This is a genomic window from Pseudomonas sp. 02C 26, from assembly GCF_002843585.1.
Taxonomy (GTDB): Bacteria; Pseudomonadota; Gammaproteobacteria; order Pseudomonadales; family Pseudomonadaceae; genus Aquipseudomonas; species Aquipseudomonas shirazensis.
Genome location: NZ_CP025262.1, coordinates 2949415 through 3004275 on the forward strand (window position 1 = coordinate 2949415; position 54861 = coordinate 3004275).

The following is a 54861-nucleotide window of genomic DNA, read 5'->3' on the forward strand; positions in this document are numbered from 1 at the left end:
GTGGGCATGTATGGCTTTCGCGATGTCGGTAGCCGGGATGCGCTGGGCGCCCGCACCGAAGTTGATGGTGGCCTTGGCCACGTACAGCACAATCTTCATCTCCCGAGCAGGGAGATCGATGGCAAGCAAGCCATCCATGAGCTGGTTGTCCATCCGGGTGAACCCCCTGGACTTGTCAAGTTGGACGATGTTTGTCATGCTTTGATCTCGTTTGAAGCTGTAGAGAAAGCCGCCCTGCCAGGCGGTTTTTTTTCGCCTGCTGTTTGAGCACTGGATGCTTGAACAGCAGGACGTTCGCACTACCGGCGCTAGGCCAGGTCACGCATACTTCGCTTCGTTGCCACCCAGTACCGCTGGCGTTTCTGGGTATATGTCAGGTCGAAGCTCGGTTCGATGAATGCCGGTTAACCTCTCGATATCCAGCACCCTCTCGGCAGGCACGCGCCCGGTAGCGCACATTTTCTGCACTGCCTGGGGCGTAACCTTGAGAGACCTAGCAAGCGCCGACTGGCCGCCGGCGGCGGATGCAGCCTTCTGAATTGCTGTCTGGGTCATACCCACCTCAAAGTTACAGCTACAACCAAAGGTTACCCCATGCATGTAGATACCTACAACCAATATTCGCAATTACACCTACAACCATTGTTTGTATGATTGACGCATGAAAAATATTGGTGAGCGCATAGCGCATAAACGTGAGGCTGCAGGCCTTAGCCAGTCAGAGCTTGCCCGCCGCTTGGGGCTCAGCGCCCAAGCAGTCCAGAAATGGGAGGCGGGTAAATCAACTCCAAGAAATGCAAAGTTGACGGCCCTAGCAGGCATCCTTGGGACCACTGTTGGCTTTCTGCTGCAAGGCGAAAACGGCGATACCGATGCCCTGAAAGCGCCGGAGCTATCCGACATTGATGCGTGGGATGAAGCTACCCCTCTGGATGAAGATGAGGTCGAGATTTCCTTCCTGAAAGAGGTCGAGCTGTCTGCCGGATCAGGAAGCTTTGTCATCCAAGAAAGCACTGATGAAAGCCTGCGATTCCCGAAAAAGAAACTGAGGGAAAACCACGTACAAGCCGCCCAGGCTCGATGCGTGACCGTTAGAGGCAACAGCATGACCCCCGTGCTTCGAGATGGAGCCACAGTCGGTGTCGATCTCGGTAAAACGAGGCTTGCCGATATCATCGACGGCGACCTCTATGCGGTGAATCACGGCGGGCAACTCCGGGTGAAGCAGGTGTTTCGCCTGCCGACAGGGCTGCGGCTGAGAAGCTTCAATCGCGATGACCATCCCGACGAGGATTACACCTTCGAGCAGATGCACGATCTACAGCTGCAAATCATCGGGCACGTCTTCTGGTGGGCTATGTACGCTCGCTAGCCTGAGACAACACTGAATAATCAAGCCCACAAGATCCTGCCAATCGGCAGGATTTTTTTTGCCCAATCAATGAGCTACCACTTTCCGCATGGCTAGGCAGACGAAAATATGCACTGAACTACAACTTATGGCTTGCGACATCCAACCAATGGTTGTAGATTCACTCCATCGCCGGATAGAAACCGGTCAACTCAAAGGCAGCGATGGACAGGCCTCAACTGTCCAGAGGGGTGGCAACTGCCCCGGGCGTGCAGCGTAAAGCGCCAATGCAGTTATCCAGCGGGAGACCAAGCCGAAAGGCCCGCGGCTGGAGGAACAACTCGAAGATTGCCGCGCAACTGACGCCAGTAGCGGGTCGCGGCAGGTTTCACTGGCTGGCCTTGGTTACAGGGCCAGACGGGAAACCACACCCGAGATCAATCATGGACACGATCACTATCGGCGCATGGATAGGCCATCTTGGCCGCGGCCTGGCGCCACGTGAATTGCAATGCATCCTCGATGTAGCCCAGGGCTTCACCACAAAGGAAATTGCCAGGCACTTCGGCATCAGTGAAAGCGGTGTAGAGAAGCGCATCGGCGACGCCATGTTGAAGCTTGGCGCCTCACGCCGCGCCGCAGCAGTGGCCGAGGCCATGAAACGCCAGATCATCAGCCCGCTCTGCATCCTGCTGGTCGGGATCATGGCCATGCACTCAGCAGTAAACGACGGCGACCCTATTCGCCGCGATCGCCGAGCGCCCGAGCGGCGCACCGCCCAAGTTCGAATCGTTCGCAGGGCTGAGGCCTTCGAACTTCACGCCTGACCCACCGAGGATCACCCATGCAAACCATCATGCATCCTGCGTTTCAGGAAAAGCTGGCTGTGCTCGCGGCTCTTCTCGAGTACAGCCGCACGCTGCCGGCTGAGACCCGTGCGAAGATCGGCGCGCCGAGCTACCAGGTGGTCAGCAAAGGACCGGCTTGGGATGTGGTCGATATGGCCACCGACTCGGTGCTGGGCTTCGCATTCAGCTATCAGGCCGCTCTGCGTTTCGCCTCAGCGATGGAGGCAGGCGCCGCCAGCAAGAGAGGCCTGCAATGAGCAAGCGCAAGCCACACAACATGCGCGCCAGGCTCGAGCGCAACTGCCGCGCGCTGGTAGGTGCCAATCACGCAGCCGTGGTCAACATCGATCCGAGCGGCCAGCAGGTGCTGCTGAACTGGAAGAACCTCAAGCAGATCCGCCTGAAGCAGCTGGTGGACGCCGTGTGCGACATACCGCATCGCTGGACCATCTACCTCAGCATGATGTGCGAGAGGCCCAATGGCGAGCAGTACTGCAAATCGGTAGAGGTAGCTCCTGACGGCAACTACCTGGCATCGCATCTGACCGACGTCATCGAGGCGACCTATCTCGATCTGCGCGGACAGGCCAACCCGAACCACCTCGTAGCATCCGGGTGGATCGCCATACCCGCAGACATCACGCTCGACGAGGCGCAAGCCGCGAAGGTCTTCGCTGCAGTCGGCGCCTGGAACCAGCAGAAAGCAGCATGTAACACATCACTGAACCCGTCCGGCTCGGCCGGCGGCAGCAGCACATCCATCTGACGGCTTCAGGATCGAGGAGTATCTGTAATAAAATCTACCACTTAAGAAGACTACAGTTTCGCAGATGGGCGTCTCCCGTTCTCTTCGGAGCGACAGAAAACATAGAATAACGCTCCATTAAATCCTTAAGCTTTCCACCGTCATCGCTTAGACAGTAAATCAATGCGCACTCTACCTCAGCTGGAGTTAGCATCGACTTCACTATCAAGACGTACCGTTGCTTTAGTTTTGGGTCAGGCAAATCGCAGCTATCCACGTACGACAACAGCTGCTCAAGAACGGTAAAATACCTAACACCTCCGTCCTGAACCTTTTTAAGAAAGGCATTAGCATGCTCCTTAAATACAGGAAGCCTATCCCTAGTTGTTATGTTGATAACCCTCAACAACACTGGATGCCAATCAATTCGATCCACATTGAAATTATCTGCCAGCTTTTGGATAGCAGGAATCCCTTTGTAAAGCCTGCCATCTCCAGCGTACTCCATCATGTCCAAGCTCTTCGAGTGCAGATCAGTAAGACCAAAAAAGACGGATTCGAAGCTTTGCTGCTTGAAAATTGCGGTCTGTTCCTGCTGCATCGCTATCGCGGCATTCGCTTCCGATCGAGCAGATTTAACTTCATCAGACTGATACTTAAGGCTTCTAACCACAGCAATTAGGGCCATAAAACTCAATATAGGATTGAGTATACCTCCAACGTAGTCACCAAACTGACCCCATACGTCCTGACCTTCACCACTAAAAACAAAAAAATTAATCGTATAACCGAGGACAACTAGAGCTGCAAAAAAACCAGCTAAAACCAGGATCCTTAAACTGAAGTCCTTCTTAACCAACGCAATCCATTTCATAACATAGTCTTTCATAGACTCAGTCCATTTCAGTTTTTAAGTAGCACTTAATACCTCATCCTAAACTAAAATGCCACCATGCCGCATCCGGCCACGGAGGGCGGCGCATGCATGGAGAAAGCCATGAGCACCAGCTACCACTACAAGACCACCTCCCCGGCCGTGCTCGAAGCGGTGCGCGCCTGGGATGAGAAACTCAAGGCCTTCCACTTCCAGCTCGAGGCGATGACCAAGATCTTCGGCGGGCCAGGCTCACCGATGTACAGCGGAAACGACAAGTACGTCGGCGGTGTGAAGATCAGCGCCAGCCGGGATCTGGATGTGCATTGGTGTCGGCCGGATGACCACGGTTACAGATCGCTGCGAACCGCCGCGAAAATTCCCAAGGGCACCGCCAAGGAGGCAAGGCCTGCAATCAAGGCTGAGCATGACCGACTCAAGGCTCTTTGGCTCGAGCACTGCCCGGCACGGATCAGCGCCGATGACACATGGAAGGCCATTGGCCTCGACTGGGGAACGATCTGGCTCAGCGGCGGCGTGTTCTTCGAGCTGGAGGGCACCGTGTACCTGCATCTCGGATTCAAGCTCAGCAACGACGGCGACCAGGTCGAAGGCGCCAAGGAGATCATGGCAAGCGAGCTTGAAGCTGCGCGCCAGCAAATCTTTCAGCAACGCAAAGCCGCCTGACACGCGCTGCCGGCGAGCGCCTTCCCGTATTCAACGATAACGCCTCCCCGGCGAGGGCGGCGCCTGTCGATCAAGAGCATGGCGCTCCTGCCCCGGCCGGGATCTAGCGAACTCCTCGTAGCTTTGCCGGCTTAGCTAAACCTGAACGCGCCAAGATCAACTTAAATAGTTAGTTGCTTCGCTTTTATTTTGCTCATGAGAATTTCTAGTCTATCCCGCAAATGAGATTCCACCGCCTCCTTCCCCTCTCCAATAAATATACTAATCACATCAAATGTGGCGACACCCTTTTCAGCGATGTTATCTCGCACAGCATCCTTAAGCTCCTCATTAGACCAACGCAAATATAATTCAACAACCATCTTACACTGATTAGTAAAGGAAAATATTTCTTCAAAACTATCCCACACATCTCCCCCCCAAGAATCTCTACACTCCAAAGCTAATGCGCAGATGTCAGAATGATATTTCTTAAACATGTTCAGATTTTCTCTCACCCGCTCAACATGCTCAACCGGCTGATTTCTAAACCTGACTTGAGAGTACATGTTCTTCGCAAGAGTTTTTGCCATGAGGAAAATATCTAGCGCTTGTGGCTCATATGCGCGAATGATTGCAAGCGCCTTTTTTGATAGCTCGTGATCCGCCTGCGCCAATGCTCTAGCTTTCCACGAGCTGTATTCAGTTATCGCTAGCACGACACCAAGCACTGTGGCAAAACCAGCTAAGGTCTCAGCAAATTCATGAATATTATTGACTTTGAAAAAACCAACACCTCTAAGTGTGGCGCCCCAGATAGCTCCTGCGGCGAACAACGAAATGCAGCCGATACTTACAACCCAATCCTTTCTCATAGAGCCTCGCCACAGTACGTGAAAGCCCATTATGCCAGCATCGTGGGGAGCAACATCGATGACAACAGCAATTGATCTATTCGCCGGCCTCGGCGGATGGAGCACCGGCGCGCGCGCCGCAGGTGTCCAGGTTCTCTGGGCGGCAAACCATTGGCCGGTAGCCGTTGAATGGCACAGCGCCAACCACCCCGACACGCAGCACGTATGCCAGGACCTGCACCAGGCGCGCTGGGATCAGGTGCCGGCACACGACATCCTGCTAGCCTCGCCATGCTGCCAGGGCCATTCGAAGGCCCGCGGCAAGGCATCGGGCAACCCGCAGCACGATTCATCTCGATCGACAGCCTGGGCAGTCGTGTGGGCCTTGGAGTTCTACCGGCCGGAAGCGGGGCTGGTCGAGAACGTGGCTGAGTTCACCGACTGGGCGCTCTACCCGGCATGGCTGGCCGCAGTCCAGGCGCTGGGCTACCAGGTCGCGCCGCATGTAGTGGACTGTGCTGACCTCGGCGTGCCGCAACACCGGGTGCGCCTATTCTTGGTGATCACTCGCAGCAAAGCACCGCTGATGCTCAACCTACAGCAGCGCCAGCACGTACCAGCCGCGAGCTTCCTGGACTTCAACGCCGGGCGCTGGTCGCAGATCGAGAAGCCCGGCCGGGCCCAGGCCACGCTCGACCGAGTGCGTAATGGGCGGGCGCGCTTCGGCGACCGGTTCATCATGCCCTACTACGGCAAAGGTTCAGGCCTCACTGGCCGCTATACAGCTCGCCCGATCGGCACCATCACCACCCTAGACCGCTGGGCGCTGGTCGACGGTGACCGCATGCGGATGCTCAGCGCCAGCGAGGCCTGGCCGCGATGTCGTTCCCAGCTGACACCCTACGACCAGACAACCACCGACTTACCATGCACATGGCCGGCAACGCAGTACCGCCAATCGCCGGGCAAAGAGTAATCGAGGCCTTAATTAGTTCCGGATGAGTTGATATCGATACCTAACATCGTCATCAAGCTCGCCAAGTTCTTCCATCCATTTATCAATCAACTTGGATTGGCCTTTAATTCTTTTGACAGTGTCTTCAGAAATTATGGGCTCGGGAAACTGATTCAGAGTCTCTGCTATAAATTCCCCATAGTTACTAACTTCCCGCAAGCCGACTAGAAAGTGAACCATTTCATTGGAAAGTGCTGTAACAGGAATTTCGCGGAGCATCGCGGCTGACTGCTTTAGCTCATGCGCTATCGATTTACGAGCAGGGGATGACCAATGAGGATGGCGGCTGATGACGAAAATCAACTGCCTGAACGTTCCGCAAAAATGGTTCATCAAAGCAAAGGTAGCATTAATTCCATCTAGCCGCTGCTTCAACTCGGCCTCTTCCTTCTGTCTCAGCTGCAACTGATTTTGGTAAAAAGGAATAGCTATCGCCACCACAATGGCAACAATCGCACCAAAGGCCTGCGCCCAACCTGCTGTATCTGCCGGGAGCCATCCCTTTCGCGCCCAATAGCCGACAGAACCGACAATCGTCCACACCACTGCGCTAAGTCCTGCCAATAGCCACAACAGTGTGAAGCCGTATCGGATTGCCTTATCCGAAGTCCATCTGTTCAACCTTTCTCGCTCCTGACTAGTAGGTGCTGCACATTAGCGGATTATCAAGCTGATAGGCGACCCCCTAGATAAGAGCACAAGTGTACTCCACCCCGCTGCAACACCTTTCCTCTCTATTCACTGCCGCGATATGGCGGCCAAGGAATCGTCATGCCCGAGAAAAGTGGAATCACCCTCAACCGAGCGGCGCAGGATGTCGTGCTCGAGCGCCAGCGGCAGGTCAGCGGCGAAGGCTACTCGCTGTATCGCGATGATGGCTATGTGAAGGGCGAGCTGTCGGAAGCGGGCGCTACCTACGCCAGCCTGGCGGGCAATCCCGGGGCGCTGAGCACCCAATGGCCCTTGGGGGCGAAGACATTCAAACCGAGCACTGACCGCCGACGCGACCTTGTCAAAGCCGCAGCCTTGATCCTCGCCGAGATCGAGCGCCTGGACCGCCAGACGTTGATTCGGCACGCAATTGTCCGGCGCGACGAAAACGGCATGTTCCAGCACCCCGACCTTCCCGACTTCGACGAGGGTGATGGCGAGAAGTACAAAGCCTGGATTGCCGAGCAAGGCCTGCAGGTAATCATGATTGAGCTTGAGACTGATGCGCCGGAGGAAATCGCAGATCGCTACTTCGAGTCTGGCGATCCGGATTGCAGCTACTGGGAGCCGAACCGACCTGACGGAGAAGGCTGGTTCTGCCTGGCCATTCACGATAGTGACGACGGCCCTGTTTGCTGGTGGGCCCGCCGGGTGGTGACACCATGAGCCAGGCAGAGGAGCGTAATCGAAACGCCCCCACCGAATCGCCCGACCCGATCCAGCCTATCTAGATGCAGTCCTAACTCTGGACGCCGGTGCGCCCTCCACAGCTATCTGACGAGCTCGGCCTACTCCCCAGACAAGGGCCCTAGTCATCGACTCGTGGGGCCTTGACTCGTATGCCTCTTCGTAGATTGGCATGCCAGAAGCCGCGTACACGCCAACAAACAACTGCGTATTACCGGTACGCGACAAGCGCACCTGGACGTCAATGACCGTCCCGTCATCGAGTATTTCATCATGCATTCGATGGTGGAGGGTCGGATCTGCCCAAGTCCAAAATACATTTCCTCGAATCCTCATGTCGCCCTCCTTCGACTCGCTTTAATGGTTGTTCCCTCAGCAACTTTATCTAACCAACAACGACAGACAACCTTTAATGTCCGATATGCGGACTGCGTCTGACAACCGGCAACTTTTCTTATACCGAATAAATAACCTGTACAACTTATTGCCGCGATATGGCGGCCAAGGAATGCCTGTGTCCGAAGTAGACGAACGCGATCTCGAACTTCTCAAACTGGCCGCTAAGGCCGCACGCCTTGAGATTGAACCATGCACCTGCCGCGATCCAAAGTGGCCTTTCCGCCTGAAGGGTCAGTCGGGTGTGCGTGCTCACTGGAACCCGTTGATCAACGACGGCGACGCACTGCGGGTGGCCGTATTGATGGGCCGCGGTGATCGCCTGGGCATCCAGATCCACATCGTCGAGCCGTTCGACGGCGACACGGACGCGTACACCGTTGTGGATGCTGAGCGCTTTGGTGAGTTCGACATCTACCACGGCGATGATCCATTCCGGGCCACTCGCCGGGCAATCGTTGAGGCTGCCGCAGCGATCGGGAGCAGATCATGACCCGACTCGCCCTCTGCCTCCTGCTTCTGGCCACCCTGGCCGGCTGCGAACCCATGACCCCCGAGCAAATCACGCAGCGCGAACTGGACTACCCGTTCTCCGGTGTGCACGCCGAGCACGACGATGCCCGCGGAGTTACGTGCTGGGTCTCCGATGACTCCCGCGCCGGGCTCTCCTGCTTGCCGGATTGGATGCTGCGCGGTCCAGACCAGGCCGGCAACGAGCGCCAGCTCTCCCCGCACGAAAAAGATTCAGGACCTACACCCGCACTGGCGCCTGGGCACTGGATTGATGAGAGGTATGAGCTGTGAGCAAGAAGAAGACCAGTTTCACCATCGTCTCCAGCGACGAGCTGGCCGAGCTGCGGCGTGACCGGGACCGACTCAGCGCACTGGAGTCGTGCTGCTGGGATGTCAGCTTCGAAAGCCATTCCAATGGCATGGACGGCGATTACAGCATCGGTATCGAGATCATCGGCCACTACATGGGCAAGCCAAACCGGCGCGTGCTCGGTGAGAACTACAACGAGAACTTGCGCGCGGCCATAGACCAAGCGCTGACGGCAGAGGCGTACCCGCCGGCGCGGCCTGAGTACGACATCTACGGCAACCCCGAGCGGAGGCGAGCATGACCGACCTGGTCGAAGCGAAGACCTGCACCTGCCCATCCGGCGACGGCTCACTGCGCTGGCCGTGCCCGGTTCATCCGCCGAAGGAGGTGATGCCGTGACCGAACAAAGCACCAAGGAATTCTACTCTGTAGATCAAGCCTCTCAGCATGCCGCAGACTGGTGCAAACGCAATCCCGCATGGCGCCGGATCTGTGATATCCCAGATATCTCCGTGTTCGAAAAAACCTACGATGAAATCCCAAAGCGCGAGCGCGCCTACTGGGAAAAGAACGGCGGCGAAGAGTGCTGGCGTGAGTTCGGCGCCGGAGGAACCAAGGTGCCTACCGGATTTATCTCTGGAAAGGGCGATTTCTTCGACCACGTCCTCAAAGTTCCGCGCCATCACAACATGATGATGGTGTATCGCGTAGGCAAGAGGTGGAAGCCATGATCGCCCTCGCCTACATGGCCTACCTGATCTACAGGGGGCCGCGATGAGCTGCTACACGCTGTACGACGAAAACCGCAATCCATGCGGGCATATCTGCGGCGACCTTGGGCCGCACTGCGCTGAATGCGGCGATGTCTCGGCGAACCTATGCGACTACCCGGTTGGTGATGGAAAAACCTGCGATCGCACCCTGTGCCGATACTGCTCGACCAAAGTTGCCCCTGACGTTCATTACTGCGCTGCCCACCATACCGAGTGGAAAGCCTTCCGCGACGCCGGCGGCGTGAAGCGCGAGCTCGAAAACGTCGTTCCGTTCAAGGGCGCCTAACCCCTGTCCCTTACAACTCAAGCCCGCCGACATGCGCGGGCATGGAGAGCTATCGCCATGACGAAAGAAGAATTGGCCACCCTGCCGGAGAAGATCCGGATCGCCACCGAGGCCGGCAAGGCGGCTGCCAACGAATGCCAAGACGACGGCGGCAGCGCTAACTTGGACCGTGTTGTGATCCCACTGCGCGGGTTGCGTGCCAGCCTGATCAAAGGCTTGCCTGGCGATGTTTACCCAGCCAGCACGTATCACCCGCGCGGGCTGCACCTCTCGGCGCCGTTTGCAGGTATCGGCAACCGGCGTTACGCGGGCGTGCAGGCCATGTGCCGGTCGCTCAAGGACCAGGGCGTCAACTGCTACGTCTACTACCAGCTGGACTGACCACCAACCTGCCGCCACCGGCGGCGTGGAGACCATCCCATGGAAAATGAACAAAGAGAGCCGATTGCCTGGGCGTCGGACAAGGTGCCCGAAGACCGAATGGCGGAGCTGGTAGGCACCACCAAGCGGGCGTTGGAGGGCAAACGATGCCGCGGCGTTATCCCCGAAGGGGTCTGGAAAAAGGTCGACGGCAGGATTTTCTACAGCATCAGGAGATATGAAGCGTGGCTGGAAGGAGAATGGGGTTACCCACTGGAGTCGAGTTCATCGGTAACGCCGTCCGCATCCGTTTTATGGTCAACGGCGAACGGCGATCAGAAACGCTCGCATACCCCCAAACTGCCAAGGGGATCAAAGCGGCAGCCGATCTACGCGCTCAAGTAGTCAGCCTGGCCAAGCATGGCGTGCTGGACGAGAAGCGCTATGCCGAGCTGTTCCCGGGTTCAAGCTACAACGCGACAGTCAGAGAGATTTCATTCGGGGAGTACGCGCAAAGCTGGCTTAACAGCCTGGAAGTCGTGCACGACACTAGGGTGAATTACAAAGGGATTATGAACAACTATTGGATGCCGCATCTGGCGAGGCTGCCTATCAAGGCCGTCACGCCGATGGTGCTGAGGGAGGTAGTCGCGAGGACCGAGTGGAAGAGTTCGACCGTCAAGCGCGCCGCGATCGCCCGGGTCAAGGCAATGTTCCGAGCGGCGGTCTACGACGAAGTGGTGGACAGGAACCCAGCTGCCGCGATCCAGTTGCCGCAGAAGACGCGCAAGCAAGTGGACCCGTTCACAGTCGAAGAAGCGGACACGCTCATCGAGTGGATGTACGCCAACTTCTCCAGGTGCAATCAGGTCTTCGCCGCTTTCTACGAGTTTGCGTTCTACACCGGGATGCGCACGGGCGAGATCATGGCCCTGAGGTGGGACGAGGTCGACATGGATAAAAGGACTGCCCACGTCTGCCGAATCGTGGTCGAGAACCAGGTGATGGAGCGGACCAAGACCAAATACACCCGCACAGTGATGCTCAACAGCAGGGCCCTTGCCGCGCTCACGAAGGCAAGGCAGATCGCCGATGACAGGGAGACGCAGACGCGGCGTGTGGCCACAGTTTCGCCTTACGTTTTCCAGCCTTCCGGTAGATCACCCTTCATGAAGGGGCCTGACACGCCTGGCGTCCACTTCAATGAGGCGATCGCCGGGCGGCAGGTAAGGCCTCGGCCACAGTACAATTGCAGGCACACCTACGCCACCATGTGCCTGATGTCGGGCATGAACCCGGCCTTTATTGCAGGGCAGCTCGGGCACTCTGTTCAGGTACTGCTAACCACCTATGCGAAGTGGTTGAATTCGGCCAATGATTGGTCGGAACTGGCGAAGCTGGAAATGCGCGTAATTGGTACAGAATTGGTACAGGATTAAAATTCGTTCACGTTGCGCCCTTTAGTCATAAGGCATTCGACACGCTTTCGGCCATACTCCACAATGCAGCGGTTTTTTGGGGAAAACCCTGCAAAGCCAACGACATACCTCCTTTTAGTGAGCCTCAACGTGAAAACTTCTCTGTCCATCCTCAGCCTGCTGCTGTTGCTCACTGGAACTTCGACCCTCGCAACTACCGCTGCCGCTGCGCCGCCGCCGAGCCAGACTCAGCGCGATCCGGCCAAACTGCACCTGGCCTCGGGCAGCGCGCTGCTGATCGACCTCAACAGCAACAAGGAGCTGTACGCAAGCCATGCCGACCGGGTGGTGCCGATTGCCTCGGTGACCAAACTGATGACGGCCATGGTAGTGCTTGACGCGAAACTGCCTATGGACGAGCAGTTGACCATGACCATCGCCAACAACCCGGAAATGAAGGGTGTGTACTCGCGGGTCCGCCTGGGTAGCCAGCTCGATCGTCGCGAGACCTTGCTGATCACTTTGATGTCGTCGGAAAACCGCGCAGCCAACAGCCTCGCCAATCACTACCCAGGCGGCTATGGTGCCTTCATCAAGGCCATGAACGCCAAGGCGCGCAGCCTCGGCATGAGCCATACCCGCTATGTCGAGCCTACAGGCCTGTCGACGCTGAACGTGTCGACCGCACGCGACCTTGGCAAGCTGCTGTTGGCATCGCGCAAGTACCCGTTGTTGAGCGACTTGTCGACCACTCGCGAAAAGACCGTGGCGTTTCGCAAGCCTAACTACACGCTGGGCTTTCGCAACACCGACCATCTGGTCAACAAGAGCAACTGGGACATCAAGCTGACCAAGACCGGCTTTACCAATGAAGCAGGGCACTGCCTGGTGCTGCTGACCCGTATGGACAACCGCCCCGTGGCGATGGTGATTCTGGATGCCTTCGGCAAGTACACCCACTTCGCCGACGCCAGTCGCATGCGCCAGTGGCTGGAAACCGGTGCGGCCAAACCTGCACCGGCCGTGGCCATGCAGTACAAAGCGGAGCGACGCAAGGTCGTTGCCGACTGAGCCTGACGCTCCAGGGTGACGCCAGGCCAACCGCCGGGCGTCGTCTCAGGCCTGGGTATTGACCGTACCGCCGGCGCTGCTGTCACCGGTCTTGGTCAGGGCTTCGAGCAACTGCGCGGTCGCCGCCATGACCTGGCCAGTCAGCGTGCTGACGCTGGCTTGCTTGGCGGTAATCAAAGCGATCATGGCACCATCATCTGTGTCTTTAGCCATCATCTCGGCCAATTGCTTCTGCTCTTCGGCGAGCTGCTTTTGCAGTTGCTTGATCAGTTCGCGCAGTTGCTTGATGTGCGGCTGCTCGCTGCTGTCCGAGCCGCTATCTGCTTGTGCCGCCTTGGCGCCGCCAGCGACTTTTGAAAGGTCGACAGGCATGGCACCGCCCTTCTCGACCTGCTCGACGTCATCACGCTGATTGGTTTTGCCGGCGACTTGCGCCGAAGCAGCGCCAGCGATCGAGATGCCTGTAACTGTAACCATGTTCCGTACCTGCCCTGAAGTGGTCCTTGCGTTGACCAGGTTATCGGCCGCGCGCAGCAGATCTTGAAGTGGGCAGCACCTGCGCTGCAGGCTGGCTAAATTCCCTCAAAGCTGGCTCGTTCCAAAATGTGTAGAAGGCGCAGGGGCCAAACTCCGGCGCGCCTGTTCATTCGAACTTCAGGGAACGCAGCCATGAGCCAGACCCCAGAAACAGTCAAAGATTTGATCGGCGTGGGTTTCGGCCCTTCCAACCTGGCCTTGGCCATCGCCCTCGAAGAACTCGCCCAGAGCCAGGGCCATGCCCTGGACGCCCTGTTCATCGACAAGCAGCAAGACTACCGCTGGCACGGCGATACGCTGGCCACTCAGAGCGAGTTGCAGATCTCCTTCCTCAAGGACCTGGTGTCGCTGCGCACCCCTACCAGCCCGTACAGCTTCGTCAATTACCTGCACCAGAAGCAGCGCCTGGCCGACTTCATCAACCTCGGCACCTTTTACCCGTGCCGGTTGGAGTACAACGACTACCTGCGCTGGGCCGCCGAGCATTTTGCCGACCAGGCCGTGTACGGCGAAGAAGTACTGCGTATCGAACCGGAACTGCACGCTGGCCGGGTCGAGCACCTGCGGCTGGTCTCACGCGACGGTCAGGGCCGTGAGTACAGCCGGCGCACGCGTTCGGTAGTAATTGGTAGCGGCGGCACGCCGAAAATCCCGGAGAAATTCGCCGGGTTCAAGGACGACAAGCGCGTCTTCCACCACTCCCGCTACATCAGCGGCCTGGCCAAACTACCCTGCGCCGAAGGCAAGCCGATGCGTATCGCGGTGATCGGTTCCGGGCAAAGCGCGGCCGAGGCCTTTATCGACCTCAACGACAGCTACCCGTCGGTCAAGGTCGACATGATCCTGCGTGCCACTGCGCTCAAGCCTGCCGATGACAGTCCTTTCGTCAACGAGATCTTTGCCCCCGACTACACCGACCTCGTCTACAACGAGCCTGCCGAACTGCGCAGCAAGCTGATCGGCGAGTACCACAACACCAACTATTCTGTGGTCGACCTCGACCTGATCGACCGCATCTACGGCATCCTCTACCGGCAGAAGGTCTCCCACCAGTATCGCCACAACGTACTGTGCCGGCGCAACGTGGATGCGGTCGTAGCCACTGCCGATGGCATCGAACTGACCCTGCGCGACCTCGCCACCGGCCAGCAACAGACTCACCGCTATGACGCGGTGATCCTCGCCACCGGCTACGAACGCCGTTCGCACCGAGAACTGCTGGCGCCGCTGCAGGGCTACCTGGACGACTTCAGTGCCGATCGCAACTATCGAGTCCTGGCCAGCCCGGACATGCACGCCTCGGTGTACCTGCAAGGCTTCTGCGAAACCACTCATGGCCTGAGCGATACGTTGCTGTCGGTGCTGCCCGCCCGTGCCGCGGAAATCGGCCAGGCGCTCTATCAGGACCTCGCCCAGCGCTGCGCCCGCCCGGCGGTTATGGCCGCCGCGAGCAACGCCTGAGGGTACAGGACGCCTTCTGAAATATCTGGTTGCATTTAAAAAGGCAGGATTTTCATTCTCATTCGTCTTTATTAATGCAGCCTTACACGGTTGAGCATGCGCTCGACCCTTATTTTCAGAAGATGACCGATGGCCCAACCTACGAAAAAGTCCAAGTCCAAGCTGTGGTTCCTCGTCCACAGCTGGCTCGCCCTGCCGATCTGGTTCTTTGTCCTGATCGTCTGCTTCACCGGCATGCTGGCCGTAGTCAGCCAGGAGATCGTCTGGCTGGCCAACTCCGACGTGCGCGCGAGCAAACCCAGCGACGGCGCCGAGCGGCTGAGCTTTCAGCAGATCATCGACGCCCTGCACAAGGCCGAGCCGGACATGGCCGTGCGCATGCTGGTGCAGCCTGAGGGTTCGCACTTTGCCCTCGCCGCCAGCGTCACCAACCCGGATGGCACCACGCCAACCCTGTACGTCAACCCGTACACCGGGGTGATCCAGGGCAAGGCGCCGGACTTCAACTTCGAAGCCTTCACCCGTGCCCTGCACGGCTGGTGGCTGGTGCCGTTCACCAATGGCTACAGCTGGGGCTGGTACCTGGTGTCGCTGCTCGGCCTGCCAATGCTGGCCTCGCTGGTGACCGGCCTGGTGGTGTACAAAAAGTTCTGGCGCGGCTTTTTCAAGCCGGTGCGCAGCGGCCACGGCTCGCGGATCTTCTGGGGTGACGTACACCGGCTGGCGGGGGTCTGGTCGATCTGGTTCATCACGGTCATTTCGATTACCGGCATCTGGTTCCTGATCCAGGCCATTCTCGGTGACAACCATATAACCATCTCCAGCGAGCCGATCGTGCCGGTGATTGCCCGCGAAGACGTGCCGCTGACTGCCGACGGCAGCCCGGCACCGCGGATCGACCTGGATGCAGCGGCGCGCATCGCCACCGAGGCCATTCCCGGCCTTGAGATCACCTTCATCAGCCTGCCCAGCACGGCCTACAGCCATGTCGAAATGGGTGGCCGCGGCTGGTACCCGCTGATGTTCCAGACCGCATCGGTCAACCCCTACACCAGCAATGTCGACAGCAAGTTCCTGCTCGAAGACCGCTCCGCGCTGGAGTTCGTCACCGAGTCGATGCGTCCACTGCACACCGGCGACTTCGGCGGCCTGGCGATCAAGCTGATCTGGTTCTTCTTCGGCCTGGTATTGACCCTGATGGTACTCAGCGGGCTGTTGATCTGGACCAAGCGCACCGCCCAGGCCACCGCCGCAGCGCTCAAGCGCACCGATCGAGTCGCGCGCGCACAACCGGAACGCAGTGAAACTTCAGTGGAGGCGCAGCCATGAGCAAGGCGCAAGCAGTACCGGTGAGCCCGCTCAAGCAGTTCTGGCTGAAGTGGCGATTCCACATCAACATCCTGCTGATCCTGATCCCGCTGGGGTTCATGCCCAAGTACTTCGCCGACGCGGCCATGTTCCGCGGCGACAGTGGTTTGGGCGCCAATCAGGTCAGCGACATTCAGGTAGGCCCGTACACGCTCGACCTGGCCGAGCTGCGCGACGAAGCGCCCAGGGCGGATGGCCCGGCGGGTCATTTCAAACTGTTCAACGCAGCCCTGTGCAAAGCCTGCACCACGGAGGTTAAAGCGGTCTACCTGCGTATCGGCAAGCCGCGCAGCCTGCGCGCTGCGGGGACGATTTTCTTCGGGGCACCGTACCGCATGATCACTTCGCTGCCGGTACCGCCGCGCACACGGTCTGACGCACAGGTCTGGATCACTATCGAAGGCTGGGACGGCAGCATGCACCAGGCATCCGTCCCCCTGGCCCAGGCCTCACCGGCAACCGTGGCCTGGCTCGAGAAACAAGGAGGCACCAAATGAAACACCTGACTCGCAGGCTGGCCCTGCCAATTCTGCTGCTCTGCGCGGGCCCTGCCCTGGCGCACAATCCGATGTGCGAGTGCGCACCGGTTGATGCCGAGCAGATCAAATGCACCGGTGGCTTCTCCGATGGCAGCGGCGCACCCGGCGTGACCCTGGACGTGATCGGCTACGACGAGCAGGTGCTGGTCGGCAGCAAGCTGGGAGACGACTCGACGCTGACCTTCAAGCGCCCCGACGGTGAATTCTACGTGCTGTTCGACGCCGGCCCCGGGCACGTCGTTGAAATCGACCATGCCGATATAGGCGAGCCATGAGCCGCGCCCAGGTGATCCGCCCGGCCGGTGCCGGGCATGAGACGCTATATGTACTGCTGACAGCCCTGCTGATCCTGGCGCTGGCCGCCACGGTGGTAACGCTGCGCGGCGAGCGTGAGGATGAAGTCAGCATCGAGAGCCACCAGATCGACGCCCGTCGCGACCTGACAGCGGCCGAACAAGGGGTATTCACAGACCTGTTGGTGGCGTTCGACGAGATCCGCCAGTTGCGCGAAGAGACCGGTTCCATGCCTGAAGTGGCCAGCCTCGCCGAAGAAGGCCTGCCGCCGTTTGTCAGCGATGCCAGCAGCGTCAGCCGCGGTGGCCATCAATGGCAGTGGCTGGCTGCCGGCGCCTACCTGGGACGCAGCCAGGACAGCGCGGTGGCCGGCAGCTTCCTGCTGATCGTGCCCGCGCAGGCGGATGAACGGGCCGATGTCTGGCTGCGCCGCGACACCGCAGCCGTGGTTCCGGACGACCTGCAGCCGGTGGCCCTGATCGCCGCTGGCTGGCAGCAAGTGGTCAGCCATTACGACGCCGGGGTTACCCGTCAACACCGTCACTGAATCCAAGGACTCCTCCATGCTTCGCTCCGCCCTCGCCCGCCGCGCCCTCGCCCTGCTCATGGCCTGCGCCCTCCCGGCCCTGGCCCATGCCGAGGCCGGCAAGCCACTGCGCATCGGCATCACCCTGCATCCTTATTACAGCTACGTGAGCAACATCGTCGGCGACAAGGCGGAAGTGGTGCCGTTGATTCCTGCCGGTTTCAACCCGCACGCCTACGAGCCGCGCGCCGAAGACATCAAACGCATTGGCGGCCTGGATGTGATCGTGCTCAACGGCGTCGGCCATGATGACTTCGCCGACCGCATGATCGCCGCCAGCGAAACCCCTGATGTCAAAACCATCGAGGCCAATGCCAACGTGCCGCTGCTGGCCGCGACCGGGATTGCCGCCCGTGGTGCAGGCAAGGTGGTCAACCCGCACACCTTCCTGTCGATCAGCACCACCATCGCCCAGGTCAACAATATCGCCCGCGAGCTGGGCAAGCTCGACCCGGACAACGCCAAGTTCTATACCCAAAACGCCCGTGCCTATGCCAAGCGCCTGCGCAAGTTGCGCGCCGACGCCCTGGCCAAGGTCACCGAAGCGCCCCACGCGGATTTTCGCGTAGCGACCATTCATGCCGCCTACGACTATCTGGTGCGTGACTTCGGCCTGGAGGTCACCGCCGTGGTCGAGCCAGCTCACGGCATCGAGCCAAGCCCGGCGCAGCTGAAAAAGACCATCGACCAGCTAAAGGCACTCGACGTCAAAGTGATCTTCTCGGAGATGGACTTCCCTTCGGCCTACGTCGAAACCATCCAGCGTGAGTCTGGCGTGCGTATCTACCCGCTGACGCACATCTCCTACGGCGAATACACCAAGGAGAAGTACGAAGTCGAGATGCAGCGCAACCTCGATACCGTGGTCCGAGCGATTCAGGAGAACAACGCATGACTGCGGCCGCCAACCTCAGCGTGGCCATGGGCCCGAGCATCGAGTTCGCCGGCATCGACCTGACTCTCGGGCGGACTTCGATTCTGGAACAGGTCAGTTTCAGCGTGGCTGCCGGCAGCGTGCATGCCATCGTCGGCCCCAACGGCGGCGGCAAGAGCTCGCTGATCAAGACCCTGCTCGGGCAGATGCCGCATCAGGGTCAGCTTACCTTGCACTGGCCGGGCGAGCGCGAAGTGATCGGCTATGTGCCACAAGCGCTGGAGTTCGATCGTGGCCTACCTATGACTGTCGACGACTTCATGGCTGCCATGTGCCAGCGTCGACCGGCCTTTCTCGGCCTGTCGCGCCGGGTCCAACCTGCCATCGATGCAGCACTGGCCCGGGTGGGCATGCTCGACAAGCGCAAGCGGCGCATGGGCGCGCTGTCTGGTGGCGAGCGCCAGCGCGTGCTGCTGGCCCAAGGGCTGATCCCCGAGCCGCAACTGCTGGTGCTTGACGAACCCATGTCGGCCCTCGATGAAGCCGGCATCCAGGTGTTCGAGCAACTGCTGCACAGCTGGCGCCAGAGCGGCACCACCGTACTGTGGATCGAGCATGACCTGGAAGCGGTGCTGCGCTTGGCCGACCGAGTGACCGGCCTCAGCCGCAAAGTACTGTTCGATGCGCCACCGGCCCAAGCCCTGACCCCCGAGCGGCTGCTTGGTCTGTTCTCCGTTCACCCTCGCAGCGAGAGCCTCGCCCGATGAGCTTTGAAGCCTTCCGCCAACTGATCCAGGAATGGGCCAGCGCTGGCTATCTGCCGGAGGCGCTGGCCTACGGCTTCGTCATCAATGCGCTGATTGCCGGGGTGATGATCGGGCCGGTGCTGGGTGGCCTCGGCACCCTGGTGGTGGTCAAACGCTTCGCCTTCTTCTCCGAAGCGGTCGGCCATGCCGCGCTGACCGGGGTTGCCATCGGCATCCTGCTCGGCGAGCCCTACACCGGGCCGTACGGCAGCCTGTTCGGCTACTGCCTGCTGTTCGGCATCCTGCTCAATTTCCTGCGCAACCGCACCGGGCTGTCGCCGGACACCTTGATCGGGGTGTTCCTGTCGGTGTCGCTGGCACTGGGCGCAAGCCTGCTGCTGATGCTCGCGGGCAAGATCAACGTGCACATCCTCGAGAACGTCTTGTTCGGCTCGGTGCTGACGGTCAGTGCTCAGGACCTGCTGGTGCTGGGCATCGTCGCAGTGCTGGTGCTGGCCCTGGCGTTGCCGCTGTACAACCGGATCATGCTGGCCAGCTTCAACCCGCAGCTGGCGGCGGTCCGCGGTGTAGCGGTGAAGACCCTGGACTATCTGTTCGTCGTGCTGGTGACGTTGGTGACCGTGGCTTCGGTCAAGGTCATCGGCGCGATTCTGGTCGGCGCCCTGCTGGTGATCCCGGCAGCGGCAGCACGCCTGGTCAGCCAGTCGCTGAAAGGCTTTTTCTTCATCTCGGTGCTGATCGCTACGGTGAGCACGCTGTGCGGCATTCTGCTGCCGATCGTCTTCGACCTGCCGGTGCCGTCTGGTGCGGCGATCATTCTGGTGGCCGGCGTCTGCTTCGCCCTTGCCGCCCTCGCCCGCGCTCTGGTACCACGCCTGCAAGGAAACCCGGCATGACTTCTACCCTCAAGCAACTGACTCTGGCCTTGGCCCTGGCGGGCCTGCCCGCGCTGACGCTGGCGGCCAAACCGGCAACGGTTACCGTGCTGACCAGCCTGCCGGTCACCCACAGCCTGGCCACCGCGCTGCTCGAAGGCACGTCGGTACAGCTCAACAGCGCGGCGCCGGCGAACCTGCCAGCGACCCGCCAGCCGTCGTACTTCAGTGGCCGCGGTGGCGCCAGCCTGGACAAGGCCGCGCAGACGGCCGACGCCGCCATTGGCCTGCGTTCGATCTGGCGCGATGACCCGCTCTACCCAATGGCCCGACGCAGCAACATCCGCATCGTCGAGATCGATGCCGCACGCCCGGTAGACGGCGCGCTGCCAGGCATTGCGGTACAGGGAGACAACGCGTTTGCCGGCTATCCATGGCTCAACCCCACCAACATGGGGCGCATGGCCGACGTCGTGGCCAACGATCTCGAGCGTTTGTCGCCGAACGACAAGGCCAGGATCCAGGCCAATCTGGCAGGCCTGAAACGGCAGATGCTGGAACTCAACGCCAGCAGCCAGACACGCCTGGCCGAGGCCGACAACCTCAGTGTGGTGAACCTGTCCGAACGCCTCGGTTATCTGGTCAGCGGGCTCAATCTGGATGTGGTCGATCAGCCGCTGCCGGCGGACGACAAGTGGGATGCCGCGGCGCTCAAGGCCTTGGCCGACACGCTCAAAGGTCAGGACGTGGCCTTGGTGGTTCACCATCGCCAACCCGCTGCCGAAGTCGCCGAGGTTATCAAGGCGGCCGGAGCAAAACTGGTCATAGTTGAAAGTGATCCACAAGACAGCGTTGCCGGGCTCAAAGCCAGTGTCGAACAGGTCATCGCCGCTCTGCTCGGCTAGACTTGGTTTCAGGGGCTGTCAATAGCCCCTGAAATGCTCATCCATCAGCGCTTCATACAGCGCTGATAACGCTCATCCACTCGACCAGCGAACCACGCCGTGGTCAGCTTGCGGGTGATCTTCGGGCTCTTCAGCTCGATCCCTGGCAACACCGCGCGCGGCAGCGACTTGCCGGCTTTGGCATCTGCCAGAGCAAATACCTCGCGATACAACTCGCTCTCCTCGAACGCAAGACTGTCGCCCTCCTCCAGCTGGCTGCGTATTTGCGTGTTGCGCAAGCCCAGCTTCACCCCCAGCTTGCGTGCTGCCTGCTCGGTAGCGCCGGGCATGATCGAGCCCGGTGCAATCAGGTCACCATCGAGCGCCAGGCTGACGCCACTGGCGCGACTCAGCGCCGCCTGAAACGCCGCGTTACGGCTGGCGTACCAACCGGCATTGAAGTCGCCAAAACGGTACAGCTGGCGCGGGTAATGCGCCGGATACCCCAACAGGTGGGCGATGCCGAAGTACATGCCGCCGCGTCGGCTGAACACCTCCTGGCGAATGGTACCCTGATAGCTGTAGGGGTAATTGCTGGCATGACGCTGGGCAAAGTCGATACTGACTTGCATCGGCCCACCGGTGTGCACCGGGTTAAGCCCGCCGAGCAGCGTCTTGCCCAACGGCAAACGTTCGATGACCTCGTCGTACAGCGCGCTGAGCTGCTTCTCGCTGCGCACCGCCGCCAGCCGCTGCTGATACGACTTGCCGTTGCCGGAGGGCGTCAGCAACGCAGCGTCCACCAGCAGCTTGGGGATATGCAGCCGGCCGGCCCGGCGTTCGATCTCGGCGCGGGCGATGCGGCCCAGGTTGGGCACCTGCGGGTCGGAGGTAAAGGTTGACTCCTGCTCGGTCACGGCCAATACCGCGCACAGGTTGCTCTTGCTCGGATCAAGTTGCTGAGCTGTAAACGCCGTCTGGATGTCTTCGGCCCAGCCCTGACGGTCGTTGAGTTGGGCGGGCAGCAGCCGCAGCAGTTGCGCGCGAACCTTGGCCGGGTCTGCTTCGGGAGCACTCTCGCGCTGACCGGCACACCCTTGCAGCAGGGCCAGAATCACCACGCCGGCCCCGGCCAGACGGCGGTTCAGGGTTGTTCTCCGACCATGTAGGCTTTGCTGATATGGCGGAACTGCGGATGGGCAGCGCTGCCCATTAGCTCGAACACGACCATCTCGCGGGTGACGATCTGCGCACCGGCGGCACGCATGCGCGCCAGCGCTGCTGCTTTATTCGCCACGGTACGGCTGTCGCAGGCATCCTCGACGACAAAGACCTGCTTGCCCAAACCGAGCAGGCCAAGCACGGTTTGCAGTACGCACACGTGGGTCTCCATGCCGCACACGATCACCTGCTCGCGCTCGAGCAAGCTGGCCGGCAGACACTGCGCGGCCACGCAGGAAAAGTGCTGCTTGCTGACCACCTGCGCGGCCGGAGCCGAAGCCGTGAGCTCGGTCAGGGTTGACCCGAGGCCTTGCGGGTATTGTTCGGAGATTACCGTTGGCAGCTGCAGCTCGGCAGTTGCCGCGAGCAACCAGCGCGCTCGCGCCCGGGTACCGGCCGGGTCGCTCATGGCGCCAATCAGTTTTTCCTGGATATCGACGACCAGCAGCGTGGCCTTGAGCGGATCAATCAACATTGCCCATCCCTTGCAGAGGAAAACTCAAGCCTCTCGCAAGCAAGGGAGGACGTCAATCAGGCAGTCAGGCGCAGCGGCTCGAGGACCTCGGTCAGCACGCTCAGCACGCGGTCTTCGTGCTCATGAATGAAGAAGTGCCCACCCGGGAAGTGCTGCAGAGAAAACTCCCCAAGCGTTTCTCGGCTCCAGGCCTGCAACTGATCGGGGCTGGCGCGATCCGTCTCGCCACCGAGCACCCGCAACGGACAGCGCAGTAATGGCCGCTGACGATAGGCATAGCGGCCACACAGGAGAAAGTCAGCGCGCAGGATCGGCAAGGTCAGGCTCATCAGCTCCTGATTGTTCAACACCTCCTCAGGCGTACCTTGCAGACTGCGCAGCTCGGCGATCAACTCGACGTCGCTGCGTGGCTCGCGCCAGCGGTTGCCGTCGTAGTCCTCGCGCCGAGTGGGCGCGGCGGTACCGCAGGCAAACAACGCCAACGGCGGCGGGCAACCCAGCGCCTGCAGCTCGTGGGCCAACTCAAACGCCAGCAGTGCGCCAAGGCTATGCCCAAGCAGCGCGTAAGGCCCGTTGGCTGCCAACCGTTGCTCAGCGGCCAGTTGCCTGGCCAGGCCCAGCAGGTCGGTGTGCAACGCCTCGCCCATGCGCGCACCGCGACCTGGCAACTCCACCGGACGCACCTGCAGCCAGGCAGGCAGCTTGCGCCGCCAGCGGCTATAGACCATTGCACTAGCGCCTGAGTAGGGAAGGCACAACAGGTTGACTACGCTCACCGGCAGACGCTCACTGCGCCGCCGCTGCTGCCATCTTCTGGCGCAGGCTCAGCGGTCGCATGTCGGTCCAGACCTCATCGATGTAGGCCAGGCATTCCTGCTTCAGGCCGCTTTTGCCCGCTGCGCGCCAGCCCGCCGGGATCGCTTTGTATTCAGGCCAGATCGAGTACTGCTCCTCATGGTTGAGCACCACCTGAAAAACGATATCGTCACGGTCGAAAACGGAAGTCATTGCCTGTCTCCTTGGAAGTTGCCCGCCCCAGCACGGACGGCGCGGGGCGATGGTTGCGGCCGTCTCAACGGCACTGACTTCAAGAGAACGTAAAAGCCCCGGGCAAAATTAGTCACCCGTGGTCTTTGCAAGCGCCGCCAATGCTGTCATACATCCAGTTACATCTGCCCAGCGCTCAAGGAGAACAACAATGCTCGGTGTGACCGACTACGGCGCCTTCGTCATCGCCTTTCTGATCCTGCTGGCCATCCCCGGTCCTGGCAACTTCGCGCTGATCACCGCTACCGGCAAGGCGGGCATCAAAGGTGGCCTGGCTGCCACGTGCGGGGTGATTCTCGGCGATCAGGTATTGATGTGGCTGGCGGTGGCTGGGGTTGCCACGCTGCTGGCGGCCTACCCTGCGGCGTTCCATGTGGTGCAGTGGGCCGGCGCGGCCTATCTCGCCTATCTGGGACTGCGCATGCTGCTCAGCAAGGCCGGCGGCGCACCGCGCGTCAGCCGCATGGACAGCGGCCATTACCTGCGCCAGACGATGATGATCACCCTGCTCAACCCCAAGGCGATCGTGTTCTACATGGCGTTCTTTCCGCTGTTCATCGACCCGGTTCGGCACCAGGGCATGGTCACTTTCGCCTTCATGGCGGTAACCATCGCCGCGCTGACATTGCTTTACGGGCTGGTGGCCGTACTGCTGACCCATCACCTGGCCGAACGCATGCGCGCCAGCCCCAAACTGTCGAATGTGCTCGAGCGCCTGGCGGGTGCTTGCCTGATTGGCTTCGGGATCAAACTGGCGGCGATGCGCTGACTCAGGCGTCGCGCAACAGGTCGTGCGCATCGAGCAGGCGGAAAGCAACTTCCGGGTTGCGCTCCAACCCCCGGCGGATGGCTGCGGGGATGGCCTGACGGGTCTTGCGGCACAGACCGGGCTGCTCGGCCAGTTCGATGAGGATACCGCGCATGGTGCGCACTTCGTTGAAACTGGGAGCAATGTGCACGCGGATGCCAAGCTGATCATGCATCAGCTGCTGCAAACGGTGCAGATCTTCAAGGCCCTTGAGGTTTTCCAGGCGTTCGAGCAGACGTTTTTCTTCGTGGCGGGTCAGGCGCAGGATACGCTGCGCTGCAGGCGATGCGGCTTGCAAGTCATCGCGCCCGCAGTCGCAGGCACCGGGCGGGCAAGGTTGACGTATCGGCTGGCTGGCTGTCATGTGCCTAGCATAGCCGTTGTCACCGAGCCGCAACCACCGCCGTTGCTGATCCGAGAACGGGCAAATCGATACCCGTGCTCAGATCAGCCAGCAACCTGTCATTGCAACAGATCCTGGATCTTGTCACGCAGCGTATCCAGGTCGAACGGCTTGGCCAGGATCGGCGCCTTGCGCGCAATCGGGCTGCCGGATTCGAGGATCTCGGCTGGATAGCCGCTGATGAAAATCACCTTCAGATCAGGCCGCAGCTTGACCGCTGGCTCGGCGATCTGTACCCCGGAGATCCCACCCGGCAACCGGTAATCGGTGACGATCAGGTCCAGATGAGGCTTGCGCGCGAGAATCTCGAACGCCTGCTGGCCGTCTTCGGCAACCAGCACGTGGTAACCCTCACCTGAAAGATAGTCGCGCAAGATCATCCGAATGGCCGGTTCATCCTCGACTACCAGTACAACATCTTGTGCATCTTCGCTCATGACAACGCCTTGGAATTCAGCAAGTTGGCCATCTGACCCCGGGCTTAAGCAGAGGTTGCCTGCGCCTGGTCGGTTTGTTGTGACAGCGCCGTCAGTGGCAGCAGCACGCTGAATGTCGCGCCTTGGCCTACCTCGCTGTCGATCTGGATCTGCCCACCATGGGCCCTGACAATCTGCTCGGAGATATACAGACCCAAGCCCAGGCCTCCGATGGCCTGCTCTGCTGCAACACGCTCGAACTGCTGGAAGATCCGCTGCTGGTTGGCGGCGCTGACGCCGATACCGTGGTCCTGCACCTGCACCCAAGCCATCCCGGCCTGCTCGAACACCCGTACCTGCACCGGTTGCCGTTGACCGTAACGCAATGCATTGGACAACAGGTTGGCTACCACTTGTTCAATCCGAAACTCATCCCACTCACCTTCAACTGTATCGCAGCATTGCAGCTCAATGTGGGTGTTGGAGGCCAGCGCCTGCGCTTCGAAGTTCTCCACCAGGCCGCTGACCAGCTGCGCCAGGTCGAACTGGCGCGGCCGCAGCGACAATTTACCGGTGCGGATGCGCGATACGTCGAGCATGTCCTCAATCAGCCTGATCAGGCTGTTGATCTGCCGCTCGTCGCGCTCGACCATGGCCTGTAGCTTGTCTTCGCTGAATGCAGCCAGGTTGCCTCGCGACAGGTGCATCTTGCGCAGCTGGGTTTCCAGAATCAGCCCGTTCAGCGGCGTGCGCACTTCATGGGACACGATCGACATGAAGTCGTCGCGCATGCGCACCGCGCGCTCCAGCTCGCCCCGCGCCACCTGTAACTGACCGAGCAACACTTCCTGCTCCTGACGGCTGCGCTCCAGGTCCTGCAGCTGGCGGTCGAGCACCTTGCGCTGGCGGTACAGATCGACAAACACCGACACCTTGCTCTTCACCGCCATGGTGTCGAGGGGTTTGTGCAAAAAGTCGACTGCGCCACTTTCGTAGCCTTTGAACGCGTAGTTCATCTCGCGCCCGGCGGCGCTGACGAAGACGATCGGGATGTGCTTGGTTTTTTCCGTGCCGCGCATCAACTCCGCCAGCTCGAAACCGTTCATGCCGGGCATCTGCACGTCCAGAATGGCCAAGGCAAATTCGTGTTCAAGCAACAGTCCCAACGCGTCTTCGGCAGACTGCGCCTGGTGCACTTCGCGGTCTTCGCCATGGATCAGCGCGGCGAGGGCCAGCAGGTTCTCTGGCAGATCGTCGACGATCAGCAGTTTGGCGGTAATCTGGCTTAACATGCGCTGGTTTCCAGGCTGCCGAGCAATTGCCCGATGCCGCTCAGAGTAAGGATGTAGTCAGGGCTGTGCAGGGCCAAGGCGGCCTCCGGCATCAGCGCGACTTGTGCGTCCTGCGGGTCCTGGACCACTGTCCGGCCTCCGCATTGTTTGATGTAGGCGAGGCCGCGCGCGCCGTCTTCATTGGCACCGGTCAGGAGCACACCAAGCAGCCGCTGGCGATAGGCATCGGCTGCCGAGGTAAACAGAAAATCAATCGCCGGGCGAGAGAAATGCACCGGCTCTTCCTGGCTCAGCGACAGGCTTAAATCCTGCTCGACCGACAAATGATAGGCCGGCCCGGCCACGTAGATAAGCCCAGGCTCGATCAACGCCTTGTCACGCGCCTCCCGCACGGGTCGCTGCACCTTGCGCTGCAACACTTCGGCAAGCTGGCTGTGGCGGTCATCCGGCAGGTGCAGCACGCACAGCACCGGCACGGCGAAGCCCTGCGGCAGGCTGCCGAGTACGGTGAACAGGGCTGCGACGCCACCTGCCGAAGCGCCGATCACTACCGCATCGACGCCCGTCATGATTTACGGAAGATCCGTTCAGGTTTGACCAAGGGCTCGAACTGCTCGCTGTAAGCAGAAAAATCCACCGACTCCTTGCTGCCCAGCACCAGAAAGCCGCGGTGGCACAGCGACTCGTGGAACAGGCCAAAGGCGCGGTCCTGCAAACTCTTGTTGAAGTAGATCAGCACGTTGCGGCACGACACCAACTGGGTTTCCGAGAACACACTGTCGGTGGCCAGGCTGTGGTCGGCAAAGGTCACGTTGTCGCGCAGGCTGCTGTCCATGATCGCGTTGCCGTAGGCGCTGGTGTAGTACTCGCTGAAGTCCCGGCGGCCACCGGCCTTGCGGTAGTTTTCTTCATAGCCCTGCATGTTCTGCATCGAATAGATGCCCTGCTTGGCTTTCTCCAGCGAATTCGGGTTGATATCGGTGGCGTAGATGATGGTGCGCTCGAGCAGGCCTTCCTCGCGCAGGAGGATGGCCATCGAGTACACCTCTTCACCGGTGCTGCAACCAGCGATCCAGATCTTCAGCGACGGCCAGGTGCGCAACAACGGCACGACTTCTTCGCGCAGTGCAAGAAAATGCCCAGGGTCGCGAAACATCTCGCTGACCGGGATCGTCAGGTACTGCAGCAACTGCATGAACATGCCCGGGTCATGCAGCACCCGCTCCTGCAGCGCCGACACCGTACGGCAGTCGAACTGACGCAGCGCGTGCAGGATGCGGCGCTTGATCGACGCCCCGGAGTAATCGCGGAAGTCGTAGCTGTACTTGAGATAGATCGCCTCGATCAGCAATCGGATCTCGATGTCGGTGTTGCGCTCGCTAGTCAAATTCGCTCCAGTTGCGGCAGCCAGACGCGGATCAGTGAGAACAGCCGGTCCAGATCAATCGGTTTGGCCAGATAATCATTGGCCCCAGCCTGCAGACAGCGCTGCTGGTCGTCTTTCATCGCCTTGGCGGTCACGGCAATGATCGGCAGCTTGCGCCAGCGCGCTTGCTGGCGAATCAAGCGAGTAGCCTCGTAGCCGTCCATTTCCGGCATCATCACGTCCATCAGCACCAGGTCGATGTCGTCGTGAAGCTCCAGCTGCTCCAGCGCTTCGCGTCCGTTGCGGCCGATCTCGACGATGGCGCCCTTGTGTTCCAGGGCGCTGGTCAGGGCGAAGATGTTGCGCACGTCGTCGTCGACCAGAAGGATCTTGCGTCCCTCGAACACTTTGTCACGGCTGCGCGCCGTCTTCAGCATGCGCTGACGCTCGTTGGACAACTGCGCCTCGACCTTGTGCAGGAACAACGTCACTTCATCGAGCAGACGCTCCGGCGAGCGCGCGCCCTTGATGATGATCGAGCGCGAGTACTTGAGCAGCTCGGTTTCTTCTTCGCGGGTGAGGTTGCGCCCGGTATAGACGATGACCGGCGGGAACGCGCGAATATCTTCAGCCGTCATTCGCTTGAGCAGCTCGTTGCCGAGCATGTCGGGCAGCTTGAGGTCGATGATCATACAGTCATAGATGTTCTCGCGCAGCAGCTCGAGTGCATCCTGAGCCAACGCCACCGCCGTGATTTCGATGTCGTCGTCCCCGATCAGGCGGGCAATGCTCTCGCGCTGCAGGTCGTCATCTTCAACCAGCAGGATGCGTTTGAGCTTCTGGGTCAGCTTGGCTTCGAGCAGGCCGAACACCTCTTTGAGCTCTTCGCGACTGGTCGGCTTGACCGCGTAACCGACCGCGCCCATGTGCATGGCCGCTTCGACACGGTCTTCGACCGAGATGATATGCACAGGAATATGGCGCGTGCTGGCCTGCTCCTTGAGCCTCTGCAGCACGGTCAGGCCGGAATGGTCAGGCAGGCGCATATCGAGCAGGACCGCATCCGGCAGGTACTGCGCCGCCAGCCGGAAGCCCTCGTCGGCGCTCTGCGCGGCCAGGCAGTTGTAACCCAGCTCATGGGCCAGGTCGAAGAGAATACGGGCGAAGTTCGGCTCGTCCTCGATCACCAGAATGCAGCGTTTGCTGAACGGCGCCAGCTCGCGGTCATCGGCAAACGCGTGGCGCGGCAGCGGTACTGCTGCTGGCACCTGCGGCGCAGCCGGCAACTGATCGACAGCTGGGCGCAGGGTCTGCACCTCGACCGGCTCATCCGACTCATAGCGCTCGGGCATGATCAGGCTGAACACGCTGCCTTGACCGGGGCTGCTGTCGAGGCTGATCTGGCCACCGAGCAGATGGGCCAGGTCGCGCGAAATCGACAGGCCCAGCCCGGTGCCACCGTAACGGCGATTGCTGGTGCCGTCGACCTGATGGAAGGCGCCGAAAATCGCCTGCTGTTGATCCGGCGCAATGCCGATACCACTGTCGCGCACGGCAAACACCAGGCCGACGCCGGCCTGCTTGCTGATGGTCATGCTGACCTGACCACGCTCGGTGAACTTGATCGCATTCGAAAGCAGATTCTTGAGGATCTGCTCCAGGCGCTGGCGGTCGGTGAACAGCGTCGCCGGCAGCGGGTGTTCGAGCACGACCTGGAAGTCCAGGCCTTTGTCTTTGGCCAGCGGCACGAACATGCTGCGCAGGCCTTCGACCAGGCGCTCGACCTGGGTCGTCTCGGGGCGCACTTCAAGCTTGCCCGCCTCGACCTTGGCGATGTCGAGAATGTCATTGATCAGGTTGAGCAGATCGTTGCCAGCCGAATAGATCGAATCGGCGAACTTGACCTGTTCGGCGGTGAGGTTACCCTCGTCGTTTTCGGCGAGCAGCTTGGCCAGGATCAGCGAGCTGTTCAGCGGCGTGCGCAGCTCGTGGGACATGTTGGCGAGGAATTCTGATTTGTACTTGCTCGAGCGCTGCAAGTCTTCGGCGCGGGCCTGCAGCTCTTGCTGGGCTTCATTGAGCTCGCTGTTCTTGCGATCGAGTGCCTCGGTGCGCTCGGACAAGCTCTCGTTGGTCTGCTCAAGCTCGGCCTGCTGCGTCTCAAGGTGCGCTTGCGATTCCTTCAGCACGCGGGACTGTTCTTCCAGCTCCTCGTTGGCAGTCTTGAGCTCTTCCTGTTGCACCTGCAGTTCTTCGTTGAGCTGCTGGGTTTCGGCCAGTACCTCTTGCAGACGCTGACGGTAGCGGGCGCTCTCGATCGACATGCCGAGGTTTTCGGCAACGCGCTCGACGATCTCCTGATCACGCTCGCTCAGCGGGCGCAGGAAGCCAAGTTCGACGACGCCATTGATCTGGCCATTGTCGCGAGTCGGCATCAACAGTGCGCTGCGCGGCAAGCCGCTGCCCAGACCCGAGCTCAGGCGGAAGTAATCTTCCGGCAGCTGATCGAGGCGCACCACGCGCGACTGGCGCACCGCTTCCGACACCAAGCCCTCGTCGACGCCCAGCGCCTGCGTACGCAGTTGCTCCTCGGCGCTCAGGCCGTAACTGGCGACACGGACCAGGCTGCCGTGCTCGTTACGCACATACAACGCGCCAACCACACTGCCCAGGTACGTCGCAAAAAACTGCAGGATGTTGTCGCCCAGCATCGGCAGGGTCAACTGCCCCAGCACTTGCTCGGCCAGCTGGGTCTGGCCATTACGCAGCCAGGCATTGTGTTCAAGGCGTTCATTGGCGCGCTGCTGCGCCTGCATGTTACCTACGTAGCTGTCCGACAACGCCAGCAAATCGCGGCGTCCCAGATACGCCAGCAGGCCGCTGAGCGCGACGATAAACAGTACGAAGGTGGTAATCGCCGTGACGGTAACCGTGTTGACGGTCTGGTTACGGACCTGGCGCAGTTGCTGTTCGTTGCCGATGAAGTCGTCAAACTCTTTGCGTACCTCGTCGGTGATACGCTTGCCGCGGCCGTTGGCGATCGCCTGCTGGAATCCGCCCTGAGTCCGGCGCAGGGTGATCATCTCCTGGCCAAAATCGTTCCAGGCATGCTGCAGCGCGCTCAGCCGATCAATCCGGTCGACCTGCGCCGGGTTGTCTGCCACCAGCTCGCGCAAGCTGTCCAGGCTTGCGAATATACGCGGCTTGGCCACCTCGTAAGGGTCCAGGAACCGCTCGTCACCGGTGATCAGAAACCCGCGCATGCCGGTTTCCATGTCGATCGAAAGTTTCAGCGTTTCGTTGGCATTGCCAATCACGCGGTCGGTGTGTTCGACCCATTGCATGGCCGAGAGCAGGTAGCTGATTACCGCGACAAACGCCACGGCGCCAAGCAGGCCCACGCCAAGTGGCAAGCCGACGTTGCGGCTTAACAGCTTGCGAAAGCTCTGCTGGTCCATAGAAGCTGCTTGAATCATCTGATAACGCCCGAGCGAATTAACCGTTGAATACCGAGGGTGCCGGCACCTGCAAGATGCTGCTGCAGTGTCCCACTGGCGGGTCTGACAGCGAAGTCTAACCAGCTTTGCCATTTGTGGCAGGGGCATTTAGCCAGTATTTGAGAACGGAGTGCGCCAATCGTTCCATCTGATTGCAGTGAACGTTATATTGGGAACTTCTGGGCCTGATACGGGCACAGAGTAGAGACACTTATCTGGTACAGGACCGCGACATGCACCCCCTTCTAGTAGTCGAAGACGACGACATCGTACGTATGCTGATGGTCGAAGTGCTCGAGGATCTTGGCTATAAGGTGATCGAAGCAGCAGACGCCACCAGTGCCCTGGTTATCCTCAATGACTCTGCAACGCCGTTGGACCTGCTGATGACCGACGTCGGCTTGCCAGATATGAGCGGTCAGGATCTGGCGGGTAAAGCACGGGAAATTCGCCCGCTGCTACCCGTGCTGTTTGCCAGTGGTTATGCCGACAGCTTGAGCGTGCCGGAAGGCATGCACTCGATCGGCAAGCCGTTCAGTATCGACCAGTTGCGCGACAAGGTCGTGCAGATGATCGGGCCTGCAGACTCAGCGCAGGCCTGACTCACAGCTAAAAGACAGCTGTCACAACTTGGTTGCAGCGGGCCGGGCGCCGTCGATCTGGCTCACTGTAATCAAGCGCTCGCTGGCCGGCACCGGCCGTCCATACAAGAATCCCTGGAAGTGCGAGCAACCCTCGGCGCGCAGCAGTTCCATCTGCTCGGGCGTCTCGACCCCTTCTGCAGTGGTCTTGATCATCAGGCTGCTGGACAGTTCAGTGATGGCGCGGATGATCGACATCGCTTCGCGACTGTCACACATGTCATTGACGAACGACTTGTCGATCTTGATTCGATCGAACGGGAACGAGCGCAGATACCCCAGCGATGAATAGCCGGTGCCGAAATCGTCCAGCGAGATCGACGCACCGAGCCCCTTCAGCGCCCGCAGGGTATTGACGTTCTCCTCGCTGTTTCCCAACAGAACCGATTCGGTGATCTCCAGCTCCAGACGGTGAGCGGGTAAGCCCGAGTCCGCCAATGCCAAAGTCACGACGTGCAACAGGTTGCCGCTTTTGAACTGCACGGGCGAGAGGTTGACCGACACCACCTGATCGGTGCCCCAGGTGGCCGCCTCCTGGCAGGCAAGATTCAGCGCGCGGGCGCCTATCTCGTGAATCAGCCCGGTTTCTTCGGCGATCGGGATAAAGTCCATCGGCATGATCATGCCGCGAATGGGATGCTTCCAGCGCAGCAATGCTTCGTAACCCGTGACCGCATGGGTCTGCTGGTCGACCACCGGCTGGTAATGCAGTTGCAACTGGCCCAGGTGCAAGGCAGTGCGCAGGTCGGTTTCAACCAGACGGCGCTGACGGGCGGCATTGTCGAGTTCGAGATGGAAGCACTCATAACGATTGCGGCCGTTGCGCTTGGCCTCGTACAAAGCCATGTCGGCGTAGCCCAGCAGTTGCTCGGCGTGTTCATGGTCATTCGGCGCAATGGCGATGCCGATACTGACGCCAACGCTGAACTGATGGCCTTCGATGCGAAATACCGGGGCCATCGCCTCGATCAGGCGACGGGCGGTGACACAGGCGGCTTGCGGGCTGTCCATGCCGTTGAGGACGACAGCGAACTCATCCCCGCCAAGCCGCGCCAAGGTGTCCTGATCGCGCAGTTCACCGCGCAGACGAGTGCCCAGCGCACGCAGCAGCTTGTCGCCGAAGGCGTGGCCGAGGGAGTCGTTGATGTTCTTGAAGTTGTCCAGGTCCAGGCACAACGCGGCGGTGAGCTTGCCACTCTCCTCTGCGCGCAGCAGCGCCTGCTTCAGGCGTTCATGGAACAACGTGCGGTTAGGCAACCCGGTCAAGGCATCGTGGTGCGCCATATGATGGATCTGCGCATGCGCGGCCAGCTCTTCGGTCGCATCCTCAGCCACGAACAGCACATAGTCCGGCTGGCCGTCGCGGTTTTCGCTGAGCGATGCTCGGCTGCGCAAGGTTCGCGGGCCACAGGCGGTATTCACCCGAGTTTCCGAGGCGTAGCCCTTGCTACTGCGCGAACCACGCGTCAACTGCTGCTGGAGGTAATCGACCGCCTCTGGCTGCAGGCAGTCCTCTGGCAACTGGCCGATCATGCTCGCACCCTGGCCGCCAAACAGACGTTCGGCCTGCTGATTGGCCAACAGGATGCGATGGCTGTCGAGATCCTGGACGATCAGGCTGGCCGGGATGTTGGCGATCACCGAGTCGAGAAAACGCGACAGGTCGGCCATTTCCTGACTATGCTGCTCGGCTAGCTCCTTGGCCTTGAGCAACTCCTGCTCGTAGCGATGGCGCTCGGACACGTCGCGGGTGATCTTGGCAAAACCGAGCAGTTGCCCGTCAGCATCGAGCACCGCATCGATGACCACATGCGCACGGAACGCGCTGCCGTCCTTGCGCAGTCGCCACCCCTGCTCTTCAAACCGTCCGGTGCTGCGGGCCAGTTCCAGATTGCGCTGCGGGATCCCGGCAGCGCGATCCTCATGGTCATAGAACAGCGAGTAGTGCTGCCCGACTATTTCCTCGGCGCTGTAGCCCTTGGCGCGTTGCGCCCCCGGGTTCCAGTTGGCGACCACGCCTTCGGGCGTGAGCATGTAGATGGCGTAATCCACCACACTCTGAATCAACAGGCGATACATGACGTCGGGATTACTGACTAGCGACATGAGCTTCTCTGATCGGCAACACGCACAAGAAAAGGCGCGGCGGGAAGGCCGGGCCGGAGCAGACAATGGCATTATGCCGCGCAGGAGAGTTCTTTGTGAACTTGATCAGAGCCTAGCGGCCGCTTGTGCCCTGCCCTGCGATAGCAGCGACTGCGTCAACCTCTATCAGCATCCCATCAAGCGCCAGACGTGGCACCGGAATTAGCGTGCAGGTGGGCTTCATGTGCTCGCCCCAGGCCTGATCTGCCGCCTGCACCCATTGGCGCAGACGCTCTTCGCTGTGATCAACGATAAGCAAGGTGAGTTTGAATACATCGCCCAGACCGGCACCTTTGGAAGCCAGCGCCAACTGCAGGTTGAGCAACGCCTGGGCCGCCTGCTCAGCAAACAGTGCTGAAAGGTTACCCTGAGCGTTTTCGCCGCCCTGCCCGGCCACATACAGCAGGCAGCTGTCGGAGCGGACCTGAGCAACATGCGAATAAGCATTGGCGCTGGGGTCATAAAGGCTGTCGGGATTGGACAATTGGAAAACGGGGGACATGCGGTCGCTCCATCGAGTGAAAGAACGACCGAGTATCAAACCTCAGGTTAACCCGAGGTCAAGAGGATTATTTTTCTTCCAGCACATGACGGCCTTTGACCGCTCGCGGGCCGCGCCACATCCAGAACAACAGCCCAGGCACTGGCGCGTAGACGACAAAGACGATCCAGAGCATTTTTCGCTCCGCTCGCCGTTCACTGCCGATGATGTTCCAGATCGCCCAGATTTCCAGGGCGATGACCACAGCGGCGACGATGATCCAGATCGTTCCGATTTCCATAAGCGTCCTCCCGTGAGCATGTAATGCTTTGGTCCCGCAGAGGGCGCAAGGGTTCATTCCGATTCGGCCCGTCTCAGGGCTTCGTCACCTGATCCAGCGCACTTTGCAGCGCCTTGGCATCGCTGAACTGCTGTTGTGCTACCACGCGACTGTGGTCCAGTTGCAACCAGAGCACCTGGCCTTCCTGCCCAGGGTAACGGCTGGCGACTTCACCTTGACGATCAAGCATGACCCGGTAGCTGTAGTCACGCATGGCTGGAATGGCGAACAGCTTGCTGATTATAGACGGCATACGCTGGATATCCGCGACGAACACCGCATGCCGCGCCTCCAGATACCCCTTGGGCTGCTCAGCGATGGCCGCCTTGACCAGCTTGGCGCCGTCCATGTCGCGGGCCACAAGCAGAATGCGCGTGTCGCCATCCAGAGTGTAGCTCTGGTCGTGCTGATCCTGCAGGGTCCAGGGCGCGAGTTGATCGCCAACTGCAACGGCATTGGCCACGAGCGGCAGGCAGGTAAGTAACAGGGCGGCGGCGAATTTCATCTGGATTACTCGGATTGACGGCCTGCCAGCATAGAGCATGTCGCCAATAACGACCTCAACTACCACCCCAGCGCCGCCTCTGTTGTCTTTGCCCGGTGCCCGCAGCACACTCACCGCGTCAGCCAGGAAGCGGAGCCGGCAGTGGCCACACCTCGTCAATTCAGCAAGAAGACCAGCACCAGCAACATGTTCCGGACCAAGTCCGCAGATGCCAGTGTGCACAAGCCCTACCAGGTCGATTTCGTCTTGCTCGAACACTTTTCGATGGCCAGTTTCACCGTGGCCATGGACGTACTGGTCACGGCCAACCTGCTGCGCGCCGACAGCTTCGGCTTCACCCCGTTGTCGCTGGATGGCGAACGCGTGCAAAGCGACCTGGGCCTTGAGCTGATCGCCACCGATCTGGATCCGGCAACCCTCAAGCAGGCTGATCTGTTGATCATCTGCGGCGGTTTGCGTACTCCACTCAAGTACCCGGCGCTGGATCGGCTACTGCAGGATTGCAACCATCATGGCCTGGCCTTGGGCGGGCTGTGGAACGGTGCGTGGTTTCTCGGGCGGGCCGGAGTTTTGAGTGACTATGGCTGCAGCGTTCACCCCGAACAGCGTGCCAGCCTGGCCGAGCGCAGCCCGCAAACGCGGATCACCCCGGCAAGCTTTACCCTTGACCGTGATCGGCTGACAGCAGCCAGCCCCAATGGCGCGATGGAATTGATGCTTGGGCTGGTACGGCGCTTGTACGGTGACGCCCTGGCCGAAGGCGTCGAGGAGATTCTATCGTTCTCCGGGGCGCGCTACCGCCAGGTCGGACCTGGCGCGAAAAAATCCATGAGCCTGCACCTGCGCACCATTGTCGAACTGATGGAAAACAACCTCGAAGAGACCCTCAGCCTGGACCAGCTGGCCGCTTACAGTGACCGCTCGCGGCGCCAGATCGACCGCCTGTTCCAGGCGCAACTGGGCACCTCGCCGCGGCGCTACTACATGGAGCTGCGCATCACCAAGAGCCGCCGCCTGCTGCAGTACTCGGACCTGTCGGTGATGGAAGTCGCCGTCGCCTGCGGGTTTGTCTCGGTGTCGCACTTCAGCAAGTGCTATGCAGCCTACTTTGGCTATCCGCCGTCGCGCGAGCAACGCCTGGGCGAATAGCCCGTTCAGGCACGGATATAGCGCAGCACGACGTCGCCGATCATCTGTTTGTGGCGCTGCTTGACCTGGTCATCGGTCATGTCGATCTGGAAGATCTCGCTGAAGGTGTGCCGGTTGGAGACCCGGTAGAAGCAGAACGAGCTCATCAGCATATGCAGGTCGATGACTTCGATACCCTCGCGGAACACGCCCTCGGCAACGCCGCGCTCGAGCGTGTGACCCAGTGTCTCCAGCACCACGCTGCTCATCTCGCGGATGACCGGTGATTGCTTGACGTATTCGCCATAGTGGATGTTTTCAGTCGAGACGATTCGTACGAAGTCGACGTTGTGGTCGTGGTGGTCGAAGGTGAACTCCACCAGCCGGCGGATAGCCTGCTCTGGCGGCAAGGTCTCCAGATCGAGGCTGCGCTCGGTCTTGCGAATGTCGCCATAGAGCTTGACCAGGCACTCGACGTAGAGCTGCTCCTTGCTGCCGAAGTAGTAATAGATCATGCGCTTGGAGGTGGCAGTACGCTCGGCGATGGCGTCGACGCGGGCGCCGGCCAGGCCTTGCTGAACGAACTCGCCAATGGCGGCCTGGAGGATGTCCTCGCGGGTCTTCTCCGGGTTGTTCTTGCGCGATTTGCGCGCCCCTTCCAGGGCGGGCTCGCCGAGGCTGACTACGGAATCACTCATACCCACTCACAGGCTAATTATTGGAATTGGAGGGATTATCCGTGACTGCTGCGACGCAGGGAAGCACGCAGATGGTCGCATTGGTCAGGTTTTGTGCCAGGTGCGCCGGCCACTGGGCCGGCGCTTGCCTTACAACACAGGTTTGCGTGCTGCCCCGCTGCGGGCCTTGGCCATGGCCGCCAGGCGGACCGCGACGTTGGCTGCGCCGTAACCGGCATAACCACCCTTGCGCTGGATGATTTCGAAGAAGAAACGCTCTTCGAACGGCTCGGTATACACGTGGAACAGCTCGCCGCCTTGGGCGTCACGGTCGTACAGCACGTTGTAGTAGGCCAGCTCACTGAGGAACTCGTCGTCGAAATCAAACCGCGCAGCGAGGTCGTCGTAGTAGTTCAGGGGGATTTCCAGCAGCGGCACACCGGCGTTTTTTGCCCGCGCCACTTCACTGAAGATGTCGGCACAGTCAAAGGCGATGTGGTGGACGCCCGAGCCACGATAGCTGGACAACGCGTGGGCAATCGCAGTGTTGCGGTTCTCCGAGATATTCAGCGGCAAGCGCAGGGTGCCACACTGGCTGCGCAAGGCACGGCTCTTGACCAGGCCGTAGGGGTCGGGCAAGACCACCTCGTCGTCGGCCTCGAAGTCGAACAGGCTCTTGTAGAACAGCACCCAACTGTCCAGCGATTCGGCCGGCAGGGCCAGGGCCATGTGGTCGATACGTTGCAGGCCACCACTGGCGCCGCTGGCGGCATCCAGACGGAAATCGCTGTCGTAGATGGTATGCCCGGCACCGGCCTGCTCGACCAGGTAGATCAGGCTGCCATCCGGCGCACGCACGGCCGGGATCTCGCGCTCGTTGGGCCCGACCAGGCCACGGAATGGCTGGCCACGGTAGGCGGTGGCACGCTGCAAGGCAGCCTGGCCGTCCTTGACCCGCAGTGCGGTGGCGCACAACGAAGGGCCATGGGCTTCGAAGAAGTTATGCGCGAATGAATAGGGCTCAGCGTTGAGCACGATGTTGATATCGCCTTGGCGCAGCAGCCGGACACCCTTGCTGCGGTGTGCACCCGCCTCGACAAAGCCCAGGCGCTTGAGCCAACCACTCAGACGTGCCCCTACCGCTTCATCGACGGCAAACTCAAGGAACTCGACACCGTCGTAGGTACTGGCTGGCGCCGGGTCAAACAGTACCTCAGGCTCGATCGGCTGGGCCTCACGCTGCAATTGCAGGCGGGTTTTTTCTTCCAGGTACAACAGCGAACGCAGGCCATCGGCAGCGTTCTGCCGGGTAGGTGCAGCGCGGAAGCCATCGTTGAAGATCTCCAGCGACAACGGTCCGCGGTAACCGGTCTGCAGAATCGGCGCGAGGAAACCGGCCAGGTCCATTTCGCCTTGCCCCGGGAAGCAGCGGAAGTGCCGGCTCCACTCCAGCACGTCCATGGCCAGGATCGGCGCATCAGCCATTTGCACGAAGAAGATCTTGTCGCCCGGAATCTGCCGGATTGCACTCGGGTCGCCCTTGAGCGACAGGGTGTGGAAGCTGTCGAGGATCACCCCCAGCGCCGGGTGGTCGGCCTGGCGTACCAGGTTCCAGACCTGCTGGTAGGTATTGACGTGACGGCCCCAGGCCAAGGCTTCGTAGCCAATACGCAGGCCGCGGGCACCAGCATGTTCGGCCAGCAGGCGCAGGTCGTCGACCAGGATCTGCTCATCGCTCAGCGCGTCCGCCTGCACGTTGCTGCACACCAGCACCAAATCCGTGCCCAGCTCCTGCATCAGGTCGAACTTGCGCTCGGCGCGGTCGAGGTTTTTCTGCAGACGGTCGCGGCGGCAGCCTTCGAAGTCGCGAAAGGGCTGGAACAGGGTGATGGCGATGCCCAGATCGGCGCACATCTGGCGGATCTCGCGCGGGCTGCCGGCGTAGTAGAGCAGGTCATTTTCGAAAATCTCGACGCCGTCAAAGCCGGCTGCGGCGATGGCTTCGAGTTTTTCTGGCAGAGTGCCGCTCAAGGACACGGTGGCAATCGAACGCTGCATGCTGGAGTTCCTTGTTATTTGAGAAGCGTCAGCCAAAAAACCCTTGCAGGTGCTTGGCAGAATCGATTATTCGCGGGTAAAGTCCCGCCATCAATGACTTTTGTACGAAACAGTTAGTTTTTGTTCGATTACCGAACAAAAGCGAATTTGGCGAATTGATTCGGTGCTCGAGCCTGGGCAACCATGAATCCAGTTACAGACCATTCGAACTCCTCACTGCCCTGCGAACGTTCAGCGGACCCTGTACCGACAAGCCCAGCGTCACGACATAATAAGTTCAATAACAAGAACAACGGAGACAACAATGGCTCACTCCAGCTCTCAAGCCAAGAAAGCGACCGCCAGTGGGTGGATAGGCTCGGCCCTCGAGTACTACGACTTTTTCATCTACGCCCAAGCCGCAGCACTGATCTTCCCGCAGATCTTCTTCCCGTCGATGGACCCGAAAATGGCCATCATCGCCTCGCTGGCGACTTACGGTGTCGGTTACCTGGCCCGTCCGGTGGGTGCCGTTGTGCTCGGTCACTGGGGTGATACCCGCGGCCGCAAAAACGTTCTGCTGCTGTGCATGTTCCTCATGGGTATCTCGACCATGGCCGTTGGCCTGCTGCCGACCTACCATGACATTGGCATCATTGCCCCGATCATTCTTGTGCTGCTGCGCCTGGTTCAGGGCTTTGCGGTCGCCGGTGAGATCTCCGGTGCCAGCTCTATGATCATGGAGCATGCGCCGTTCGGACGCCGAGGTTACTTCGCCAGCTTCACCCTGCAAGGGGTTCAGGCAGGTCAGGTACTGGCTGCGGCGGTGTTCCTGCCACTGGCCTACTTCATGCCAAGCGAAGCCTTCAACGAGTGGGGCTGGCGCATTCCGTTCCTGCTCAGCGCATTCGTCCTGGTTGCCGGCTTCATCATCCGTAAGGAAGTCCACGAGACCCCGGCCTTCGTCAAGGAAGAGAAGCAGGACAAGATCGCCCGCTCGCCAGTCAAGGAAGCGTTCAAGTACAGCTGGAAGCACATGGTCCTGGTCATGTTCATGGCCCTGATGAACGTGATTCCAGTCGTTGCCACCGTGTTCGGTGCAGCCTATGCGGTGCAGCCGGCTTACGGCATCGGCTTCGACAAGAGCGTGTACCTGTGGATCCCGGTAGTCGGCAACATCGTCGCAGTGCTGGTGATCCCGTTCGTTGGCAACCTGTCTGACAAGATCGGCCGTCGTCCAACCATGATTGCCGGCTGCATGGGCTCGGGCCTGCTGGCCTTCGCTTACCTGTATGCGATCAGCATCGAGAACGTGCCGCTGGCCTTCTGCGCATCGATCCTGATGTGGGGTATGGTCTACCAAGGTTACAACGCGGTATTCCCAAGCTTCTTCCCGGAGCTGTTCAATACTCGCTACCGCGTCTCGGCCATGGCTATCGCGCAGAACATCGGCACCATGTTCACTGCCATGCTGCCAGCGGTATTCGCCGCCATCGCGCCGCCAGGCTCGGAAAACATCTGGCTGGTGGTAGGTGGCTCGGCGTTCTTCATCACCTGCATCTGCGCCCTGGCTGCCTACGTGGCTCCCGAGACGCACCGTCTGGCGATGGAAGACCTCGGCAACCCGAATGCCAAACCGATGGACAAAGATACCTACGAAGCCACCCGCAAAGGCAGCCTCAACACTGCTGCAACTCAGTAAAAACTGCCTGGGGCTGCGTGCAGCCCCAGCTGTTTCAAGCGCTGACCACCGCCTGCAAGTTGGCCCACAAGCGTTCGACATGCTCACGCTCGGTGGGCAGCGCCCCTACCGATACCCGCACCATCCACTGCCCTTCCAGCGTTGCCGGCGTGACGTACGCCAACCCCGAACCATTGAGTCGATCAGCCCAGGCCCGGGTATGCGTATCCAGCGCCGCACCTTCCAGCCCGTCCGGGCAGTGACGAATACACAACGTCTGCAACTGCACCGGCGCCAACACCTGCCAATCTTCTGCGGCCTCCACCTGAGCGGCCAGCCAGCGAGCGTTGTCCAGATCGCGGCGCAAGCGCTGCTGCAAGGCCTCCACCCCTTCGCTGCGCAGCATCAACCATAGCTTCAACGCACGGAAGCGCCGCCCCAGCGGAATGCCCCAGTCACGCAGGTTCTTCACCTCGCCGTCGACCGCCGACTGCAAGTAACTCGGGTTGGTGCTCATCACCCGAATCAGGTGCTGCGGGTCGCGCACGTAGTAAATCGAGCAATCGAAGGCCACCCCAAGCCACTTGTGCGCGTTGACCACGACCGAGTCGGCCAGCTCGATACCGTCCCACATCCAGCGACACTCAGGCAGGATCATCGCCGAGCCAGCCATGGCTGAGTCGACATGTAGCCATAGTTGGTGCGCCTGGCTGATAGCACCGATCGCTGCCAGCGGGTCCAGCGCAGTGGTGGTCGTGGTACCGGTGGTGGCGACTACCGCGCACGGTTGATTACCCGCCGCCAGGTCAGCCTCGATGGCCGCCTGCAACGCCGCTGGCTGCATGGCGAATTGCTCGTCGGTGGCGATCAGGCGGATGTTTTCGCGACCGAACCCTGCCAGCAAAGCCGCTTTGTCCACCGAGCTGTGGGCGTGGGCGCTGGCATATACGATCAGCGGCTTGGGCTGGCCCTGTAAACCACCACGGGTCAGGGCAAAGTCACTGGCGCGCTCGCGGGCGCAGATCAACGCCACCAGGGTGCTGGTCGATGCAGTGTCCTGGATCACCCCGCTCCACTGCGTAGACAAACCCAGCAATTGTCGCAGCCAGTCGAGGGTGGTTTCTTCCAGCTCGCTCAGGGCCGGACTGGATTGCCAGGACAAGCCGAGCACGCCCAGGCCGGTACTGAGAAAGTCGCCCAAGACTGACGACAGGGTGCCGTTGGAGGGGAAGTAGCCATAGAAGTCTGGATGCTGCCAGTGCGACAGGCCGGGCATGACCAGCTTGTTGAAATCGTCGAGGATGGCTTCGAAGGGCTCGCCTTGATCCGGCGCAGCTACGGGCAAGGTGGCTTTCAAATAGCCGGGCTCGACCTGCGCCATGACCGGGCGCTCGGCGATGGTCTGGCGATAGTCGGCAATCAGGTCGATCAGTTGGTGGCCGTGTTGGCGAAATTGTTCGGGGGTCACGCGCGGGCTCCTTGCGGGCTGAGAATGGGCTGCTGTTGCTGCAGTCCAGTCTAGGCGCAGGGCCGTCGCGCAATAACCCCGCCTGGTGCATAGGTACTATGGCGAAGGCGCATGCCCGCCGTGCACGCCGAACTGCGACTGACGCCACACTTCGTAGACTCGGTTGCGCAGCCAGCGGTGCTCGGCCGACGCCTGCAAGCGCTGATGCCAGACCACCCAGTAGCGCTGGCTGTGCTCGACAAAGGCTAACGGCCGCCAGGCCAGGCCGTGCAACCGGGCCAGCTGCCGAGCAATGTGCTCGGGCACCGTCACCAGCGCCTGGCTGTTGCCAACCACCTGTACGGTAGCCGAAAAAAACGGCACCTCCAGGCTGATCCGGCGCTGCAGCCCCTGCGCCCGCAGGTGGCGATCAATGAAGCTGTCCTTGTCACCGCCGCCACTGATACGCACATGCTTGAAGGCCAGATAATCATCCTGACTCAAAAGCTCACGGGCGGTCAGTGGGTGATCAGCGCGCATCAGGCATACGGCGCGGTCTTCGCCGAGCAGGCGGCCATGAAGGTTGGCCGGCGACTCGTCGAACAGCGTCGTGGCCAGGTCGATCTCACCGCTGGCGAGCTGCGCATACTGCCCTGCCTGCCAGGTACGAAAATCCAGCGACACCCCTGGTGCCTCAACTTCAAGCGCCGCCACCAGCAACGGCAACATATGCTCGGCAACGTAATCCGACGCGGCCAGACAAAAGCGCCGCTCGCACCTCGCTGGGTCGAACACAGCCGGCTCGCGCAGCGCCTGCAAGGCTTCGAGCACCTGGCGCAGCGGCTCGACCAGCGCCTCGGCATGCTCGCTGAGCACGTAACCACGGCCCTGACGGACCAGCAATGGATCAGCGAACGCCTCGCGCAAGCTGGCCAACTGCCGGCTCAAAGCCGACTGGCTGACGCCCAGGCGCGCACCGGCATGGCTGAGGTTTTTCAGCTCAAGCAGACAATCGAGGGTCCGAAGATGGGAGAGACTGAGCGAGGCGAAGACAGGATGCATGACGTACCACACAAAAGCAGCGTTGCGCCGCGAAAGGGCCGCAGTGCGGCCCCCGTGCACTGATCAGTCAGTCAGGCCGACGTAGACGTTCTGCACGTCGTCGTTGTCGTTGATCGCTTCGAGGAACGCTTCAACTTCGGCCAGAGCCTCGGCACTCAGGCTGGCAGCACTTACCGGGTTTTTCGGGGTGTAGCCGATTTTTGCCGAAATCACGGTAAAGCCCTGCGCTGGCAACGCCTTCTGTACAGCGTCGACGTCGGTCGTGTCGGTGATGAACAGGGTCGCGCCCTCCTCTTCACCTTCTTCGAAGTCCTGCGCGCCGGCTTCGATGGCAGCCATTTCCGGATCGGCGTCAGCGTTGTCCGGGGTGGCTTCGATCAGGCCAACATGGTTGAAGTCCCAGGCTACCGAACCGCTGGCGCCCAACTGGCCCTTACGGAACAGCACGCGGATCTGGGCGACGGTGCGGTTGACGTTGTCGGTCAGGCACTCGACGATCAGCGGCACCTGATGCGGCGCGAAGCCTTCGTAGCTGACGGCGGTGTACTGCACCGCGTCGCCATCCAGGCCTGCGCCTTTGCGGATCGCCCGCTCGAGGGTCTCGCGGGTCATCGAGGCCTTTTTGGCCTGTTCTATCGCCAGACGCAGACGCGAGTTGGAGTCAGGGTCGGCGCCGGATTTGGCAGCGATCTGAATTTCCTTGGCCAGCTTGCCCATGATCTTGCCTTTGGCATTGGCTGCGGTTTCTCTGTGCTTGGCTTTCCACTGTGCGCCCATGTCGACTCTCTACGTTTCAGCGGGCCGGTTCAGGAAGCGACCGGCCAAAGTGGCAGCAGTTTATACGGCCCTCGGCAAAAAATCTCGCGCCTGCAGCGCCAGCCGGCACTGAGGCTTGATCAATATCAGCCTTTGTCGGCTTTGCCGGCGGCTGCGGCATACCTGGCCAGGCGCACGTCCAGCCGCCGTGGCCGCATGCCGCGGTCCTCTGCCCGCTCCTTGCGGCGGATCGCATCGCGCACCAGCAGCGAGCCCAGATAACGGATCGGCTCCGGCGGAAACTGCCCCAGTGGGCCTTTGACCAGCCCTGATCGGGTCCAGGGGTTGTCCAGCCCCAAGGCCAGTGACGAGAGAATCTGCCCGCCCATATGACACGGGCCGACGCCACTGCCTGAATAGCCGAAGCCGTAGAAGACATTGCCCTGCCCGTCCAAGCGCCCGAAGAACGGCAAGCCGGTTACCGAACGGTCCGACGGCCCGTTCCAGCTCGCCGCAATCGGCACCTCGGCCAGCGCCGGGAAGAAGTCGTCGAGCGTCTGGCGCAGCAGCGGCTGGTACGGCGAAGGCTGGTCAAACACCGGCAGCATGCGCCCGCCGTAGGCAAAGGTATTGCCGCCCTTGCCGAGCATCAGCCGGCCGTCGCTGGTGTTGTGGTAGTAATGCACGAAGATGCGCGAGTCGAGCACGCTGATGCCGCTGTCCAGGCCGATCTCATCGAGCAGCTCAGGGCACGGCTCGGTGATCACCATATCGCTGGAGACGATTGCCACGCTGCGCTCGAACTGCGGGAACGCCCGCGCCATCCAGGCATTGAGGCCCAGCACCACTCGATCAGCACGGACCGTTGCATGAGCAGTGCGCACCTGTACCGGTGCGCCATGCTCAAGGCTGGTCATGGCCGTGCCTTCGTATATGCGCACCCCGCGCTGCAACGCAACGCGGCGCAAACCACGCACCAGCCGGCCCGGCTGCACTGTCGCGGCGGCCGGAGAGAACCAGCCTTCAAGATGGCGCGCAGAGCCCGCCCGCTGCTGCACCTGCTCAAGCGCCAGTCGCTCGAAAGAATTGATGCCCTGACGCGCCAAGGCGGCAATCACCGCATCGGTGCCGCCCAGTTGCGCGGCGTTGCTGGCGGTGTACAGGGTGCCATCCATGCGGTAGTCGCAATAGATGTCATTGGCTGCGCAATAGTCGCCGATGGCCGCAATACTGCGCTCCGATTCGCGCACCAGGCGCACCGCTTCGGCCGCGCCGAACAAGCGCTCGAGGGTGAAGTACTTGGCCGACCAGGACAACGCACAACCGCCGTTGCGGCCACTGGCCCCGGCGCCGCAGATATCGGCTTCGATCAGCACCACCTCCAGCTGCGGCGCCTGCTCCTTGATCATCAATGCCGTCCACAAGCCGGTGTAACCACCACCGACGATGCACACATCACAACGGATGTCGGCGCTCAGCGGCGGGCACAGTGCGTCCTGCTCCTGATCCAGGGCTTGTTGCAGCCAGAAGGGTCTCATCGCTTGGGCTTTCCTTTAACTGCGCAGTGGCTTGATTGCCATGCTGGTATTGGGGGCAACGTCGACCACCTGTTCGGCGGCGACCGGGCGGCTGTTCCAGTGCGGCAGCAGCACCAGTGCGGAGAACAGCGCGCAGCCAGCAAATACGATGAATACCGTGACGCTGTCGAAGTAGCCCGGCAGCAAGCCGCCCAGCACCGCGCCCACCGAGCCGCAACCGTTGACGAAGCCTGCGGCGGTGGCACCGGCCTTGGCGCTGCCAAAGTCAATTGCAGCGGCGCCGCTGATCATTGAATCGGGGCCGTACAAGGTCAGGCCCATGACAAACAGCAGGCCCACCACCAGGGCAATGCTGCCGCTGTTCATCGCTGCCATGAACAACGCCAGGGTCACCGTCAACAGCAGCAGGCTGATCACGCAGGCGGGCATGCGCCGGGCGCCGAACAGCTTGTCCGACGCCAGCCCGATGATGATCGGCCCGAGCAGCCCGGCCAGCTCGAATGCGGTGGGAATGATTGCAGCACCCACCTTGCCCACCGACGGCATCTGTTCAAACACGATCACCGGGCCCCAGAGCAAGATGGCGTAGCGCGCTGGCTTCAACAGAAAGTAAGCCAGGCCCAGTGTCAGCACCGTGCGATTACGCAGGATCTCGCGCAGCGGTTGCCATACGCTGCACAGGTTTGGCCCTGGGGCCATGCTCTGCGGCTCTGGCTCGACCGCCGGCAGGCCAACATCTTCAGGCTTGTTGCGTTGCAGAAAGAAGAACAACACCGCCACCAGCGCCACCACCACCGCACTGGAGAAAAACGCCGCGTGCCAGGTGCCGATCAAGGTATACGCCCACCAACCGGCAAACGGTGATGCCACCAGCCCGCCGAAGGCGTAGCAGGAGCTCCATAGCCCCAGCACCCGGCCGCGCTGCGACGAAGGGAAGAAGCTGCCAAGGTTCTTGCACAACCCCGCCCAACCGGTCGACTGCGCCAGGCCCTGAATCAACATGCAGGTGGCAAAGATCGGGAAGGTTGCGTAGCTGCCCATCACCACCGCCGCCGCCGCTGAAATCAGCAACCCGCCGAGCACTACCACGCGCGGCCCGAAACGGTCGGCAAGCATGCCCCAGGTGAACTGGCCGACTGCGTAGGCAGCCAGATAGATGGCATCGAGGTTGGCCATTGCCGCCTTGTCGAGCATGAAGCTTGGGTCTTCGCCGATGCCCAGCTTGGCCACCGAGAAGGCCTTGCGGGTGAAATAGAAGCCAGCGTAGGCCAGCCAGGTAATGGCGAAAATCTGAATACGCCACCGTTTGATGGCAGCAAGGGTTTGGTTCATGGGAGTCTGACCTCTCGCTCAAGTGTGCCGGCAGAATGTGAAAAAACGCCTGTCTTGTTGTTGTGAGTCGCACTACATGACGGTGGCCATCGTCGGGTCAGATAACAGGGCCGGCTGACATGACCGCGCCGCTGCTATGGCCACCAGCGCGCTGCGTCTTGCTGCGCACTGGAGCTGTCGATCATAGAAACAGTTACTGACTGATAACAAAAATCGATTTATCGTATTTCACACATAAGCTCAGCTTGTAAGTGGAGGCGGTATGTCGGTGTCTCAGGCACAGCTCAAGGCGTTTCATGCGGTCGCTCAACACGGTAGCTTCACGCGCGCGGCGCAAAAGCTGTTTCTCACTCAGCCAGCCGTGTCCGACCAGGTGCGCAAGCTCGAAGAGCGCTTTGGCGTGCTGCTTTTTCATCGCAACAAACGCTCGGTGCAACTGACCGACCTCGGCGAGCGGCTGCTGGGCGTGACCCAGCGCCTGTTCGCCTGCGAAGCCGAAGCCGTCGAGTTGCTACAGGATTCGCGTGCATTGCACACCGGCAGCCTGGTGTTGGCGGTGGATGCGCCGGTGCATGTGTTGCCGCAGATTGCCCGCTTCTGCCAGCGTTACCCCGGCATTCAGGTCAAGATCGAGACTGGCAACACCGATGAATCACTGGCGCGCCTGTTCAGCTATCAGGCCGACCTCGCCCTGCTCGGCCGCGATGTCGATGACGAGCGCCTGTACTGCGTGCCAATGCGCCGCGACCCGATGGTGGCGTTCGTGTCGCACAACCACCCCTGGGCCAGCCGCGCCTCGATCAGCCTGGCTGACCTGGACGACACGCCGCTGGTGCTGCGTGAACCAGGCTCGGTGACGCGGCAGACGCTGGAAGAGGAAATGCACCGGGCAGGGCTGCGCATCCGCGCGGCAATTCAGGTCGAAGGCCGCGAAGCTGCGCGCGAGGCGGTGGTAGTGGGGATTGGCGTTGGCGTGGTGTCGGCTGCCGAGTTTGGCGCCGACGCTCGGGTATGTGCGCTGCCGATCGTCGACTGCCAGCGGCATTTGACTGAAACACTGGTCTGCCTCAGCGAGCAACGTACCCGCCGGGTGGTGGCGACCTTTTTGCAGCTGGTCCAGGAAGAGCTTTGAGCCCTCCCTGCCCTACCTGAGCTGGCGCTGGGTTCGCAGCTAGCGAGTAGCAAGCACAAACAAGCGCGGGAACGGCAGCAGCAGCTTGCCATCGCTGGACGCTGGGTAGTCATGCTCCATCGCCTGCAGATACAACTGCAGGAAGTCCGCCTGTTCTGCTTCGTTCAGACGATCCAGGTAAGGTCGCAGTGCCGAGCCTTTGAACCATTCAACCACCGCCTGCGCACCGCCGGCCAAGGGGTGATGGTAAGTCGTGCGCCAGACGTCGACGCGGCTGCACAGCGGGCTGAGCAAGTCGTAGTAGAACCCTGCGGTATGCCGCGGCGGCAGCGAGAAGTCAGCGAACTTGTCGGCCCATGGCCCGCGCTTGGCGATCTCGCGAATCTGTCGGTGGGCCGGTTCGTCGATGTTGTCCGGAGTCTGCACCGCAAGGCTGGCGCCTTCGCTGAGCTGGCGGACCAGGTGCGGATACAGCGTGGCGTGCTCGGGGAGCCATTGCAGCGAAGCGTTGGCGAGGATCAAGTCCTGTGGTTCGGCTGCTTGCCAGGTCGCGATGTCGGCAATCTTGCAGCTCACCCTCGGCACACTCAAACGCGGTCGTTTATTGGCCTTGTCGATCATGTCCGGATCACTGTCGAGCGCTGTCACCTGAGCGTCCGGGCAGCGTTGCAACAACACTTCGGTGGAGTTGCCCGGCCCACAGCCAAGGTCGGTAGCGTGACGCACTGGACGCGGCGGCACCGCCGCCAGCAGATCACGCACGGGGCGGCTGCGTTCGTCTTCAAACAGCGAATATTGGTTGGCAGACCAGGCCATGGGCGGCTCCTGTAGGCGGCTGAGCGCCTAGCATAAGCCATGTCGAGGGGTTCGCGGTGAGACCCGCACAAACAAACGCGGCCGGCCCCTTGCGGGAACCGGCCGACATCATACAGCGCGTTGCTTAGTGCAGTTTTTTTGCCGAACGGATCTGATGCACAATACCCATCGCCACCACCACACAGGCAGCAATACCGGTCGAAACCACCAGAATCTGGTAGTCAGGCATGAACGCCATGGTCACCAGCGCAGCAACGATAAACGCAATCACCAGGTAGGTCAGCCAAGGGAACAGCCACATCTGCAGGCGGATCTCCTTGCCTTCGGCAATCAATTTGCGGCGCATACGCAGTTGGGAGAAGGCGATCACCAGGTACACCAGCAAAGCGATCATGCCCGTGGTGTTCATCAAGGTGTCGAGCACGTCCTTGGGCCGCAGCGTCTCGCTGAAGTTGATCAGCGCGCACACCACTGCCACCGCGCACGAACCGACGATCGCGAACACCGGTACGCCAGTGCCGGCGCGGGTGATCTTGAAGAACGACGGCGCGTCGCCACGCTGAGCCAGCGAGAACAGCATGCGCGAGGCAGTGTAATGGCCCGAGATCAGGCAGCTGCTCACCGAGGTCAACACGACGAAGTTCATCAGCAGCTCGGCATATGGCACGCCCAGCAGTTCCAGCGTACGGCGATAAGCGCCATAGCCCGACTCACCCAGGTGCGGGTCATTCCACGGCACCAGGCAGACGATCAGGAAGATCGAGCCGACATAGAACAGGCACACCCGCCAGACCACCGAGTTGGTCGCCTTGACGATCTGCCCGGCCGGGTCTTTCGACTCGGAGGCAGCGATGGTCACGATCTCCGCACCGAGGAAGGCGAACATCACCCCAAGCAGCGCACCAATCACCGTGGTAAAGCCGTTCGGCATGAAGCCTTCGGCGGTCAGGTGAGTGATCCCGCGGACCTCACCGAACTGCCAGATATTCAACACCGCCGAGCCACACACGATCAGGAAGCAGACGATCGCAATCACCTTGATCAAGGCAAACCAGAACTCGAACTCGCCGTAGTGCTTGACGTTGAAGAAGTTGACCGTGATCAGCACCAGGGTCGTCGCCAGGACGAACACATTGGTGCTCACCCCCGGGAAGAAGCCGTGCAGGATCTTGCCCGCCACATACGCTTCCCAGGCCATCAGGATGACCCAGTACCACCAGTACAACCAGCCGATGGTGAAGCCGGCCCAACGGCCAATGGCACGGTCGGCGTAGGTCGAGAACGAGCCGGTGTCTGGCGAAGACGTCGCCATTTCACCGAGCATGCGCATGATCAGCACCACCAGGATGCCGCCAGCCAGATAAGCCAACACCGCAGCAGGGCCGGCGCTGTGAATGACACTGCCGGAGCCGACGAACAGTGCGCCGCCGATGACCCCGGCGATCGACATCATCGTCAGGTGGCGCGACTTGAGCGAAGCATTCAGCTTGCTCTCCGGCGCCCCTTTTTCGGATGCGGTAGTTGTAGATGTTGCGTCCATCAGTTGTGTCCCCGTGCTTCTTTTTATCTAAGGAATTGCGTGAAACCCCGATGGCAAGCGGTTTCACCTGTACATCGATACTGATGCGCGCAGGCGCTGTGCGAGGGCACGAGCAGGCCTTCCCTGGCGGCCTGTGGGTCGTGCGAGGCGGGCCTCGAACGAACTGAAACAAAAGGTGTCTGGCGATCTCAGACACCTAATGTAAAAATGTCGCGCTGATAGAGCCATGCACAGTGGCATGAAAGTCGCACTGCACTGTACAGGCCGCCCATGCAATACACCGCGCGACACCCGGCCGACGCCCCGCGTCTGCACACCTGAAGGCACACCCATGCTCGTACTACATCCAGACTCCGCCACCCCGCTGGTCAACCAGATCATCGACGGCTTGCGCGAGTTGATCGACAGCCAGGCGCTCAAACCCGGTGCCAAGGTCCCGTCGATCCGCGCCTTTGCCGCCACCTACTCGGTGAGCACCTTCACCGTGGTCGAAGCGTACGACCGTCTGGTTGCGCAAGGGCTGCTGGTCAGCCGCGGCAACACCGGCTTTTTCGTCAATCGCGCGGCCAGCGAGCAACTCGACAGACCGGCCCACGGCGCCGACAACAACCGGCCGTCGTTCAACGCCGAGTGGTACCTGCAGCAGATTTTCGAAACCCGTCAGTTGCCGTTCAAACCCGGCTGCGGCTGGCTGCCCAACGACTGGATGTACGAAGATGGCCTGCGCCGGGGCATGCGTCAGGTCGCCGGTAGCCCGTTGGAGCTGTCCGGCTATGGCGAGCCAATGGGCCTGCCGGAGCTGCGCACGCTGACCGCGCAGAACCTGCAGCAAGAGCTGTCGATCGTGGTCAACCCGGCGCAGCTGATGCTCACCCACGGCGCCAGCCAGGCGCTGGACCTGGCGGTACGCACGTTGGTGCGCCCCGGTGATGTGGTGCTGGTCGACGACCCAGGCTACCCCAACCTGATGAGCATCCTGCGTTTTCAGGGTGCTACCCTGATCGGCGTGCCGCGCACCCCGGCCGGCTACGACCTCGATCGCCTGGAGCAACTGCTCAGCGAACACCGCCCAAGTGTCTTCTTCACCCAGCCGCACCTGCACAGCCCGACCTGCTCGCGTACGCCGTTGCCGCAACTGCACCGCTTGCTGCAACTGGCCAGCCAGCACGGCTTGCGGCTGGTGGAAAACAACCTGTACGCCGATATGATCGCGGAGCCGCAGCCGTGCCTGGCCAGCCTCGATCACCTGCAGCAAGTCGTATACGTCGGCAGCTATTCAAAAAGCATTTCACCGAACGTGCGGGTTGGTTACCTGTTCGCCAACCCGGAACTGATGCAGCAGTTGCTGCGCCTGAAAATGCGCTCTGGGCTGACCACCTCCCAAGTGATGGAGCGGGTGGTCTACGCGGCGATCATCGATGGCCGCTGGCGCAAGCACCTCAAACGCCTGCGCCAGCGCCTGGCCGAAGCACACCAGGAAGTGGGCCGGCATTTGCACCGGCTGGGCTTCGAGCTGTTCACCGAATCGGACGAAGGCATGTACGTGTGGGCGCGCCACCGGGCCATCCCGGACAGCGCGGCCCTGCTGGATGACGCGCTGGAGCAAGGCATCATGCTCGGCCCCGGACAGTTGTTCATGGTCGACGCCCAGGCGACTGGGTGGATGCGCTTCAACGTCGCGTTCAGCACCGACCCGGCGATGTGGGAGCTGTTGGAGAAGATCCTGGTCAAGCAGGTGCGCCGCTCGACTATCTAGTGCCAGCGACTGCAGGTGACGATACCCGCTGTGACAATCTGCCCACAGCGGGCAGTCACAAATGATAATGACTCGTAGTAATATTGCGTCCTGCCTCCCACATCACGCGCGATAGCCAATGCCAGCAGAACAACCCACGCCCGCGCCGCGAGTGCTGGTGGTCGATGACCACCGCAAGATCCGCGACCCGCTGGCGACCTACCTGCGCCGCCATGGTTTCGAGGTGCGCACCGCCGCCGACGCGGCCGGACTCTGGCAATTGCTCAAGCAGCAGGCGTTCGACGTGGCCGTACTCGATGTCATGCTGCCCGACGGCGATGGCTTCGAGCTGTGCCAGCAACTGCACCGGCGCTGCAACCTGCCGGTGATCCTGCTGACCGCCCGCGACACCACTGCAGACCGCATTCGCGGCCTCGACCTGGGCGCCGATGACTATCTGACCAAGCCGTTCGAGCCGCGTGAGCTGGTCGCGCGCCTGAACAGCGTGCTGCGCCGGCATCAGGCAACCCAGGCGCGACTCCACGCGGCGCCTGCTGCTACGCCCGCAGTTCGCCGCTATCGCTTCGCCGGCTGGCACTTCTGCGCCAGCAGCGCCTCGCTCAGCCGCGAAGGTGCCGAGTCAGTTCAGTTGAGCACCGCCGAGGGCAAACTGCTGCAGGTGTTTCTGGCCCACCCGCATCGCAGCCTGACCCGGCAACGGCTGGTCGACCTGACGGCAGCGCACGACAGCGACATCAGCGAACGCGCCATCGACCGCCAGGTCAGCCGCCTGCGGCGCAAGCTCAGCCATGACGGGCAAACCGCCGAGCTGCTGCGCACCCTGTGGGGCAGCGGCTACCTGCTGGCCGCCGATGTCGAGCTTGAATAGCCTGCGCCGGCTGTGGCCGCAGCGCTTGCTGCACCAGTTACTGCTGCTGCTGTGCCTGGCACTGCTGGCCTCGCACTTGATCGGCATCGTTCTGCTGCACCGCCACGGCAGCCTGCTTCATCCGCTGTCCCGGGCAGCCAGCCTGGAGCGCCTGGCAACTGCGTTCAACCTGGCGCGCGACCTGCCCACAGCGCAGGCCGACAGGATGCTGGCCAAGATGGCCAACCCGGAAACCCGCTTCTGGATCGCGGCAACCCCCGAGGTCAGTGCTTTCGCCGCTCGCTCTGAAGAACAGCGGCTTAGCCGCGACCTGCGCCAGCGCCTGCAGCTATCGCCGGAACACTCGCTGATCGTGCAACTGGAGCGGGTCAACGGCACCGACGCCCGCGCTTATCCGTTCAGTCCTGGCGGTTGGGCGCCACTACGCTTGCGCAGCAGCCTGGCGCTGGGCAACGGCCAGTATCTGAATGCCGAGCAGCACCCCAGCGGTGCTTATCAGTGGGGCACTGTACTGGCTTACAGTTTGCCAATGACCACCATGCCGGTCTTGCTGGTGATGATGTTCAGCTTTGCTCGCGTGCTGCGCCCGATCAAGGCCCTGGCCAAAGCCACCGAGCGGGTCAGCCGTGGTGAGTGGATTGCGCCGCTGCCGTTAACCGGCCCGCACGAAGCACGCGAGCTGACCCATGCATTCAACACGATGCAGGCCAACCTGGCCCGGCATGTCGAAGGCCGCACCCGCTTGTTGGCAGCGATCAGCCATGACCTCAACACGCCGCTGACCGAATTGCGTTTGCAGGTTGAACTGCTTGACCCCGGCGCCACCCGCGACGACTTGCTGGAAAGCCTGGGCGAGCTGACGGCGATGGTCGGCGAAACCCTGGAGTTCGTGCGCGGCGATGCAGTGCAGGAGGCGACCTGTCAGTTGCGCCTGAACGACTTGCTTGACGAGCTGGACCGACGTTATCGCCTGCTTGGGCAACCGTTGACCTGGGATGTGCAGCAACAGGCCTGGCTCAGCTGCCGACCTTTGGCGCTCAAACGTGCCCTGACCAACCTGATCGACAACGCCTTGAAGCATGGCGGTGCGACCCACGTGACGCTCAGCCAGGCTGACGGCCAGGTGCGCCTGGAGATCACCGATCAAGGTCCGGGGCTGCCTGAGCAGTGGTTGGAAAAGGTCTTTGAACCCTTTGTCCAGCTCGGCCGCGGTGGTGCCGACGCCCGCAGCGGTGGCGGCCTCGGTCTGGGCTTGGCGATCGCCCGTGCCTGCATTCAGGCCCATGGCGGTGAACTGCTGTTGGAAAACCGCAAACCACGCGGGCTGTGCGCGCTGGTGCGGCTGCCGGTCGGCCAAGGCTGAAACGCGCAAACGCAAACCGGGCCGATGT

At 61.2% G+C, this 54861-nt stretch carries 61 protein-coding genes and 1 pseudogene (1 of these 62 only partly in view); 32 read left to right on the forward strand and 30 right to left on the reverse strand.

The annotated features are described in order from the left end of the window. A protein-coding gene (locus CXQ80_RS13385) for a replication protein (RefSeq protein ID WP_101320226.1) crosses the window boundary here: on the reverse strand, positions 1 to 198 show its 5' portion. Its footprint begins 657 nt before the window's first position; 198 of the gene's 855 nt are visible here — the first part of the coding sequence; its start codon is at positions 196 to 198; the stop codon falls past the left edge of the window. A 120-nt stretch (positions 199 to 318) separates the two neighbouring features. Beyond that, complete coding sequence (locus CXQ80_RS13390; RefSeq protein ID WP_371918873.1) at positions 319 to 600, reverse strand: transcriptional regulator; 282 nt, start codon at positions 598 to 600, stop codon at positions 319 to 321. Between the two features lie 61 nt (positions 601 to 661). Here CXQ80_RS13390 and CXQ80_RS13395 point away from each other — a divergent pair, with 61 nt between their 5' ends. The 4 genes from CXQ80_RS13395 to CXQ80_RS13410 all read left to right on the forward strand — a co-directional run bounded on the left by CXQ80_RS13395 (position 662) and on the right by CXQ80_RS13410 (position 2965). Then, positions 662 to 1372, forward strand: coding sequence for a helix-turn-helix transcriptional regulator (locus CXQ80_RS13395; RefSeq protein ID WP_101320231.1), 711 nt, complete (start codon positions 662 to 664; stop codon positions 1370 to 1372). 422 nt (positions 1373 to 1794) lie between these two features. Next, complete coding sequence (locus CXQ80_RS13400) at positions 1795 to 2178, forward strand: helix-turn-helix transcriptional regulator (protein ID WP_101320233.1); 384 nt, start codon at positions 1795 to 1797, stop codon at positions 2176 to 2178. Between the two features lie 17 nt (positions 2179 to 2195). Further along, positions 2196 to 2456, forward strand: coding sequence for a hypothetical protein (locus CXQ80_RS13405; protein ID WP_101320235.1), 261 nt, complete (start codon positions 2196 to 2198; stop codon positions 2454 to 2456). Continuing rightward, complete coding sequence (locus CXQ80_RS13410; RefSeq protein WP_101320237.1) at positions 2453 to 2965, forward strand: hypothetical protein; 513 nt, start codon at positions 2453 to 2455, stop codon at positions 2963 to 2965. The genes CXQ80_RS13405 and CXQ80_RS13410 overlap by 4 nt, the downstream gene beginning before the upstream one ends. Positions 2966 to 2999: 34 nt before the next feature. Here the strand turns inward: CXQ80_RS13410 and CXQ80_RS13415 are convergent, their stop codons facing one another. Next, on the reverse strand, positions 3000 to 3833 hold the full coding sequence (locus CXQ80_RS13415) for a putative phage abortive infection protein (protein WP_101320239.1): 834 nt from the start codon (positions 3831 to 3833) through the stop codon (positions 3000 to 3002). Positions 3834 to 3941: 108 nt separating this feature from the next. Between CXQ80_RS13415 and CXQ80_RS13420 the strand changes: the two genes are divergently transcribed. Continuing rightward, positions 3942 to 4505, forward strand: coding sequence for a hypothetical protein (locus tag CXQ80_RS13420; RefSeq protein ID WP_256585565.1), 564 nt, complete (start codon positions 3942 to 3944; stop codon positions 4503 to 4505). Positions 4506 to 4666: 161 nt separating this feature from the next. Here the strand turns inward: CXQ80_RS13420 and CXQ80_RS13425 are convergent, their stop codons facing one another. Continuing rightward, the gene (locus CXQ80_RS13425) at positions 4667 to 5359 is read right to left on the reverse strand and encodes a hypothetical protein (RefSeq protein ID WP_157831749.1); all 693 of its coding nucleotides are present in this window, start codon (positions 5357 to 5359) and stop codon (positions 4667 to 4669) included. A gap of 58 nt (positions 5360 to 5417) precedes the next feature. On the opposite strand from CXQ80_RS13425, the pseudogene CXQ80_RS13430 reads away from it, so the two are divergent. After that, a pseudogene (locus CXQ80_RS13430) lies at positions 5418 to 6340 on the forward strand (DNA cytosine methyltransferase). On the opposite strand, the gene CXQ80_RS13435 reads toward CXQ80_RS13430, so the two are convergent. After that, complete coding sequence (locus tag CXQ80_RS13435) at positions 6327 to 6974, reverse strand: hypothetical protein (RefSeq protein ID WP_101320248.1); 648 nt, start codon at positions 6972 to 6974, stop codon at positions 6327 to 6329. The pseudogene CXQ80_RS13430 and the gene CXQ80_RS13435 sit on opposite strands and share 14 nt — an antisense overlap. A 483-nt stretch (positions 6975 to 7457) precedes the next feature. Here CXQ80_RS13435 and CXQ80_RS13440 point away from each other — a divergent pair, with 483 nt between their 5' ends. Next, positions 7458 to 7730: a hypothetical protein gene (locus tag CXQ80_RS13440; RefSeq protein ID WP_101323046.1), complete on the forward strand. Its 273-nt coding sequence runs from the start codon at positions 7458 to 7460 to the stop codon at positions 7728 to 7730. Between the two features lie 57 nt (positions 7731 to 7787). On the opposite strand, the gene CXQ80_RS25035 is transcribed toward CXQ80_RS13440, so the two are convergent. Beyond that, positions 7788 to 8087, reverse strand: coding sequence for a hypothetical protein (locus tag CXQ80_RS25035; RefSeq protein WP_101320250.1), 300 nt, complete (start codon positions 8085 to 8087; stop codon positions 7788 to 7790). 178 nt (positions 8088 to 8265) lie between these two features. On the opposite strand from CXQ80_RS25035, the gene CXQ80_RS13450 reads away from it, so the two are divergent. From CXQ80_RS13450 to pbpG, 8 genes are all read left to right on the forward strand, one after another. Further along, positions 8266 to 8640: a hypothetical protein gene (locus CXQ80_RS13450; RefSeq protein ID WP_101320252.1), complete on the forward strand. Its 375-nt coding sequence runs from the start codon at positions 8266 to 8268 to the stop codon at positions 8638 to 8640. Next, positions 8637 to 8951, forward strand: a complete 315-nt coding sequence (locus CXQ80_RS13455; RefSeq protein ID WP_101320254.1) for a hypothetical protein — start codon at positions 8637 to 8639, stop codon at positions 8949 to 8951. The genes CXQ80_RS13450 and CXQ80_RS13455 overlap by 4 nt, the downstream gene beginning before the upstream one ends. Then, on the forward strand, positions 8948 to 9271 hold the full coding sequence (locus CXQ80_RS13460; RefSeq protein WP_101320256.1) for a hypothetical protein: 324 nt from the start codon (positions 8948 to 8950) through the stop codon (positions 9269 to 9271). Before CXQ80_RS13455 ends, CXQ80_RS13460 begins: the two co-directional genes overlap by 4 nt. 94 nt (positions 9272 to 9365) lie before the next feature. Next, positions 9366 to 9701, forward strand: coding sequence for a hypothetical protein (locus CXQ80_RS13465; protein WP_101320258.1), 336 nt, complete (start codon positions 9366 to 9368; stop codon positions 9699 to 9701). A 43-nt stretch (positions 9702 to 9744) separates the two neighbouring features. Continuing rightward, on the forward strand, positions 9745 to 10029 hold the full coding sequence (locus CXQ80_RS13470) for a hypothetical protein (RefSeq protein ID WP_101320260.1): 285 nt from the start codon (positions 9745 to 9747) through the stop codon (positions 10027 to 10029). Positions 10030 to 10086: 57 nt separating this feature from the next. Continuing rightward, the gene (locus CXQ80_RS13475) at positions 10087 to 10410 is read left to right on the forward strand and encodes a hypothetical protein (protein WP_101320262.1); all 324 of its coding nucleotides are present in this window, start codon (positions 10087 to 10089) and stop codon (positions 10408 to 10410) included. A gap of 239 nt (positions 10411 to 10649) precedes the next feature. Continuing rightward, positions 10650 to 11828 (forward strand): site-specific integrase, encoded by a 1179-nt coding sequence (locus CXQ80_RS13480; protein WP_256585566.1) that lies wholly within the window; start codon positions 10650 to 10652, stop codon positions 11826 to 11828. A gap of 129 nt (positions 11829 to 11957) precedes the next feature. Next, positions 11958 to 12878, forward strand: a complete 921-nt coding sequence (gene pbpG, locus CXQ80_RS13485; RefSeq protein WP_224785493.1) for a D-alanyl-D-alanine endopeptidase — start codon at positions 11958 to 11960, stop codon at positions 12876 to 12878. A gap of 45 nt (positions 12879 to 12923) precedes the next feature. On the opposite strand, the gene CXQ80_RS13490 is transcribed toward pbpG, so the two are convergent. Then, on the reverse strand, positions 12924 to 13355 hold the full coding sequence (locus CXQ80_RS13490) for a hypothetical protein (RefSeq protein ID WP_101320269.1): 432 nt from the start codon (positions 13353 to 13355) through the stop codon (positions 12924 to 12926). Between the two features lie 192 nt (positions 13356 to 13547). Between CXQ80_RS13490 and CXQ80_RS13495 the strand changes: the two genes are divergently transcribed. The 9 genes from CXQ80_RS13495 (at position 13548) to CXQ80_RS13535 (ending at position 21084) form a co-directional block, all read left to right on the forward strand. After that, positions 13548 to 14876, forward strand: coding sequence for a lysine N(6)-hydroxylase/L-ornithine N(5)-oxygenase family protein (locus CXQ80_RS13495; protein WP_101320271.1), 1329 nt, complete (start codon positions 13548 to 13550; stop codon positions 14874 to 14876). A 129-nt stretch (positions 14877 to 15005) separates the two neighbouring features. Beyond that, complete coding sequence (locus CXQ80_RS13500) at positions 15006 to 16205, forward strand: PepSY domain-containing protein (protein WP_101320273.1); 1200 nt, start codon at positions 15006 to 15008, stop codon at positions 16203 to 16205. Next, positions 16202 to 16741, forward strand: a complete 540-nt coding sequence (locus CXQ80_RS13505) for a thiamine pyrophosphate-binding protein (RefSeq protein WP_101320276.1) — start codon at positions 16202 to 16204, stop codon at positions 16739 to 16741. Before CXQ80_RS13500 ends, CXQ80_RS13505 begins: the two co-directional genes overlap by 4 nt. Beyond that, complete coding sequence (locus tag CXQ80_RS13510) at positions 16738 to 17058, forward strand: hypothetical protein (protein WP_101320278.1); 321 nt, start codon at positions 16738 to 16740, stop codon at positions 17056 to 17058. The genes CXQ80_RS13505 and CXQ80_RS13510 overlap by 4 nt, the downstream gene beginning before the upstream one ends. Further along, positions 17055 to 17624, forward strand: a complete 570-nt coding sequence (locus CXQ80_RS13515) for a DUF6162 family protein (RefSeq protein WP_101320281.1) — start codon at positions 17055 to 17057, stop codon at positions 17622 to 17624. Before CXQ80_RS13510 ends, CXQ80_RS13515 begins: the two co-directional genes overlap by 4 nt. Positions 17625 to 17640: 16 nt before the next feature. Beyond that, positions 17641 to 18558 (forward strand): metal ABC transporter substrate-binding protein, encoded by a 918-nt coding sequence (locus tag CXQ80_RS13520; protein WP_101320284.1) that lies wholly within the window; start codon positions 17641 to 17643, stop codon positions 18556 to 18558. After that, entirely contained in the window at positions 18555 to 19304 is a 750-nt protein-coding gene (locus tag CXQ80_RS13525) for a metal ABC transporter ATP-binding protein (RefSeq protein ID WP_101320286.1), read from the forward strand. The genes CXQ80_RS13520 and CXQ80_RS13525 overlap by 4 nt, the downstream gene beginning before the upstream one ends. After that, the gene (locus CXQ80_RS13530; RefSeq protein WP_101320288.1) at positions 19301 to 20200 is read left to right on the forward strand and encodes a metal ABC transporter permease; all 900 of its coding nucleotides are present in this window, start codon (positions 19301 to 19303) and stop codon (positions 20198 to 20200) included. Before CXQ80_RS13525 ends, CXQ80_RS13530 begins: the two co-directional genes overlap by 4 nt. Further along, positions 20197 to 21084, forward strand: coding sequence for a metal ABC transporter solute-binding protein, Zn/Mn family (locus CXQ80_RS13535; RefSeq protein WP_101320290.1), 888 nt, complete (start codon positions 20197 to 20199; stop codon positions 21082 to 21084). The genes CXQ80_RS13530 and CXQ80_RS13535 overlap by 4 nt, the downstream gene beginning before the upstream one ends. A 44-nt stretch (positions 21085 to 21128) precedes the next feature. Here the strand turns inward: CXQ80_RS13535 and CXQ80_RS13540 are convergent, their stop codons facing one another. From CXQ80_RS13540 to CXQ80_RS13555, 4 genes are read right to left on the reverse strand one after another with little or no spacing between them, the layout of a single operon-like run. Next, a complete protein-coding gene (locus CXQ80_RS13540) occupies positions 21129 to 22184 on the reverse strand; it encodes a DUF1615 domain-containing protein (protein WP_305886557.1) in 1056 nt (351 codons plus the stop codon). 23 nt (positions 22185 to 22207) lie between these two features. Continuing rightward, positions 22208 to 22759: an isochorismatase family protein gene (locus CXQ80_RS13545; RefSeq protein ID WP_101320292.1), complete on the reverse strand. Its 552-nt coding sequence runs from the start codon at positions 22757 to 22759 to the stop codon at positions 22208 to 22210. A gap of 56 nt (positions 22760 to 22815) precedes the next feature. Next, entirely contained in the window at positions 22816 to 23535 is a 720-nt protein-coding gene (locus tag CXQ80_RS13550; RefSeq protein ID WP_101320294.1) for a thioesterase II family protein, read from the reverse strand. Between the two features lie 10 nt (positions 23536 to 23545). Then, complete coding sequence (locus tag CXQ80_RS13555; RefSeq protein ID WP_101320296.1) at positions 23546 to 23767, reverse strand: MbtH family protein; 222 nt, start codon at positions 23765 to 23767, stop codon at positions 23546 to 23548. A 190-nt stretch (positions 23768 to 23957) separates the two neighbouring features. Between CXQ80_RS13555 and CXQ80_RS13560 the strand changes: the two genes are divergently transcribed. Then, entirely contained in the window at positions 23958 to 24575 is a 618-nt protein-coding gene (locus CXQ80_RS13560) for a LysE family transporter (protein WP_101320298.1), read from the forward strand. A gap of 1 nt (position 24576) precedes the next feature. Here the strand turns inward: CXQ80_RS13560 and CXQ80_RS13565 are convergent, their stop codons facing one another. The 6 genes from CXQ80_RS13565 to CXQ80_RS13590 form a co-directional block, all read right to left on the reverse strand. Further along, entirely contained in the window at positions 24577 to 24978 is a 402-nt protein-coding gene (locus CXQ80_RS13565) for a hypothetical protein (RefSeq protein ID WP_101320300.1), read from the reverse strand. Positions 24979 to 25076: 98 nt separating this feature from the next. Continuing rightward, the gene (locus CXQ80_RS13570; RefSeq protein WP_101320302.1) at positions 25077 to 25454 is read right to left on the reverse strand and encodes a response regulator; all 378 of its coding nucleotides are present in this window, start codon (positions 25452 to 25454) and stop codon (positions 25077 to 25079) included. Positions 25455 to 25498: 44 nt separating this feature from the next. Then, positions 25499 to 26725: a hybrid sensor histidine kinase/response regulator gene (locus CXQ80_RS13575; protein WP_101320304.1), complete on the reverse strand. Its 1227-nt coding sequence runs from the start codon at positions 26723 to 26725 to the stop codon at positions 25499 to 25501. Next, entirely contained in the window at positions 26719 to 27294 is a 576-nt protein-coding gene (locus tag CXQ80_RS13580; protein WP_101320307.1) for a chemotaxis protein CheB, read from the reverse strand. The genes CXQ80_RS13575 and CXQ80_RS13580 overlap by 7 nt, the downstream gene beginning before the upstream one ends. Further along, positions 27291 to 28112, reverse strand: a complete 822-nt coding sequence (locus CXQ80_RS13585; protein ID WP_101320309.1) for a protein-glutamate O-methyltransferase CheR — start codon at positions 28110 to 28112, stop codon at positions 27291 to 27293. The genes CXQ80_RS13580 and CXQ80_RS13585 overlap by 4 nt, the downstream gene beginning before the upstream one ends. Then, a complete protein-coding gene (locus CXQ80_RS13590; protein WP_101320311.1) occupies positions 28109 to 31567 on the reverse strand; it encodes a response regulator in 3459 nt (1152 codons plus the stop codon). The genes CXQ80_RS13585 and CXQ80_RS13590 overlap by 4 nt, the downstream gene beginning before the upstream one ends. Before the next feature lie 254 nt (positions 31568 to 31821). On the opposite strand from CXQ80_RS13590, the gene CXQ80_RS13595 reads away from it, so the two are divergent. Then, a complete protein-coding gene (locus CXQ80_RS13595) occupies positions 31822 to 32190 on the forward strand; it encodes a response regulator (RefSeq protein WP_101320314.1) in 369 nt (122 codons plus the stop codon). A gap of 21 nt (positions 32191 to 32211) precedes the next feature. Here the strand turns inward: CXQ80_RS13595 and CXQ80_RS13600 are convergent, their stop codons facing one another. The 4 genes from CXQ80_RS13600 to CXQ80_RS13615 form a co-directional block, all read right to left on the reverse strand. Further along, positions 32212 to 34335 carry an EAL domain-containing protein gene (locus tag CXQ80_RS13600; RefSeq protein ID WP_101320316.1) on the reverse strand — a complete coding sequence of 708 codons (2124 nt, stop codon included), beginning with the start codon at positions 34333 to 34335 and terminating at the stop codon, positions 32212 to 32214. Between the two features lie 112 nt (positions 34336 to 34447). Further along, complete coding sequence (locus CXQ80_RS13605) at positions 34448 to 34876, reverse strand: RidA family protein (protein ID WP_101320319.1); 429 nt, start codon at positions 34874 to 34876, stop codon at positions 34448 to 34450. A gap of 67 nt (positions 34877 to 34943) precedes the next feature. Beyond that, positions 34944 to 35156 (reverse strand): PLDc N-terminal domain-containing protein, encoded by a 213-nt coding sequence (locus tag CXQ80_RS13610; protein ID WP_101320321.1) that lies wholly within the window; start codon positions 35154 to 35156, stop codon positions 34944 to 34946. Positions 35157 to 35229: 73 nt separating this feature from the next. Then, positions 35230 to 35700 (reverse strand): FAD/FMN-containing dehydrogenase, encoded by a 471-nt coding sequence (locus CXQ80_RS13615; protein ID WP_101320323.1) that lies wholly within the window; start codon positions 35698 to 35700, stop codon positions 35230 to 35232. 141 nt (positions 35701 to 35841) lie between these two features. Here CXQ80_RS13615 and CXQ80_RS13620 point away from each other — a divergent pair, with 141 nt between their 5' ends. After that, positions 35842 to 36849 carry a GlxA family transcriptional regulator gene (locus CXQ80_RS13620; protein WP_101320326.1) on the forward strand — a complete coding sequence of 336 codons (1008 nt, stop codon included), beginning with the start codon at positions 35842 to 35844 and terminating at the stop codon, positions 36847 to 36849. 5 nt (positions 36850 to 36854) lie between these two features. Here the strand turns inward: CXQ80_RS13620 and CXQ80_RS13625 are convergent, their stop codons facing one another. Both CXQ80_RS13625 and quiC read right to left on the reverse strand, forming a co-directional pair. Beyond that, a complete protein-coding gene (locus tag CXQ80_RS13625; protein WP_101320329.1) occupies positions 36855 to 37526 on the reverse strand; it encodes a TetR/AcrR family transcriptional regulator in 672 nt (223 codons plus the stop codon). A gap of 129 nt (positions 37527 to 37655) precedes the next feature. Then, complete coding sequence (quiC, locus tag CXQ80_RS13630) at positions 37656 to 39563, reverse strand: 3-dehydroshikimate dehydratase QuiC (protein ID WP_101320331.1); 1908 nt, start codon at positions 39561 to 39563, stop codon at positions 37656 to 37658. Between the two features lie 304 nt (positions 39564 to 39867). Here quiC and CXQ80_RS13635 point away from each other — a divergent pair, with 304 nt between their 5' ends. Next, positions 39868 to 41244 (forward strand): MFS transporter, encoded by a 1377-nt coding sequence (locus CXQ80_RS13635; protein ID WP_101320333.1) that lies wholly within the window; start codon positions 39868 to 39870, stop codon positions 41242 to 41244. Between the two features lie 34 nt (positions 41245 to 41278). On the opposite strand, the gene CXQ80_RS13640 is transcribed toward CXQ80_RS13635, so the two are convergent. From CXQ80_RS13640 to CXQ80_RS13660, 5 genes are all read right to left on the reverse strand, one after another. Beyond that, positions 41279 to 42691 (reverse strand): DOPA decarboxylase, encoded by a 1413-nt coding sequence (locus tag CXQ80_RS13640; RefSeq protein ID WP_101320336.1) that lies wholly within the window; start codon positions 42689 to 42691, stop codon positions 41279 to 41281. Between the two features lie 96 nt (positions 42692 to 42787). Then, positions 42788 to 43732, reverse strand: coding sequence for a LysR family transcriptional regulator (locus CXQ80_RS13645; RefSeq protein ID WP_101320338.1), 945 nt, complete (start codon positions 43730 to 43732; stop codon positions 42788 to 42790). Between the two features lie 63 nt (positions 43733 to 43795). After that, on the reverse strand, positions 43796 to 44509 hold the full coding sequence (locus CXQ80_RS13650; protein WP_101320340.1) for a YebC/PmpR family DNA-binding transcriptional regulator: 714 nt from the start codon (positions 44507 to 44509) through the stop codon (positions 43796 to 43798). A 125-nt stretch (positions 44510 to 44634) separates the two neighbouring features. Then, complete coding sequence (locus CXQ80_RS13655; RefSeq protein WP_101320342.1) at positions 44635 to 46026, reverse strand: FAD-dependent oxidoreductase; 1392 nt, start codon at positions 46024 to 46026, stop codon at positions 44635 to 44637. Between the two features lie 15 nt (positions 46027 to 46041). Next, positions 46042 to 47358: an MFS transporter gene (locus CXQ80_RS13660; RefSeq protein WP_101320344.1), complete on the reverse strand. Its 1317-nt coding sequence runs from the start codon at positions 47356 to 47358 to the stop codon at positions 46042 to 46044. A 262-nt stretch (positions 47359 to 47620) separates the two neighbouring features. Between CXQ80_RS13660 and CXQ80_RS13665 the strand changes: the two genes are divergently transcribed. Further along, complete coding sequence (locus tag CXQ80_RS13665; protein ID WP_101320347.1) at positions 47621 to 48490, forward strand: LysR substrate-binding domain-containing protein; 870 nt, start codon at positions 47621 to 47623, stop codon at positions 48488 to 48490. A 39-nt stretch (positions 48491 to 48529) separates the two neighbouring features. Here CXQ80_RS13665 and tam read toward each other — a convergent pair whose 3' ends face one another. Then, positions 48530 to 49306 (reverse strand): trans-aconitate 2-methyltransferase, encoded by a 777-nt coding sequence (gene tam / locus CXQ80_RS13670; RefSeq protein WP_101320349.1) that lies wholly within the window; start codon positions 49304 to 49306, stop codon positions 48530 to 48532. Positions 49307 to 49430: 124 nt separating this feature from the next. Next, a complete protein-coding gene (locus tag CXQ80_RS13675) occupies positions 49431 to 50846 on the reverse strand; it encodes an amino acid permease (protein ID WP_101320351.1) in 1416 nt (471 codons plus the stop codon). 331 nt (positions 50847 to 51177) lie between these two features. Here CXQ80_RS13675 and CXQ80_RS13680 point away from each other — a divergent pair, with 331 nt between their 5' ends. The 3 genes from CXQ80_RS13680 to CXQ80_RS13690 all read left to right on the forward strand — a co-directional run bounded on the left by CXQ80_RS13680 (position 51178) and on the right by CXQ80_RS13690 (position 54833). After that, on the forward strand, positions 51178 to 52602 hold the full coding sequence (locus tag CXQ80_RS13680) for a PLP-dependent aminotransferase family protein (protein ID WP_101320353.1): 1425 nt from the start codon (positions 51178 to 51180) through the stop codon (positions 52600 to 52602). Positions 52603 to 52720: 118 nt separating this feature from the next. After that, the gene (locus CXQ80_RS13685) at positions 52721 to 53470 is read left to right on the forward strand and encodes a response regulator transcription factor (protein ID WP_101320355.1); all 750 of its coding nucleotides are present in this window, start codon (positions 52721 to 52723) and stop codon (positions 53468 to 53470) included. 25 nt (positions 53471 to 53495) lie between these two features. Then, positions 53496 to 54833 carry an ATP-binding protein gene (locus CXQ80_RS13690; RefSeq protein ID WP_101323048.1) on the forward strand — a complete coding sequence of 446 codons (1338 nt, stop codon included), beginning with the start codon at positions 53496 to 53498 and terminating at the stop codon, positions 54831 to 54833. The last annotated feature ends 28 nt before the right edge of the window (positions 54834 to 54861 follow it).

Bases quoted from the DNA above. Each gene is read 5' to 3' on its own strand.
- CXQ80_RS13600 (WP_101320316.1), bottom strand. From the start codon at position 34,335: ATGTCGCTAGTCAGTAATCCCGACGTCATGTATCGCCTGTTGATTCAG.
- quiC (WP_101320331.1), bottom strand. From the start codon at position 39,563: ATGCAGCGTTCGATTGCCACCGTGTCCTTGAGCGGCACTCTGCCAGAA.
- CXQ80_RS13665 (WP_101320347.1), top strand. From the start codon at position 47,621: ATGTCGGTGTCTCAGGCACAGCTCAAGGCGTTTCATGCGGTCGCTCAA.
- CXQ80_RS13515 (WP_101320281.1), top strand. From the start codon at position 17,055: ATGAGCCGCGCCCAGGTGATCCGCCCGGCCGGTGCCGGGCATGAGACG.
- CXQ80_RS13410 (WP_101320237.1), top strand. From the start codon at position 2,453: ATGAGCAAGCGCAAGCCACACAACATGCGCGCCAGGCTCGAGCGCAAC.
- CXQ80_RS13520 (WP_101320284.1), top strand. From the start codon at position 17,641: ATGCTTCGCTCCGCCCTCGCCCGCCGCGCCCTCGCCCTGCTCATGGCC.
- CXQ80_RS13580 (WP_101320307.1), bottom strand. From the start codon at position 27,294: ATGACGGGCGTCGATGCGGTAGTGATCGGCGCTTCGGCAGGTGGCGTC.
- CXQ80_RS13475 (WP_101320262.1), top strand. From the start codon at position 10,087: ATGACGAAAGAAGAATTGGCCACCCTGCCGGAGAAGATCCGGATCGCC.
- CXQ80_RS13560 (WP_101320298.1), top strand. From the start codon at position 23,958: ATGCTCGGTGTGACCGACTACGGCGCCTTCGTCATCGCCTTTCTGATC.
- CXQ80_RS13660 (WP_101320344.1), bottom strand. From the start codon at position 47,358: ATGAACCAAACCCTTGCTGCCATCAAACGGTGGCGTATTCAGATTTTC.
- CXQ80_RS13575 (WP_101320304.1), bottom strand. From the start codon at position 26,725: ATGTTAAGCCAGATTACCGCCAAACTGCTGATCGTCGACGATCTGCCA.
- CXQ80_RS13425 (WP_157831749.1), bottom strand. From the start codon at position 5,359: ATGAGAAAGGATTGGGTTGTAAGTATCGGCTGCATTTCGTTGTTCGCC.
- CXQ80_RS13535 (WP_101320290.1), top strand. From the start codon at position 20,197: ATGACTTCTACCCTCAAGCAACTGACTCTGGCCTTGGCCCTGGCGGGC.
- CXQ80_RS13490 (WP_101320269.1), bottom strand. From the start codon at position 13,355: ATGGTTACAGTTACAGGCATCTCGATCGCTGGCGCTGCTTCGGCGCAA.
- CXQ80_RS13595 (WP_101320314.1), top strand. From the start codon at position 31,822: ATGCACCCCCTTCTAGTAGTCGAAGACGACGACATCGTACGTATGCTG.
- CXQ80_RS13545 (WP_101320292.1), bottom strand. From the start codon at position 22,759: ATGTTGATTGATCCGCTCAAGGCCACGCTGCTGGTCGTCGATATCCAG.
- CXQ80_RS13405 (WP_101320235.1), top strand. From the start codon at position 2,196: ATGCAAACCATCATGCATCCTGCGTTTCAGGAAAAGCTGGCTGTGCTC.
- CXQ80_RS13590 (WP_101320311.1), bottom strand. From the start codon at position 31,567: ATGATTCAAGCAGCTTCTATGGACCAGCAGAGCTTTCGCAAGCTGTTA.
- CXQ80_RS13420 (WP_256585565.1), top strand. From the start codon at position 3,942: ATGAGCACCAGCTACCACTACAAGACCACCTCCCCGGCCGTGCTCGAA.
- CXQ80_RS13390 (WP_371918873.1), bottom strand. From the start codon at position 600: ATGCATGGGGTAACCTTTGGTTGTAGCTGTAACTTTGAGGTGGGTATG.
- CXQ80_RS13500 (WP_101320273.1), top strand. From the start codon at position 15,006: ATGGCCCAACCTACGAAAAAGTCCAAGTCCAAGCTGTGGTTCCTCGTC.
- CXQ80_RS13645 (WP_101320338.1), bottom strand. From the start codon at position 43,732: ATGCATCCTGTCTTCGCCTCGCTCAGTCTCTCCCATCTTCGGACCCTC.
- CXQ80_RS13635 (WP_101320333.1), top strand. From the start codon at position 39,868: ATGGCTCACTCCAGCTCTCAAGCCAAGAAAGCGACCGCCAGTGGGTGG.
- CXQ80_RS13680 (WP_101320353.1), top strand. From the start codon at position 51,178: ATGCTCGTACTACATCCAGACTCCGCCACCCCGCTGGTCAACCAGATC.
- CXQ80_RS13675 (WP_101320351.1), bottom strand. From the start codon at position 50,846: ATGGACGCAACATCTACAACTACCGCATCCGAAAAAGGGGCGCCGGAG.
- CXQ80_RS13505 (WP_101320276.1), top strand. From the start codon at position 16,202: ATGAGCAAGGCGCAAGCAGTACCGGTGAGCCCGCTCAAGCAGTTCTGG.
- CXQ80_RS13400 (WP_101320233.1), top strand. From the start codon at position 1,795: ATGGACACGATCACTATCGGCGCATGGATAGGCCATCTTGGCCGCGGC.
- CXQ80_RS13415 (WP_101320239.1), bottom strand. From the start codon at position 3,833: ATGAAAGACTATGTTATGAAATGGATTGCGTTGGTTAAGAAGGACTTC.
- CXQ80_RS13605 (WP_101320319.1), bottom strand. From the start codon at position 34,876: ATGTCCCCCGTTTTCCAATTGTCCAATCCCGACAGCCTTTATGACCCC.
- CXQ80_RS13480 (WP_256585566.1), top strand. From the start codon at position 10,650: ATGGGGTTACCCACTGGAGTCGAGTTCATCGGTAACGCCGTCCGCATC.
- CXQ80_RS13650 (WP_101320340.1), bottom strand. From the start codon at position 44,509: ATGGGCGCACAGTGGAAAGCCAAGCACAGAGAAACCGCAGCCAATGCC.
- CXQ80_RS13525 (WP_101320286.1), top strand. From the start codon at position 18,555: ATGACTGCGGCCGCCAACCTCAGCGTGGCCATGGGCCCGAGCATCGAG.
- CXQ80_RS13685 (WP_101320355.1), top strand. From the start codon at position 52,721: ATGCCAGCAGAACAACCCACGCCCGCGCCGCGAGTGCTGGTGGTCGAT.
- CXQ80_RS13625 (WP_101320329.1), bottom strand. From the start codon at position 37,526: ATGAGTGATTCCGTAGTCAGCCTCGGCGAGCCCGCCCTGGAAGGGGCG.
- CXQ80_RS13615 (WP_101320323.1), bottom strand. From the start codon at position 35,700: ATGAAATTCGCCGCCGCCCTGTTACTTACCTGCCTGCCGCTCGTGGCC.
- CXQ80_RS13395 (WP_101320231.1), top strand. From the start codon at position 662: ATGAAAAATATTGGTGAGCGCATAGCGCATAAACGTGAGGCTGCAGGC.
- CXQ80_RS13455 (WP_101320254.1), top strand. From the start codon at position 8,637: ATGACCCGACTCGCCCTCTGCCTCCTGCTTCTGGCCACCCTGGCCGGC.
- tam (WP_101320349.1), bottom strand. From the start codon at position 49,306: ATGGCCTGGTCTGCCAACCAATATTCGCTGTTTGAAGACGAACGCAGC.
- CXQ80_RS13470 (WP_101320260.1), top strand. From the start codon at position 9,745: ATGAGCTGCTACACGCTGTACGACGAAAACCGCAATCCATGCGGGCAT.
- CXQ80_RS13440 (WP_101323046.1), top strand. From the start codon at position 7,458: ATGTTCCAGCACCCCGACCTTCCCGACTTCGACGAGGGTGATGGCGAG.
- CXQ80_RS13565 (WP_101320300.1), bottom strand. From the start codon at position 24,978: ATGACAGCCAGCCAGCCGATACGTCAACCTTGCCCGCCCGGTGCCTGC.
- CXQ80_RS13555 (WP_101320296.1), bottom strand. From the start codon at position 23,767: ATGACTTCCGTTTTCGACCGTGACGATATCGTTTTTCAGGTGGTGCTC.
- CXQ80_RS13655 (WP_101320342.1), bottom strand. From the start codon at position 46,026: ATGAGACCCTTCTGGCTGCAACAAGCCCTGGATCAGGAGCAGGACGCA.
- CXQ80_RS25035 (WP_101320250.1), bottom strand. From the start codon at position 8,087: ATGAGGATTCGAGGAAATGTATTTTGGACTTGGGCAGATCCGACCCTC.
- CXQ80_RS13570 (WP_101320302.1), bottom strand. From the start codon at position 25,454: ATGAGCGAAGATGCACAAGATGTTGTACTGGTAGTCGAGGATGAACCG.
- CXQ80_RS13495 (WP_101320271.1), top strand. From the start codon at position 13,548: ATGAGCCAGACCCCAGAAACAGTCAAAGATTTGATCGGCGTGGGTTTC.
- CXQ80_RS13530 (WP_101320288.1), top strand. From the start codon at position 19,301: ATGAGCTTTGAAGCCTTCCGCCAACTGATCCAGGAATGGGCCAGCGCT.
- CXQ80_RS13510 (WP_101320278.1), top strand. From the start codon at position 16,738: ATGAAACACCTGACTCGCAGGCTGGCCCTGCCAATTCTGCTGCTCTGC.
- CXQ80_RS13610 (WP_101320321.1), bottom strand. From the start codon at position 35,156: ATGGAAATCGGAACGATCTGGATCATCGTCGCCGCTGTGGTCATCGCC.